Origin of the sequence: Nostoc sp. KVJ20 (assembly GCF_001712795.1) — a bacterium.
Classification (GTDB): domain Bacteria; phylum Cyanobacteriota; class Cyanobacteriia; order Cyanobacteriales; family Nostocaceae; genus Nostoc.
Map to the genome: position 1 here is coordinate 141,527 of NZ_KV757622.1, position 57,671 is coordinate 199,197.

A 57,671-nucleotide genomic window follows, 5' to 3' on the forward strand; every position below is an offset into this window, starting at 1 on the left:
TCAAAGCGGATTCCTATATGAGTCCTATATAAGGTATCTATCTATAGCGGTTCTTGATCCAGTAAAGTACAATTTTGACCTCACTTTCGTTCCTCTCTCCTTTTAGGCTATCCATTAGTCACATCTTTCTTTACAATCTTGAAACGCTTGTTTTATAGGCATCTTCAGGAGTCAGAATCAATCAGTCGGGGATTCAGACGCGACGCTCGTTCGCGTAGCGTGTCGTAGACAAGACTCGCTAACGCTAGCTACCGTGGATTCGCTAAGGCTGCGAAGCACCGCCAGTCATACAGAAAACATTGCTGTTAGCGGATAGCTAAGGTTTAGCCCATTCTGACGACTGACGCCTTTATTCTGTTCGATAAATTTTTCAGTTGATCATTTTGGCAACCAAATCTGAAATTGGTTTCCAAGTCTGTAGTTAATTTTACTTCTATAGTAAGATGCCAATGGCAAAATTATATAGCTATAATCCACTTTTAATAAAAATTTTGCCTGATTTTTAACCGTTTTGATTAATCAACATTCCGAAAAACTCCTAAACACTCAACTGGAAAATTTACCAGGTGAAGGTTATGTATTTAACTGGTTTGATTGGTTTTGTCTTTGGTATCCTCCAGGTTGGCTAATTTTATTCAACCGTCATTGGCAGCATTATCACACCGATCCAGATGGTTGGAATTGGCTAGAATATGGATTATTTTTAATTCCTGGCGGATTTTATCTGGCGCTACTGAGTCGCTGGTTGCGTCTGGGTTGTCGTTTACCCCGAAAAGAAGTTGGTGAATTTGATCCCAAATATCAACAAGCTTTTCGCGAAGAAGTTCTTGGCCCCATCGTTAAATCATATTTTCGGGGAGAATTGCAACAAGTTGAAAACTTGCCACCAACAGGGCCATTGATTGTGGCAATGAATCACGCGGGGATGTGTTTTCCTTGGGACTTTTTGACCTTGGGTTATTTATTAAGTGAAACCAGAGGATGGGTAGTACAACCCGTAGCAAGTCCAGCATTATTTGAGCATCCTTGGGTGATTTGGTGGCTACCACCTAAATGGTCACAGGTTTTAGGTGGTGTGCGAGCCGAATTAGATAATTTTGAGTCAGCGATGGCTCAAGGCAAAATACTCTTATATGCACCCGAAGGTATCCGCGGGCCTTTGAAAGGTTGGAGAAGACGCTATCAACTAGAAAAGTTTGATATGAGTTTTATTCAGTTGAGCGATCGCTATCATATTCCCATTCTTCCAGTAGTTTGCATCGGTAGTGAATCTTTACATCCTTGGGCTGTTAATTTCACCAAATTGCAACGACTAGTCAAATTACCATTCTTGCCTTTTTCACCTTTGATGCTAGTCTTACTCCTGTTTCCCTCAATGGGAATTTGGGCAACGAGAACTCGTCTGCGTTACTTTATTCAGCCTTTAGAACCAGCAGGATCGGACAACAACTCAAACAAAGTACGTGCAGTAGCCTATCAACAAGCGCAACAATTACGAGAAAAGCTGCAACTTCAAATTCATCACTTTTTGGGTAAATCTTAATACTACAAGCTGAAATTCAAGAATAATTTGAGTATTTTTGCAGCAGCTACGTTACCAATTTCGTGTAGGAAGTAACTACAGCTTATCCATTGGTTATAAAAATAGAAGCCTTAGTAACAATAGTTTGTTTATTTCCAGCAAATGATTATACTTTGTTGTAAATGCTTAAGCAAAGCTTATCAATATAGAGTTAAAAATGGGTTCACAATCTGTAAGACATTTTCGATAATTCAACCATCTTGCATATCTTCTGATACTAATTTAATAATGATTGCTCGTGGAATAAGGCTAAGTGAAACTATTATCAATTTTGCACTTCAACAAACTGGTGAAATAGATCCTTAAATTTTGTTCTGAGGCGGCGCGTGTTTTTACCATTGCTCGATTTGTGAGTTACTACCACCAAAATAGCTTCAAATAAATACCCACCGTGAACTAATTCATAACGCATCCCTCAAAAGAGAGAGATAGGAGCCTAAACCCTGTTGTAAAATAGACATATAAGGATTCGGGGGGCCATTTTACTGGTCATAAACGCCTATAGAAACTATTTTTGGAAATCTCCAAGGTCTGAAGTCCAGCCAGCTGAAGCAACTACAGCGGCTGTACCACCAGCGCATACCAGGCGATCGCATCACCACGCCTGAGTTTTCCCAACGTCTGGCAGCAATTAGCACAGAAGTCAATCAGCCTGTGTGCGCCTACATCAACCGTCGCGGACAAGTGATTCGCGTCGGGGTAGGCACACCGCGTCAAACGCAAATACCACCGATGGAATTGCCCCGTTACGGTGCAGAACGACTCAGTGGTATTCGTTGCATTGCCACACATCTCAAGCCAGAACCGCCCAATGAAGCGGCGCTCACGGCTATGGCACTACAACGCTTAGATGCCCTAGTTGTCCTAAATATTACCGGAACGGGATTTACACGGCGGGGAGGCGGTGCAACTGGGTATGTGAAAGAAGCTTATCTAGCTCATCTGACACCCCAAGACTCTCGCACCCTGATTCCTAGTCCTGCTGCTGTCAAAGTAGAGGAAAGCCAATTCGGCTTCGCCCACTCTAAACAAATCCAATCCCCAAGTTGGAATATATCGCCACCTTTGGATTTGGATGATCTGGCAGACCAGGATTTAGTAGACTTAGTAGAAAATCTGGAAGCGGAATTCCAGCGTGAATTTATCGCCCAGGAAGTAGATGCTGACCACGATCGCGTGCTGATTGTGGGGCTAATGACCAGTGAGATGACTCCCCTACAATTCCAAGACACCCTATTAGAATTGGCACGTTTAGTTGATACTGCTGGGGGAGATGTATTACAGACAATACAACAAAAGCGATCGCGTGTTCATCCCCAGACCGTAGTTGGCGAAGGTAAGGTGCAAGAAATTGCCCTAACTGCCCAAACACTAGGGGTTAATCTCGTTGTCTTTGACCGCGACCTCTCACCCTCCCAAGTCCGCAACTTAGAAATGCAAATTGGTATCCGGGTGGTTGACCGCACCGAAGTAATTTTAGATATCTTTGCCCAACGCGCTCAATCTCGTGCCGGTAAGTTGCAAGTAGAACTAGCACAGTTAGAATACATGCAACCGCGACTGGCTGGTAGAGGTCGCACCATGTCCCGATTAGGTGGTGGTATTGGGACTCGTGGCCCTGGTGAAACAAAATTAGAAACTGAACGCCGTGCGATCGGGCAACGAATTTCTCGACTACAAAAAGAAGTGAACCAGTTGCAGGCCCATCGTTCGCGGTTACGGCAGCGACGGCAGCATCGGGAAGTTCCTTCAGTGGCTTTGGTTGGATATACCAACGCGGGTAAGTCCACTTTGCTGAATGCTCTTACTAATGCAGAAGTTTATACAGCCGACCAGTTATTTGCCACTCTCGATCCTACCACCCGCCGTCTGGCGATTCCTTATGGCGAAACCAATGAACATCAGGAAATTCTGATTACAGATACAGTAGGGTTTATACACGAACTGCCTGCATCGTTAATGGATGCCTTCCGCGCCACCTTGGAGGAAGTCACAGAAGCCGATGCCTTACTACATTTGGTAGATTTGTCTCACCCAGCTTGGTTGCGTCATATTCGCTCAGTCAGAGAAATTTTGGCACAAATGCCAATAACTCCTGGCCCGGCGCTAGTGATTTTTAACAAGATCGATCAAGCCAATAGTGAGACACTAGCCCTAGCTAGAGAAGAATTTCCCCTCGCGGTATTTATTTCTGCGAGTCAGCGCTTGGGATTAGAAACCCTACGTCACCGTCTTGCCCAGCTGATTGAATATGCCGTTGACTGTGGGTAAATACTAGTAGAATTTGATCAATATTTAATGTTAATACAACCCAGTAGCAATACTGGGTTTTTTCTTATATGAAGCCAAAAATAAAGTCTTTTTGAACTAAGGCTGGTATCATAGACAACTTCTAATTGAATATCTAGAGTAGTAAAAGACTTTTCACTGGGTGCATCTGATTTTACATGGATAGAAAGCAGCAAATTCCCATCATTAGCAACTGAGTCTTACCATTTTCTTTTCCAAACATTGATTAACATGAAACATCTATTTTCCACCGCAACAATACCTGCGTTTTTGGCTGCTACTGCCGTTGTGATATCGTCTTCTGCTTTTGCCCCTGCTAATGCCGCTTCGATGAATTTCACTATCAACGACTTCACAGGTTCGGATACTCAGGTGAAGTTTACCTTAGATGACTCAATAGCGGGGTCTGGCAAAGTTCAGTTTAAAGTAGATTATTTATCCACTGGCAGCAACAAAATTGCTGATATACGCGGTATTTTCTTCAACATTTTAGATAACTCACTCCTTAAAGGTCTTCAAGTAGTAGGTACAGATGTAACAAACAAACAATTTGGCCCTGCTGGTTCAGTTACCTCTGTCGGTAGTGGTAGTAACAATCTGAATGGTGGTGGCGGCTCCTTTGATGCTGGTGTAGAAATTGGTCAAGAAGGTATAGGTCAAGGAAAAGGCGATATTCAATCTACCATCTTTACCCTATCCCATACTTCACAAGCTTTAACATTGGCTCAGTTTTCTCAGGAAAACTTTGGAGTCCGCCTAATGAGTGTCGGTTCTGGAAACAATCGTAACGGAAGCAGTAAACTCAAAGGACAAGCCCCTTACTACACACCCCCACCACCACCACCTAAAAAGGTTCCTGAGCCTACTACAGTCGTTGCCCTTGGTCTATTTGCTGTGGGTGCGCTGAGAATAGCGAAGAAAAAGCCTTTAGTATCAGCTTCAATGACAGTCGCCTAGAAGCTTTACTAGGAGACACTAAATGTATCCCTTGTCGGATTCAGGTGTGTCTCCTAAAATTATAAAATTTACTTATTAAATAGATACTAAAACATCATAATTAATAATTTTTTTAATACTCCCACAGCTATAATCGGTGGGATTTTTGAATGATAGGGGTTCTAGTGAACTCACCTTCATCAAGCATCGTAAACCCAGTTAGCAACTTTTAAAGATCAGGTCAAAACGGGATAAAGCAGCTACAGTCAGTGGCAAAGTTCTAAAATTAAGAAGCATGAAATAAATTTGAGGACTTTATGGCTGCAAAAGTAGAAATTTACACTTGGAGAACTTGCCCGTTTTGTATCCGTGCCAAAAGTTTGCTGAAAAACAAGGGTGTTGAATTTATCGAATACAGTATTGATGGAGATGAAGCAGCCAGAAGTAAAATGGCTCAAAGGGCGAATGGACGCCGCTCTTTACCGCAAATTTTCATTAATGATGAGCATGTTGGTGGTTGTGATGATATCCATGCTTTAGATAGTCAAGGCAAGCTGGATGAGCTACTAACTTCTAGCAATAGCGTTTAGATTCATAAGTGCGCTAGCGACAGGCCGCTGCAAATTACACGGCAGTCGCTACAACTTTAAAACAAACAACGCGCTATCTCTTGTCTAAGAGCTTTTCCCCACAAAAGCGAATATGTCTACAAGATTTTACTCTCCAGGTTTTACTGAACAGTACAGATATACGTCAATTGGTGAGAGCATCAAGAGATAATAGTTGAATAACCATTTAATTTCTTGGTGATTGAGGTATAAAGGGTGAAACTGGCTTTTATCATTGATCCTATCCATTTGCTTGACCCGTGTCATGATACCAGTGTTGCCTTAATTGAAGCAGCGCAAATCCTGGGACACGAAGTCTGGGTGACTCAAGCAAATTTGCTGAGTGTGGTGGAGGGCAAAGCTTGGGCTTTTCTACAGCGAGTTGAAGTTGTACCAGTGCAGTTGGTGGAGAGACGCTGGGTAGCGGTGAATCCTTGGTATGAGTTGAGCGATTCCTCATTAACTTCTTTAGAGACAATGGACGCCGTATTTATGCGGACAGATCCACCAGTCAATGATTCCTACCTGTATGCCACCTATATTCTCGATTACATTGACCAAAATAAAACCCTGTTAATTAACAGTCCGAGAGGCATCCGAGGGGCAAATGAAAAAATGTATGCCCTCCAGTTTACCAAAGCGATTCCAGAAACCATTGTCAGTGCTGATAAGGAGTTTATCCGAGAATTTGTCAAAGCAAAGGGGGCAGCAGTTCTCAAACCACTGGGAAACAAAGCTGGAGAAGGAATTTTATTTTTGCAATCAGGCGATCGCAATTTTAACTCCATTGTCGAACTCAGTACCCTCCAAGGTCGAGTGCCAGTAATGGTACAAACCTATTTACCAGAGGCAAAAGAGGGAGATAAGCGAATCATCCTGCTCAATGGCGAACCGATTGGTGCGCTCAATCGCCTCTCTAGTGGAACTGATTTTCGTAATAATATGGCAACTGGTGGTACAGTCGCTCAAACTGAAATTACCCCAAGAGAGTATGAAATCTGTACCCAATTAGCCGAACGCTTACGTCAAGACGGCTTAATCTTTGTGGGTATTGACATTATCGGTGGCTATCTGACTGAAGTTAACGTCACTAGTCCCACCGGAATTCGCGAGATTGACCGACTAGATGGCACTCTCCTTGGTCATCAGGTAATTCAATCGATTGAACAGACTTCCTTTGGACACTTGCGTGAGTGAGTTCTCTAAGCAACTTGCCTTGAGTAAGTATATTACTTATACCGAATATTAAGTTTAATGGATCGCGATGAGTAGATGTAGCAATGTCCACGACTGGCTATGCCTAGGTATTCCTATTTGGGCAGGTCTTCCTGATTTTTTGTTCCAGAAGCATAGCTGACCATGTGAGCCAGCAGACTCCTGCCCAAGTTCATTCTATAAAGTAGCGTTGACAAGTTTTTTACCAATTGGCAAAATTGGGGATGGCAAAAGATTGCTTACCCCTGCCCTTGGTAAAACCCTGGTGGAAGTAGCAGATTTTATACAGCGTTCAGCCTGACCTGAGAGTGCTCAGTTAATCTAAAATCTCAAATCCAAAATCTTTTAATTCCTTGGTGTACGTCGGTTTTTCAGGAAATCAGGTATATCCAATCCAATTTTTTCTTTTGGTTCTGGAATTGGAGTTGGAGCTGGATTTGGATTTGAATTTGGAGTTGAGGTTGGGGGATTAACTGCGGGTTGTTGTGTTGTTGGTCGCTTCGAGGCATTCGGTGCTACTCGAACGTTAGCCACGCTTTGTTGTACCGCAGCTTGCACTTCACCTGTAAACCCAGTGGCAATTACAGTAATTCTCACCTCACCTTGGAGTCTGTCATCAATTACAGCTCCAAAAATAATATTGGCGTTGGGATCAACTACTTCGTAGATTGCTTCTGCGGCAGCATTCACTTCATGCAAGGTGAGGTCAGTACCACCAGTAATATTAAATACTACCCCTCTTGCGCCTTCAATAGAACATTCTAGTAACGGTGAAGAAATAGCTGCGATCGCAGCTTCTCTAGCTCTAGATTTTCCAGAGCTAACGCCAATTCCCATCAATGCCGATCCCGCATCTGCCATCACAGCCCGAACATCAGCAAAGTCAACGTTTACTAAACCGGGGATCGTGATGATATCAGAAATACCTTGTACCCCTTGACGCAGCACATCATCTGCATAACGAAAAGCTTCTTGTACAGGTGTTTGTTCAGGGATCACTTCCAGCAGTTTGTTGTTGGGGATAATGATCAGTGTATCTACTCTACTTTTCAGTCCTTCAATACCTTGTTCTGCTTGGCTGGTGCGGCGGCGACCCTCAAAGACAAATGGACGTGTGACAACACCAACAGTTAGAGCGCCCATTTCTTTAGCTACTTCAGCCACGATTGGGGCTGCACCCGTCCCAGTACCACCACCCATACCAGCAGTAATAAATACTAAGTCTGCACCCTCCAATGCTGTAGCAATTTCGTCCCGTGATTCCTCAGCTGCCTTTTGACCGATGGCAGGATTACCACCTGCTCCTAAACCCCGCGTTAGCTTTTGTCCAATTTGCAATCGACTGGGAGCGCCTGCCAGAGTTAAAGCTTGAGCATCAGTGTTGATTGACCAAAACTCTACCCCAGAGACATCAGACTCGATCATGCGGTTAACAGCATTGCCACCACCACCACCGACACCAATCACTTTGATGTTGGCCACTCGACCAGGGACAATCTCACCTATTCGGCTATTTTCCGCAGAAATCTTCTTATTATCGTGATTTTGTCCGAAGTTCAGCCCAGAGTTATTAAAGGGATTGGTCGAGTTAACTGCCAGAGAGAACCCCGGCTGTCCCGTAGATTGGGAATTTTTATAGTTAAGTCCTTGGTTATTATCAAGTGTCATTGGATTTGTGAAAGGGTAGATAAACGACTTTTTCAGGTGTTATTCACCTAAGAGTCAACTTTAGTTTGACAGTGCCACAATACTATGGCACTGTTCTTTATTATTTTCACTACTGCCAAGCCTAACAGAATTGGCGGTGCGAAAATTTGCTATGGGATAAGCTTTTAGGGCAGCCGATCGCACAGCCAATTCTAGAGAAGTATACCTATATTTATCAAAAAGTGACCTGTATAACTTCAACCAGACATTAATCTCTTCACTATTCTCAGGGGAGGGCATAACTTGTAAAGACACACTACAGCGTATCTTCTCTGCCTCAATAATAATATTGTTAATAGGTTTCACCATTGGGGATAATTGCAACTTTAGACACAAAATTTACCTTCTACTTACTTATCCTTAAGTTAAACTAAGCAAGAATTTACTTGTCAGACTATACCTGATTAATTTGTTGCTTGGGGGGTCTTAATGGACACTTTGTTGGAGCAATAGTCTATCCTACGAGAACCCTCACTAGTACAGTCAATAAATCAAGATTTCCTAAGAGGTTTCGTCACCTAATAAAAATTACGGTACAGAATAGTCCAAATTTATTGCCCAGCAGCAATGCTTACGCAATTTTGGGTGGCATTTTCTGTTACAGTTCGCAACCTCAGTAAACTGTCTTTGGAATTGTCCTCAATAGACTCAAGCTAGAACACTTTTGGCTCTGCACTTAGATAGCGGTGTAAACCGTTTTCATCTGTGCACTCTGAAAAGCGAGTCTGATCTTAATGAAAAACTCAAGCATTTTTCTCTTTTCCGCACTGGGTTTAGTTGAGGAACGTATGGGCAGAAGGTGTTTTGTATGCTCTAGATCATCATTAGATTGTCCCGCATCTTGCACCCTACTATATAGATGTTAGGGTAATAATTGAGGGTCTTTTACTCGCAATGGAGATTATATGATTGATCTTCTCATGTTAATTAGAAGTTAATGCCAATTTTCGTTAGGGTTGCGGGAAAACTGAAAATAATAAATATATTTATCAGCATAAAGCTTCTTAATTTACTAGGAGCTATCAATACATTAAACACCCTAGATATTTTTAGGGATCTTGGGAGTTAATTTTTGATCTTTTTGGTTCATTTGTACTAAGGGAAATTCGGGATTTTTCAGATCAATATACTCTATTTGACCAGAATTGAATTTTGCTGTTAAATGCCGCATTTGGGCGAGTAGCTTGATTTGTTCAGACAACTGGGGGCCTGGAACGCCGAGATGCACATTTCCTAATTCTGTTTTCAAAATTAAATTCGTTGGATTTTGACAATCAACTTCCATTACTTTTACGGGACTTTGACTGACAGCTTGATGAATTTGAGTCCAATAGAGGCAGTATTGTTTTGGCGAACCAATTACTCTGAGATTTGGTAATTTCCTAGTGGGATTAAGTGATGTGTATTTTTCTAAGGGTATCCAGGCTCCACTGGCATCTAGTAAGCCAATAGTTACTTTTTTGTTGTCACGTGTTTGAGTCACTGCTACTGGTACTCGTTCTTGAATTTCGATGAACAATCCAGGAGGAAAGAGGCGGCGTCTCACGATCGCTTGGGCAATAGTTGGTTGTTTCTTCAGAGAGTTAGCGATCGCTGATGGTTCAATCCGCCACAAAGACTGGGGGTAAGATAACACCAACAGTGATTGAGTTGTTTCATCCGACAGTAATTTATTGCCTGATTTCATCACTATTTGCTTGGGAGCTTTTAGCATCCACACTGGTTGGACTGCCATCCACAGTAATCCACCCGCCAAACCAGTAATAGCAAAGGTTCGCCAAATAGCCTGAATAATTTTCATCTGCCGCTGCCGACGTAATTTTTTACGACGCTGGGCTAGATCCGTGCGGGAAACTGATATTATGCCAGCCATTCAAACCCCTTTTTGATTGCAATCTAAATTCCTTGACGCATTTGTATCATTATTAATTTCAGTAAACACTGTTGGCATCTGTTAGCCGCTCTCCTCAAGACTTTTTTTATTTTTAGTAACACTTTACAGTAACTACACAAAGATTATGGCGCTAGTTACTATTCCCATTAAAGTTTCCGGTGTCCATTTTTAACTGACTGTAGTCTTTTTGACAAGTTATTGTTGAAGATTTTTTTCCTAAAGATTACAAAATATTAATTTAGATGTTTAGGATTTTGTTTTCTTGACAAATAGAATGTGAAATGATAAACAAGTATTCCTGAATCTCTGTATAGCTTGCTATAATTCATACCAGTCCTTCTCGTCAGCTATACAAATTGAGAACCATGCAATATAGTAACTTTTTTTACTGATTCACCCGGCCCTAAAAGTTTGTGGCAGTTCAAACAAAAGCTAGAGATTGTCAAAATCTCAATATCAGGTGTAAAAAGGACAGATATGCTTAAGATTATTAGGGTCAATTAAATCTCTACCATACTACTGACAGTAGTTCTGTACCAAGTGCTGTCTCTTGCAAGACACTACCAACTTGCAAGTTAATCGTATGTCTACATTCTGGATAGAGATTACTTGTATAAAAAATACGAATTAAACTGCATCTACAAACACGTCTACATACACCTCTACATACATGAAAACGACATTAAATTTGTCACGTTTTTATAAAGCATGTAACCCAAGCTACACGCTAAATACAAGTAACGTGCTAGATCGTCAGTATTACATAGATTTTGCTGATGTCCGTGGTTGCAAGATCGTCGAAGAATTGCAACGGACTATCATTCGGATTTCTCCTGATGAGCCAACCTGTCAGTTATTTACAGGTCACATTGGCTGCGGTAAGTCAACGGAATTGCAGCGCCTCAAGACAGAACTAGAAGTGGCGGGATTTCATGTAGTTTATTTTGAGTCCAGTCAAGACTTAGACATGGCGGATATTGATGTCAGCGATATTCTGCTGAGTGTAGCCCGTCAAGTCAGTGCCAGTTTAGAAGCGATTAACATCAAACTCAAACCCGGTTACTTTACCAATTTGTTTAAAGAAGTAGGCGATTTTTTGCAAAGCCCCATAGAGCTTTCTGGGCAAGCAGAATTGTCTTTGGGTATTGCCAAAATTACTGCCAAAACCAAAGATAGCACCCAGATGCGGAATCAACTGAGGCAATATCTGGAACCACGTACCAATAGTATTTTGCAGGCGATTAACGAAGAAATTTTAGAAAAAGCTGTTGAACAGCTAAAGCTCCGGGGTCAAAAAGGACTGGTAGTGATTGTAGATAATTTGGATCGAGTAGATATGCGTCCCTTAGCATCGGGGCGATCGCAACCAGAATATCTCTTCATCGACCGAGGCGAACAGTTACGCCGACTCAAATGCCACCTAGTTTACACCATTCCTCTAACATTAATTTTCTCCAATGAGTACGAGACACTAAAAAATCGCCTGGGGGGAGGGATTGCACCAAAAGTACTGCCAATGGTATTGGTGCGGCAAAGAGATGGCAGTGACTACGAACCAGGGATGTCACTAGTGCGCCAGTTAGTTCTCGCAAGAGCTTTTCCAGAAGTTCCTTTGAATAGCAGGCTTTTATTAATTACAGAATTATTCGATCATTCCCAAACCTTGGATCGTCTATGTCGCGTCAGTGGTGGTCACATTCGTAACTTATTGGGTTTACTTTATAGCTGCCTGCAACGACAAGATCCACCTTTTTCTAGGGACTGCTTAGAAGCCTTAATTAAGGACTACCGCGACGATCTGCTATTAGCTATTGATGAATCCCAGTGGGAATTATTGTTTGAAGTAGTGCAGCAGCAGAGAGTTAAAGGGGAGTCGGACTATCAGAGCTTACTAAGAAGCATGTATCTGTTTGAATATCGCGATCCTCTAGGACGCTGGTTTGGTATCAGTCCAGCCTTGGCAGAAACAGAAAAAGTTTTGGCTTGGCAACAAAATAAGTAAGAAGTCAATTAGTCATTTGTCATTTGTCATTTGTCATTTGTCCAATGACTAATGCTCAATTCCCAATGCCCAATTCCCAATGCCCAATGCCCAATGCCTAATGATAAGCAGCTACGCGTCTACACCAAAGAAAATCAGCATACTTTGCAAAGACTGATTAGAGCGATCGCGCTTTCCGAAGGTCAATTTGCCCTGATTTTAGTTCGATGTAACTATGGGCGATTACGTGAGCAAATGTTAGAGAATATTCGCTCCATCACCAAAGATATCAACATCAGAGAAATTGTTCTTAATCCATCAACTACTTCTTTACACACCACAATAGTCTCAGAACTATCTTTAGATAATCCTGCCGTCCTGACAGACTCTTTACCATCTGCTGTGATGGTTTTTGGGATTGAGTCAATTATCGACCTGGAAAACTTACTTACAGGCATCAACCAAGCACGAGATATCTATGCTTCAACTTTTCCATTTCCAGTGGTGTTGTGGCTCCAAGATGAAGTCGCATCATTGCTTTCAAGATTAGCGCCTGATTTCAAAAGCTGGGCTGCAACCACGATTAAATTTGAAATGACCAAAGCAGATTTAATTGCTTTGATTCACCAAGAAGCAGAATCTTTATTTGCCAAAGTTTTAGAAGCTGGTGCGGAAACCTTTTTATCTAATGCTTTCCTCGATTTAGATCCTAAGTCTCAACACCGCCACGAAATAGAATCAGCCCGTAATGATTTGTTGCGTCTGTATGGTGTTCAATTAACACCAGGATTAGAAGCAAGTTTAGAGTTTGTCTTGGGGCGAGATAAATATGCCAACGATCAAATTAATGGTGCTTTAGCCAATTATCAAAGAAGTTTAGCATTATGGCAGCAGGAAACAAAGAGAGTTGCAGAGTGGGAGAGTAATTCTTCTTTCCCCCTTTCATGTCCTCACCCTACTCCTACCTCGTCTTTACTCAAGCAAGCAATAGTACTATTTCATCTGGGGCTTTGCTATCACCGAATGGCAGACTTATACCAAAATACTAGCAGCTATTGCGAACATGCTCTCTTGTGGTTTAAACAATGCTTGGAGCTATTGGAGGAGGTACAAAGAGAAGACTTAGTTGCTAAATTCATTTTGCCTGCTTGTGAAATGCTACAACGTTTACAAGCCTGGGATGACTTAAAAGAATTAGCTCAAAAGTCATTACATCTACATAAAACTTATGGAACTCCGGCACAAATTGCTCAAAATTATGGGTTTTTGGCAAATGTAGCGGCTTCTGAGTCAAATTGGGTACTAGCTCATGAATTAGCTAATACAGCACTTTCTATCGCCGAAGAAGCAACAGAAGTTTATCTGCGAGACGCTTTGCGAACACGCCGACAAGAAAGTTGGTATCTTCTCTTGCTAGCACGTACACAGCGGCATCTGGGTGAGTGGGAAGAGGCTATCAATAACCTGGAATGGGCGAGGGTAGTTTGTGAGCTACAACATCAGCCATCACTTTACTTAGAGATTTTAGAGGAACTGCGATCGCTTTACTTTTTTGAGCGTCATGACTATACAGAAGCCTTTAAGCTGAAGCAAGAAAAAATTCAAATAGAACATCAGTATGGCTTTCGTGCCTTCATTGGCGCAAGTCAATTGCAGCCGCAACGCCCCAGAATTAACCCAGTATTGGAACCTCATAAAATACCGTTTATTCCTGAAGAAATTGCTCAAGAAATATCTGCTTCTGGACGCCAACAAGATGTCAATCGTTTAATTGAAAGAATTAGCCGCGCTGACTATAAACTCACAGTAGTTTATGGGCCATCAGGTGTAGGTAAAAGTTCAATTCTCAAAGCTGGTTTAGTCCCAGCACTGAAGGGAAAAGTGATCGGGGAACGAATTCCTATACCGATTGTTTTGTCTGTTTATACTGATTGGATGACAATTTTGATCAGCAGCATTAATCAAGCACTGGCATATACAGGAATATCGCTTAGTCTTGAGTCTACACCAACTATACTGCTAGAAAAAATCCGGTTAGCATCTGAACGAAATTATACAATAATACTCATACTAGACCAATTTGAAGAATTTTTCTTTGTGAGTAATCCTCCCACACAAAGAATAGAATTTTATAAATTTTTTAGTGAATGTTTAAATATTTCTTATGTAAAAATTATTCTTTCCTTACGAGAAGATTATTTACATCATCTGTTAGAATTTGAACGCTTGAGTCAAAACAATATTACTGGATTATATGATTTAGGCGTAATTAATAAAAATATTCTCGATAAGGACATTCGCTACTATTTAGGAAAATTCTCTAGCCAGGATGCCAAAGCTATAATTCACAGTCTTACCCAACGTTCACATTATGAACTAAGTAATGAATTAATTAACCGATTAGTGCAGGATTTAACAGGAGAACTAGACGAAGTACATCCAATTGAATTACAAATAGTCGGTGCTCAACTACAAATAGAAAACATTACCACACTTCCAGAATATAAACTTTGCGGTGGCTCGGCAAAATTGGTTGAACGCTGGCTTGGGGAAGTTATCAAAGACTGTGGTCAAGAGAATGAAGAGTTAAGTTGGAAATTATTATTTGAGTTAACTGATGAAAAGGGGACACGACCGTTAAAAAGTAAAACTGATTTAGCGGCAGCATTAGTTAATAATCATGATATCGATACAATATTAAATTTTGACAAAGTTGGGGAATTGATTTTAGAAATCTTGGTAGGTTCAGGGTTGGTGTTGCTAATCAGAGAAGAGTTAGGCGATCGCTACCAGTTGGTTCATGATTATTTAGTTGAACCAATTCGCCAAAAGAACAACTATGGCATGGTTGCCGAATTAGAAAAAATCAAACTTGAAAAAACTAGAGCTGAAGTAGCCCAAAAACTTAGTCAAAAGCAACTCAACTTGGTGTTGCAACGGCGACTGCGAGAAGCACGCATAGCAGGTGCAATCCTGGCAATCATGGGGGGAACAATAGCAGGATTATGGTGGCAAGCCGACTTACAGAAAAGAGCAGCAGTCCGCCAAACTCTACGAGCTGAACGCAGTGAAACCAACTTGCAAATTAGTGCGATCACTGCTGCTAGTGAAGCTCTGTTTGCTTCTAATAAAGAATTTGATGCCCTATTAGAAAGTTTGCGGGCTTGGAGAGCGCTGAAACAGGCTGATGGAGTGCAACCAGATACCCGAATGCGGGTGGTGACAGCCCTGCAACAGGCAGTTTATGGGGTAACGGAAGTTAACCGCCTAGAAGGACACACTGATATTGTCTGGGGAGTAACTTTTAGTCCGAATGGTCAGTTGCTAGCATCAGGTAGCCGAGATCAGATGGTGAAACTTTGGCGTCCTGACGGTACTTTACTCCAAACCCTCAATGGTCATACTGATGCTGTCACCTCTGTAAGTTTTAGCCCTGATGGTCAAACCCTAGCCTCCGCCAGCCTCGACAAAACAGTGCAAATCTGGCACAAAAACCCGGTTACAGGTGAATTTGACCCCAAACCATATAAAACTCTCAAAGGAAATGGAGATTGGGTTTATAGTGTTAATTTCAGTCCTGATGGCGAATTGTTAGCTACTGGTAGTAAGGATAAAACTGTAAAACTCTGGCGTAAAGACGGTAACTTAGTAAAAATACTGAGGGGACATCGAGGGTGGGTTAACTGGGTAAACTTCAGTCCCGATGGTCAATTCATCGCCTCGTCCAGCGACGACAAAACAGTGAAAATCTGGCGACGGAACGGTAGCCTTGTTAAAACTTTGCAGGGACATCAACAGGGTGTGGTTGTAGCTGTTTTCAGCCCGGACGGTAAATTTTTGGCGTCAGCAGGTCGAGACAAGACAGTGAAACTTTGGCAACGGGAAAGTAACAGCACTAAAGACGGTTTTGAATATCGTCCTTACAAAACTTTACGGCAGCATAGTAGTATAGTGTGGAGTTTGAGCTTTAGTTCTGATAGTAAAAAGTTAGCTTCCGCAGGTGAAGATAATACTATAAACCTCTGGAGTACCACTGGTATCTTACTCAAAACCTTCAAAGGACACAGTGATGCCGTTGTCAGCATCGCCTTCAGTCCAAATAAAAAATTGCTAGCTTCAGGAAGTTTTGATAAAAGCGTGAAACTATGGAGTTTAGATGCTCCAACACCGTCTATCCTTCAAGGGCATCAAAAGCGAGTTTTGAGCGTTGCTTGGAGTCCCAACGGTCAGATGCTAGCTTCTGGTAGTAGCGATCGCACTGTCAAACTTTGGCAACGATACACCAGTCATGGCGAAATCAAAACCCGACTTTACAAAACTTTGGTGGGGCATACAAATAAAGTTCCTAGTGTCAGCTTTGATCCCAAAGGTGAAATGCTGGCTTCAGGAAGTTTTGACAAAAGCGTTAAACTTTGGCGGCTTGACGGTACTTTAATCATGACTCTCCACGGACATACTGATAGTGTGATGAGCGTAAATTTCAGCCCTGATGGTCAGTTTTTAGCATCAGCTAGCAAAGATAAAACTGTGAAACTTTGGAACCGTGAGGGGAAGTTGCTCAAAACCTTAGTAGGGCATCAGGGTTGGGTAAATAGCGTGAATTTCAGCCCTGATAGTCAGATTTTAGCTTCTGCCAGTGATGACCAAACTGTGAAACTTTGGCAGCGGGATGGTACTTTGTTCAAAACTTTCTCGCCCCATGACAGTTGGGTATTGGGTGTCAGCTTTAGTCCTACTGATGAGTTACTGGCTTCTGCTAGCTGGGATAACACCGTGAAACTGTGGCGACGGGATGGGACGTTGTTAAAAACCTTATTAAAAGGGTACAGCGATAGCGTTAATGCCGTGACTTTCAGTCCTAATGGTGAATTGCTTGCCGCTGCCAGTTGGGATAGTACAGTGAAACTTTGGAGCCGTGATGGCAAATTAATTAAAAGTCTCAATGGGCATCGCGCTCCGGTGCTAAGTGTTAGTTTTAGTCCAGATGGTCAAACACTAGCATCAGCTAGTGGTGACAACACGATAATTCTATGGAATTTAAACCTTGATGATTTGCTTGTTCATGGTTGTAACTGGGTGGGTGATTACCTCAAGCACAACCGCAATCTTGAGAAGCGCGATCGCCTTCTTTGTGATGGCATAACCCGTACAAACCCTTTTTAATTACGAATTACGTTGAAGCCTCAATGGGCAACCGCTCTTGGTTTAGCGGTTGATGAGGCGCTCAGAGTTGTTAATTCAGAGTTAGAAATTTATTTCGAGATCATCAGCCAAAGGAGCGATCGCTCTCCAGAACTTCATGGTTATTTTCTTCGGGAACCTCTTGTGGCAAATTCGCTAAAAAAGCTTGTAGTCTCATGCGCTCAATGTAAGGCCAGCCTCCCTCAGACTCAATATCTTTTAGTAGCGAGTAGAGTTGGCGACGATTAACAGGCAAACTCTCTTGAAAAACCCCATCCCGAATCTCTCGGTGTAACTGTTCTAATTGCCGCAGTAAAGCTAAAAGAGCTACAGTATCGCCTTGACAACCCTGGACTGCATCATGCACCACAGTTGCGATCGCTTGTACTTTACAGGAAAACTCCTCTGATGCAATATTTTTGTTATCGTTCATGCCACCCTTTCCGTATAAATGAGGTCAACTCAAATTTACCGGAGATTTTTAATTTTCCCTAGTTTGTTCCCTGTCCCCTGTCGCCTCACTTGCCCTATTCAGGGGTGAATATAACTAGATTTGTATCTTTATCAAAAGTAATTGCGATCGCTCCTAAAAGAGCGTAGTAACCTTTACCATAGCCTCCACAGCAGCTAGATGTGATCAGGACGAGACTTTCTTGGATTTTGAGTACTTTGATTTTGAGTTAAAAAAAATCGTATGATCTGGCTGATTTACCCATAAAACAATGGGCTGTATGTAGTGGCGTCACATACATGATACAAAAAGACTTGGGCGACGCCGCTTTTGCTATCAGCAAGAGCAAAGTGCGAAGCAGACACCCCTCTTCGCGCTCTTTGAGGCAAACATTTATGCTCCTCTGTGTGGAGATTACTCATCCACCCGCCCAACTCTAACAAATGCCACCAACAGTAAAACTGCTGGTTTTTTGCTCCCCTAGTAACACACATCCAAATATGGATTCAGTGTGCTACTTATTATGGGTTTTACACCCCAAGCTCAAGAGAGCGACACGTTTAGCTACGTTTAGCAGAGAAAAGTTTGAGCAGCTGACAACCTAAACTCCCGGACACTTGCTTCAACTTTCTTAATCAAAGCAAAGTCGTTTCTGAACAAAGGTAGCTTTTCGCAGAGTAGCGGCTTCTCATCAGAGATCAAAGCTTCGATGCAGTTTTACAACTTAGATATTAATTTTTGAGATTGAGGTTGACCATGAGGTATCGCGCTTTAATTGTTGCATTCTTGGCTTTGTGCCTAGGTCTAATAACTGCTTGTAGTGATGCACCTACTAGTAGTAGTGGTAGAGATGTACTTACTTACGATCAAATTCGTGGCACTGGCTTGGCTAACAAATGCCCCCAACTAGCAGAAACAAGCCGTGGTTCCATTCCCATTGATTCTAGCCAGTCTTATGCCATCAAAGAACTTTGCTTGGAGCCAACTAGCTTCTTCATCAAAGAAGAACCTGCTAATAAACGGCAAGAAGCAGAATTTGTTGCTGGCAAATTGTTGACCAGATACACTTCCACCATTGACCAGGTGCAAGGTGATCTAAAAATCAACTCAGATAATAGCTTGACCTTTACGGAAACTGATGGTCTTGATTTCCAAGCCATCACTGTGCAGCTTCCTGGTGGTGAGAGAGTACCTTTCCTCTTCACCATCAAAAACTTGGTTGCTCAAAGCCAACCCAGTTTGACCAGTATTAACACCTCTACGGACTTTGAAGGCACCTTCAAAGTTCCTTCCTATCGTGGTGCTGCCTTCCTAGATCCTAAAGGTCGTGGTGTTGTCAGTGGCTACGATAATGCCGTAGCGCTCCCCGCCCAAGCAGATGATGAAGAACTTACCCGTACTAACGTCAAGCGTGCTGAAAATCTTAATGGCAAGATTTCTCTGCAAATCGCTAAAATAGACAGTTCTAGCGGTGAAATTGCTGGTACTTTCGAGAGTGAACAGCCATCTGATACAGATTTAGGTGCTGGCGAACCTAAAGAAGTTAAGATTCGCGGTCTATTTTATGGACGGGTTGAACCTACTCGTGGCTAAATCTTTGGAACTAAGGCAAATAACTGGCACTCAGAATGACAATTCTGTAAGTATCAGATTTGATCACAAAAGTTAACCTATCTACCCTCTTTTTTCAAGAGGGTAGATAGGTTTTTTACAAAGATGGGGAAAAGTTAAAACCGAGCAAAATAGCTTTGGCAATTGGGAAAATTTTGATCCCTAAATTTTGTGGATCACTTGATTCATCCCTTTAACCTTTTCCCTTTCATTAAAAGACTATAGACTTAAGTACAAAAAAGGGCGAGATGCCCTTTTTTTATTGGCTTGCGTAAATATACATAGTATTCTTTTAAATTATTTAGTAATTTTTAATTATTGGATAAATCTCTGTTGAATAGACACGTAATTTTACTGTAAATATAACTTTTACTATTCCAACAAAAAACCGACTACTGTTGTTTTGTTTCTATAAATTAACTTCATCATTAATTAATTCAAGTTAAGTACAATCTCGGTTTGATATTTAGTGATTAATTTTATATTTTATTCCTATGTAGTTCTCAAAAAACCTACAGATCATACCAAAGATAAATAACCAACTAAATACCGATTTCGCCCATTTAAATTTTGCTCTATTGTCAAGCAATCTATGGAATTTTGATAGAAAAGCTTTGTTATCTACCATAGTATTTGCTCGGAAATATAGCGCGATATTGTCTTTGATGTCGTGCGATCGCAGCTTAATTTAAAAGCGAATAATTGATTCTTTATTTGCTCAATAAACCCGGTGCTATGCCTACCACAGTCACCACTGAACTAAAACACGAAATTTGGCAGTTGTTGCGAGAATATCAGCAATCTCCGTCAGAAAATATCCGTAATCAACTGGTAAAACTCAATTTTGGACTTGTGAGAAAAGAAGCTCACTACTGGACAAATCAATGTCATGAAACCTACGATGATTTGCTCCAGGTTGGATGCTTGGGTTTAATCAGAGCTATTGAAAGATTTGAACTTTCCAAGGGACATGCCTTCAGTTCCTACGCTCTTCCTTATATTCGGGGTGAAATTCAACACTATCTCCGAGATAAAGGCGTCACCGTGCGAATTCCTAGGAGATGGCTAGCACTTCAACAGCAAGCAATAGGAGTATCACGTTCTTGGCGTGAAAAACATAATCGTCAACCAACCGACTCAGAATTAGCAGCAGCACTAGAAATTTCTCCAAACGAATGGCAAGAAATTAAATTAGCATGGGTCAATCGCGCTCCCTTAAGTCTTGATGTGCCAATCCAAGATGGAGAAGAAGGCTCTACCTGCTTAGGAGAATTGGTTCCAGATCCTAACTATCGCAGCTTTCAACTGGCACAAGAAGACCAACTTCGCTTACAACAAGCATTGGTTCAGCTAGAAAAACGCACCCGCGATGTGTTGGAATGTGTGTTTTTGCAAGATTTGACCCAAAAACAAGTTGCAGAACATCTGGGCATAAGTGTAGTTACGGTTTCTCGTAGAGTCAAGAAAGGCCTGGATTTGATGAAAGAGCTTATGGGTGTGGCTGAGGACTAACTGCAAACACCAACCCGCATTTATGCTGGGTAGGCAGTGCTAAAAATAACCCTTGAAATGTAAAAAATTAGGTTATAAAGGGAACATACTTTGCCTTTAATACACATTTCAGGCATGTTAATTTCCATTTTTCAATTTTCCAATGGCTTTTGAGAACAGCTCATGGGCAGAACTTCAAAAATTACAATTGCAGCTATTTTAACTTTGGCGATCGCTGGATGTGCTTCTGAAGATACACAACAAGCAGTCAATCCTGTACCAATTCCCAAAATAGCCACAAAGTCGCCACCAGCGGCTCAATCCTTTAAGAATCCAGTGATACCTGCCAAACAGGTTTCACAAGTTAGTCTTACATCTGCTAACTTGATTCAATCCACTAATGCTACACAACGGGCACGAGAACTTGTGGTATCAAAAGATCGAAGTGACCCCTTTACACAACTTTTCGGGCAGATGGTTCCCGGAATGCCTCAAATATCTGGAAGGCCTGTCCCTGTGGTGCCTAAGCTACCTACTGCATCACTAGCAGTACGAAAACTTCCAACACGAAAACTTCCAACAGGCAGCATAGCTTTAAATCCAAAGAAAAATAACGTTTCTTCTGTAGCAAAAAAAGTCAATCCTACCTTGACTTCAGTCTTACCCAAGGTTTTACCTCAAGTTGTCCCCAACCCAACTTTAGCCTCTGTATTGCCACCACCAGCACAACCTGAATTAGCAAGGGCAGTGGTTGTGAGTGGTGTAGTTCTAATTAGTAAGGAACCACAGGCAATTATCAAAGTACCCGATGAGCCGACAAGTCGCTATGTACAAGCGGGACAGCGATTGGCAAATGGCGTACTGATTAAACGTATTGAAATGAATCAGGGCTACAACCCCATCGTGATTTTGGAACAATTTGGTATTGAAGTTGCCAAAATGGTAGGGGAAGGGGCTGTCACCTCAACGCCGTCAGCTGCATCTGCTACCGGCAATCCTATTTCAGTGACAACGCCTCCCCAAAATTCTTTTAATGTGGGAGCTTCATAAAGATGGAGAGTAAGGAAAAAATTGAATTCGCTGATTTGCCTTTAGCTGTTTATAGAGAAATAGCAGCGCATTTACATCAAGTCGAAGGGGTGGAAGTGGATTTAATTCCCCAGTCATCCGAGCAGTTTGATTACAATCAAAGTCAAATTGCTGGTTTGAGCCTCTCGTGGACAGCAAACTCTGGTTCAGAAAGTCGGCAACGAGTTAACCAGATTTTGGCTTACTATCAAAATCGCTATATGAATCCTATTTGATTTTTTGATTTGTGAGAATTGCAACCCACAGAACCCCGACTTCTTTAAGAAGTCGGGGTTCTTGTTGTTTACGAATGATTAAGTAAGGCAATATTGTCTGAAGTTCGTTTTCATCCCCGAAAGGGAACTAAACGCCTTTCTCTCTTTTTCGATAAAGAATACTGTCTAACGACCTCACAACACACAGCAAGGTGAGGATTTCAAAAACCAAGGTTATGATTATTAATGCATTAATCGAGCTTGGGTCTAATAATAAATAAGTTGGCACAAATAAACCTCAGAGTACGGAGACGATTAATCGCCTCTGTACAGCAGTCAAAAACTATTGCTCTTGACTGTTATTTAGGTGCTGTATCCAACCCAAATCAGCCGTTGTACAAATTTCCATAAGGATAATTGAAGTGACTAGGACTAATTCAGACTTTCTTTCCTCCAGTGATCCAGCGATCGCGGGGTTAATCAACGACGAACTACAGCGTCAGCGAGATCACTTGGAGTTGATTGCTAGTGAAAACTTTACCTCCGCCGCTGTACTGGCGGCTCAAGGTTCGGTACTGACAAATAAATATGCCGAGGGTTTACCTGGTAAACGCTACTATGGCGGTTGTGAGTTTATCGACAAAATCGAGCAAGTAGCGATCGACCGTGCTAAACAGATATTTGGTGCTGCTCATGCGAATGTGCAACCCCATTCTGGCGCACAAGCCAATTTTGCAGTGTTTCTGTCGCTGCTGCAACCAGGAGACAAAATTATGGGAATGGATTTGTCTCATGGGGGACATCTTACTCACGGTTCCCCTGTAAATTTCTCAGGTAAGTGGTTCCAAGTTAGCCACTATGGTGTCAGTCAACAAACAGAACAACTTGACTATGACCAAATTCGAGAGCTGGCGCTAAGGGAGCGTCCTAAGCTGCTGATTTGTGGTTATTCGGCTTATCCTCGTGTAATTGATTTTGAAAAGTTCCGTAGTATTGCTGATGAAATCGGCGCTTACTTACTCGCCGATATTGCTCACATTGCTGGCTTAGTTGCTAGTGGTCTTCATCCCGATCCCATTCCTCATTGTCATGTAGTAACAACAACTACACATAAGACTCTACGCGGCCCTAGAGGTGGTTTAATTTTGACTGGTGACGCAGAACTAGGTAAAAAGCTAGATAAATCTGTTTTTCCTGGTAGCCAAGGCGGGCCATTGGAACACGTCATTGCTGGTAAGGCTGTAGCTTTTGGAGAAGCCCTCAAGCCTGAGTTTAAAACCTATTCTGCCCAAGTGATTGAAAATGCTCGTGCTTTGGCCGAACAACTACAAAATCGGGGCTTAAAGTTGGTATCTAATGGCACTGATAACCATTTGATATTAGTAGATTTACGCTCTGTAAATCTAACTGGTAAGCAGGCGGATCAGCTAGTTAGTAGCGTGAATATTACTGCTAACAAAAATACTATTCCCTTTGATCCACAATCGCCATTTGTTACCAGTGGTCTGAGGTTAGGTTCTCCAGCCATGACCACGCGGGGCTTAGGAGTAGGAGAATTTACCGAGATTGCAAATATTATTAGCGATCGCCTACTTTCTCCAGATTCCGACGTAGTAACCCAAGATTGTCGGCAAAGGGTAGCAGCATTGTGCGATCGCTTCCCCTTATATCCTCACCTGGAAATTCCTGTACCAGCACTAGCATAATTGGGCATGGGGCAATTCAATTTTAGATTTTGGATTGACGATTTTAGATTGAAATTTAATCCAAAATCCAAAATCCAAAATCTAAAATCTAAAATCTAAAATTCTTAATCCCTGCCCCCACTCCCTATTCCCTATTCCCCATTCCCTATTCCCAATCCAATGAGCGCAGAAATTATTTGTGTTGGTACTGAACTGCTGCTAGGAGATATCCTCAACGGCAATGCTCAATTTTTAGCGCAACAATTAGCGCAGCTAGGTATTCCCCATTACTATCAAACAGTGGTTGGGGATAACCCAGAACGGTTGAAAGAAGTTATAGAAATTGCTATTTCCAGAGCGCAAATTCTCATTTTTACTGGTGGACTTGGCCCAACACCAGATGATCTTACCTGCGAAACCATCGCCGATTTTTTTAAAGTCCCGTTGCTAGAACGCTCTGACATCATCGAAGACATAACCCAAAAATTCGCCCAACGTGGTCGGGTTATGTCACCAAGTAACCGCAAACAAGCTTTGATTCCCCAAGGTGCAGAAATTCTCCCCAACCCCACTGGAACAGCACCCGGCATCATTTGGCAACCTCGTCCTGAAATCACAATTTTTACCTTTCCCGGTGTTCCCAGTGAAATGCATCCGATGTGGGAAGAAACAGCCGTACCATTTCTCAAAAGTCAAGGTTGGGGTAAAGAAATTATTTACAGCCGGAGTTTAAAGTTTTGGGGTATTGGTGAATCTGCTTTGGCGGAAAAGGTTGCTTCCTATTTGAAGTTGCCAAATCCCACAGTAGCCCCTTATGCAGGTAAGGGGGAAGTAAGATTGCGAGTCTCTGCTAAAGCAACTTCAGAAGCAGCAGCAGAAGAACTAATTGCGCCCATTGAGAAACAACTTAAAGAAATCGCCGGACTGGATTTTTACGGCGTTAATAACGATACTCTTGCTTCCGTGGTCGGTCAGTTGTTGCGGGTATCAAAAGAAACGCTTTCAGTCGCAGAATCTTGCACTGGTGGCGGTTTAGGACAAATGTTAACTGAGATTTCTGGGAGTTCTGATTACTTTTGGGGTGGAGTAATTTCTTATGACAATTCGGTAAAAGTTAGGCTACTGGGGGTTAACCAGGAAGATTTAGATAAATTTGGGGCGGTAAGTGCGATCGTTGCAGAGCAAATGGCAATTGGGGTAAAAACCAGACTTTCAACCACTTGGGGACTAAGTATTACTGGTATTGCTGGCCCAACTGGAGGGACGGATACTAAGCCAGTGGGTTTAGTTTACGTTGGTTTAGCTGGGCCAGAGGATGAAGTGGCAAGTTTTGAGTATCAGTTTGGCACAGTGCGAGGACGCCCTCTAATTCGTCATGTCAGTGCTAATGCAGCGTTGGATAATTTACGGCGAAAGTTGTTGACGAGGTAGGAGGCCTATTATGTTTGTCATACAAGTTGTATGACAATCGAACCTATTGAAAATCTGATGTTATTTTAAAAAGCTCAATTACGAATTACGAATTATCAAGTATGAGCAAAACTCCCATCCTTCAACCAAATCACTCATACACTTTCAGAAACTATTTTGAGATGTCATTCGAGCCAGAAGACATCCTGGCTGAATTTGGCTATTCTTTAAAACGTTCCTCTCTCAATCACCAAAAGTCCACCATTGAATTAGATAGACTCGCAAATCTCAAATCTAGGATTGAGGAGAGCTTGCCATATATTAGTTTGACTAGTGAGGCAGCCCGCAGAGAGTTACTAATTGCCCCAATTTTATTGGATATTGTTCATTACACCCGTGCCCAACTTAGAATTGAATATCCTCTTATAGTTACAGAACAATTAAAAGGTTCCCTTGACTATTATCTTCATACAGACCATAAGCTCTTGGTTGTGGAAGCTAAAAATGCTGATTTGGCAAGGGGCTTTACCCAGCTTGCTGTAGAACTGATTGCTATTGATGCGTGGACTGATTCTCAAGAGGCAAATTTACAAGGGGCTGTTTCTACAGGGGATATTTGGCAATTTGGTCTACTGAATCGAGAAAGTAAACAAATAATTCAAGACCTGAATTTATATCGTGTTCCTGCTGACATAGACGACTTGCTTCGGATTTTGGTGGCGATACTGAGCTAATACTGGCATATTTGATGGGCACTAGCCACAGAAGACTAATTGAGGTTATTCTTTCTTAATTTATTATTTTAATACATAGTAATATTTAATACACTGCATCATCAACCATCAGCCATCCAACTCCTACCCATCAGCACAATTAATCACGGGATCGCTTGCTGTATTCTTCACAGTTTGTTACAAAAGTACAAAGAACTTCTAGAGACTAAGAACCAAATGTTCGGCGGACTTACTGGTTTACAAGATCCTAAAGGCACTGATTGGGGAGAGCGGATGCTCAATACGGTCGCCAGCCAAACGATTCGCCACCTGTTTACCCAAAGCGAGTCAGTAGAAGTCTTTGTGCGCTGCTACCCCTCCAGCAAACTGTTGCAAGGCAGCATTGATAGCTTCAAAATGAGCGGTCGTGGCTTGGTGATTCGGAAAGATTTCGCGGTAGAGGAGATGTCTTTTGAAACCGATGCGGTGGCTATTGACTTCGGCTCGGTTTTAAGTGGCAAACTTAGTCTTAAGCAACCCACTCAAGCGATCGCTCAAGTCATATTATCAGAAGCAGGCATCAACCAAGCCTTTAATGCGGAACTAGTGAAAAAGCGCCTGCTTAACCTCTCCGTACCATCCCTAACGGCATTATCTGGCGGTGAACCAGTCTCTTTTACGGATGTCCAGGTACAGCTATTGCCAGAGAATCGCTTACAGCTTGTAGCAAAAGCAGATTTAAATAATGGCCAACTCGTACCCCTGAGCATGATTTTAACTGTAGGCATTGAAAGGCGGCGGCGAGTTTCTTTCAAAGATCCAAAAATCCAACTTGACCAAGTGCCAGAAGCACAACGAGAAATCTCGCAAACCTTGAGCGTAGCGCTGGTAGAAATTTTAGATAATATGGTTGATCTTGATCGTTTTGACCTCGATGGAGTGAAAATGCGGCTCAACCGATTAGAAACTGAAGGTCAAAAACTTATTTTCAGTGGGTATGCTGAAATTGAACGTATTCCAAGTAGCTCTTGATACAAGATTAAACGCAAAAAGCCAAATTAAAGTGAAGCTTTAAACAAATTAAATACCGCCTAGATGATTCTAAGCGGTAGTTTAAATATTTAGGTTTTGAAAGGAGTTAGAAGTTAGTAATTAATTTTTTTTATTTATCACTCCTAACTCCTAACTCCTAGCTCTCTATCTTCCCACGCCTACATATTGGAATCCAGCCCGGATCATTGCTTCGGGGTCGAGGAAGTTACGACCATCGATGATAACTGGGTGAGCCATCAATTTTGCCATCTTCACATAATCGAGAGTGCTGAACTGCTGCCATTCGGTGACAAGTACCAAAGCATCGCAGCCGTCAGCAAGTCTTTCGGCATCGGTTTCTACTAACACCCCAGAAAGCCCATGACGCATACCTGTTTGGGAAATAATCGGGTCGTAGGCTTTGACCTTGGCTCCCAGTCGGTTTAGCTGCTCAATTAGGATGAGTGCTGGGGCGTCGCGCAAGTCGTCGGTATCTGGCTTAAAGGTCAGTCCGAGTAGTCCGACTGTTTTGCCTTTGAGAATTTTCAGAACTTGTTGGAGTTTTTCCAAAGCAATCAACCGTTGGCGCTCGTTGACACTGACAGCAGCTTTCATTAGCTGGGCTTCATAGCCATAATCATCAGCAGTGTGAATTAGAGCGGAGACATCTTTGGGGAAACAAGAACCACCCCAACCAATACCAGCTTGTAAAAACTTGTTACCAATGCGGGAGTCTAGACCGATACCCTTGGCTACTTGGGTGACATCAGCACCGACGCGATCGCAAATATTAGCAACTTCGTTAATAAAACTAATCTTAGTGGCTAAGAAGGCATTAGCGGCGTATTTGATCATCTCCGCCGAACTCAGGTCTGTTGCCAGAATTGGTACTGGGGGTAAAGATTGATCGTCAGCGTACTTCCGTTCCACAATTGGGGCATACAGTTGTTGCATTAAAGCTACTGCTCTTTGGCTATTGCCTCCTAGTACAATGCGATCGGGGTTGAAGGTATCGTGAACTGCCGAACCTTCGCGCAAAAACTCTGGATTGCTCACCACATCAAACTCGGCTACAAACTCAGGTAATTTATCATCACTCGACACCCCACCTGCGGGTACCAATGTTTTCTGCCGTTCAGCAACACCATCTAGAACAAGCATCCGCACCCAGTCGCCTGAGCCAATGGGTACGGTAGATTTATTAACTATGACCTTATAACCACCGTTGAGATTTTCGCCAATCCCACGAGCTACAGCTTCAACATAACGAGTATCACTTTCACCAGTGGGTAAAGGTGGTGTTCCCACAGCAATAAACAGAATTTCTCCGTGGGAAACTCCAGCAGCAAGATCACTAGTAAAATGAATTTTCTCTGCTTGAATGGCAGACTGCATAATTTCTGAGAGTCCCGGCTCAAAAATTGGGGACTGCCCAGACTTCATTAACTTAACTTTTTCTTCGTTGTTGTCTACGCAAATTACATCATGCCCAATATGGGCCAAGCAAGCACCTGTAACTAAACCAACGTAACCAGTACCAATCACGCAAACACGCATTTTTTAACTCCTCACTTTTCTTAGGGTTAGTCTTCAAAAAGAATTCTGAATATGACACTTAGCTACTAATGAAACTCAGCCATCAAGCATACTAGCTACCGATGGGTGAGCCTGCATGAAAATTTTAGAGCGACGCTAGATGCCACTCAGGTGGTTGAATTATTGATATCGCTTTGAATGCGATCGCGAAAATCTTCTATTGTCAGTTTTAACCCCTCTTGCAGAGGAATGGTAGGTTCCCAATTTAACCAAGTTTTTGCCTTTGTGATATCAGGTTGGCGACGTCGGGGATCATCCGAAGGTAGTGCCTCGAATTTAATCTGGGCCTCCGGGTTGATCATATTTTGCACCGTTTGTGCCAATTGTAAAATCGTGTATTCACCAGGATTACCCAGGTTGACCGGGCCAATGTAGTCGCTATTCATTAGGCGGATGAATCCTTCTACTAAATCCGAAACATAGCAGAAACTACGAGTTTGCGAACCATCACCATAGACGGTTAAAGGATTACCCCGCAAGGCTTGAACTATAAAGTTGCTCACCACTCGACCATCGTTTTCTAACATTCTCGGCCCGTAAGTGTTGAATATCCGAACAACTCGAATATCAACTTTATTTTGCCTGTAGTAATCAAATGCTAGAGTTTCAGCAATTCTTTTACCTTCGTCGTAGCATGAACGTATCCCAATGGGATTGACGCTACCTCGATACTCTTCAGTTTGGGGATGAACTTCTGGATCACCATATACTTCACTAGTTGAAGCTAAGAAAAACCTAGCTTTTACACGTTTAGCCAGCCCCAACATATTCAGTGTTCCCATCACGTTAGTTTTGACGGTTTTAACTGGGTTGTACTGGTAATGTACTGGTGAAGCTGGACAAGCTAAATGATAAATTTGATCTACTTCTAACCGAATTGGTTCGGTAATATCGTGGCGAATGAGTTCAAAGTACGGATGACCTAACCATTTCAGAATGTTGCGTTTGTGGCCAGTGTAAAAATTATCCAAGCATATTAATTCATGCCCAGCAGTCATTAGTCGGTCGATGAGATGGGAACCAATAAACCCAGCACCGCCCGTCACCAAAATTCTCATAGTTTCCCAGTTACTTACAAATATTTTCAGTAGCTATTGCACTTACTTTTAGATTACCCAGCTTGGGTACAAAAATACAGAACAAAAAAAAGAACAAGGCTTCATCAAAAAGTGTTGTTGAACTTACCTATTTTTTTACGGTTGCAGTTTTGTTATATTTTTACCTTTTTGCTTCAGAATTTAATTAGCAAAATAACAAACTTAGTCTAAAGATTATCAATCTTCCACCTAAAGTTCATCAAATCTTCAACAAAATAAAGTGTTTTTACCATGATCAGTGCTGAATGCTGAGTAACAAATGAACCAATAAATACTCAGGAATTATGTACGTGGGTATTAGCCCCGCTCTTTGTGGGTGGAATCTTTATTATCTCTAAGCCGAGCCACTAAGAACTCAGTATTTTTCACGGTTACAACTATTGTGAGTGGGATGCAAAGTACCAGGAAGTAATTTGAAACTCGTTTAATTTCAAGGTCTTACCATTACTATAGTTAACCTGTATCGTGTTTGCTAATATTCCGCCCTACACTTGATTGCAAAGACTGACACCATTCCACAAAACTTCTGCTACAAATGTACGCGTTTGTAGGGACGTACATTTGTACATTCCTACAGCCAATCCATTTGTTGCAAAGATTTTCGTCAATGGTATCACAGCTCAAGTCTAGTTAGATGGACTTAGCTATGGCTGATATTATACAGCAGATGTAATGTTAGTAACCGCATTAGAGGTAATTACATTAGTTTGAGTGCGTTGCGGTTCTCCAAGCATGACAATAGAGCAAGTGAGTTGGCTGGCTAACTGGGTAGTGACATCGCTAATGGTTAACCCTCCAGGACTGGTACGATTACGTATAAAAGGTAAAACGACTAAATCATATAGTCGTGCTGCCTGCAAAATTGCTTGGGCAACATTTTCATGAGCGATGATTTGAATTTCTGGGGCATTGGTCAAAGCCAATTTAGATACTAGCAGTGAGAGATGCGATCGCCTCCAAGCAATTTTACTAGAACTAGTACGGCGATCGCACACATTCAGCACAGTAATGTGGCTCTGATTTGCTTCTGCCAGCATTTGGGCAAATTGTACAGGCTGTAATGTGGGTGCTGTTAAGTTCTCTATTGGTACTAAGATGCGCTGAATTTTTTTCGGTGATTCTACTAGACGTGTCACCGCTACTGGACAATGGGAAGCCCAAAGCACACCATCAATTACATTCCCAAATAAACGCGCTCGTAACCCAGTGCGTTTACCCCAACCCATAACAATTAAATTAGCTTTTTGTTCACGAGCGGCTCTGCTAATGCCCTGAGCAAAGGCATCATCAATCCGCAGCACTGGTTCCGTCGGTACGCCCAATACTCGACTTTGTGCAGTGGCTTTGGTTAATAACCGCTCACTCCGTTGTAGAGAGGCTTCTAACTGCGGTGCATCCATGTGAGCAGCAGCATTAGCGATCGCCAATGGTATAATTTTGCCCTGAGACTGACGTGCTAATAATGCCGCCATTTCAATCAAATACTGCTGTGTATGAGGATTATATACAGGCACAACTATAGTAAAAGCACTATCTATCTCTGGTGCTTTCTGGTCAGGTAGAGGTGGTGGTGGATCTTCCGCTGCTGAGGAATTCAAGCCAACAGCTATTCGACTGGTAATCAAAGGGCCCAAGGTTGATGTGACAACCATTAAGACAATAATGCTGTGTAATACTTCTAGTGGCAGCAACCCAGCCCGATATCCCACTAACGTTGCTGCTAATGTTGTAGCAACCTGGGGAAGTGATAGCGACCACATCGTTAGCATTTCTTGCCAGTTATAACGGTAAACCAGTTTCGTTAATAAAGCTGCAATCAATTTACTGACAATCAAACCAACGATCATCAAAAGTGTTAACTTCAGCGTGTCTAAGTTATTTACAAAAACGGGTAGATTAATCAGTAAACCAAGGTCAACAAAGAAAATGGGAATGAACAGCACACTGCCAATGAATACCACCTTTTCTTTGACTGGCCCTTCACCCACAGCTTCATTCACCGCCAAACCAGCTAAAAAAGCACCAACAATTTTTTCTACCCCAATCACTTGGGCACCTACAGCCGCTAGAAACACAGAAAGCAACACAAACAAAAATTTGTTTCCTTCGTCGTCTCCAGACCGCTTGAAAAATTCTTTACCTGCCCAATCAAAGCCTGTAACAACGGCAACAGAGTAAATAGTTAACCGACCAGACAAAGTAAGTAGTTCTGCAAAGCTGAATGCTTCATCATCAGCCATAGCTACACAAACGGCTAATATTAGCACTGCACCAATATCTGTAAAAATCTTAGCTCCAGTGGTGACAGTAACAGCTTCGTTGTTTACCACTCCCAAACGACTGATTATGGGATATGCCAAAAGGGTATAGGAAGCAAATAAAGAGCCAATTAAGATTGAAGTATTCCAGCCATAGCCTAAAATTAGACCTACTAGGGTTCCCATTACCAGGGGTACACTGAAAGTCAAGCTAGCAAATCCAAAAGCGCGACTTTTCTGGCGGCGAAACTGTTCTAGATCAACTTCTAGCCCTGCGACAAACAGTAAATAAATTAACCCAATATCTGATAGTAGGTTAATCATCGGTGAGTCAGACTGGAATAAATTCCAACCTGAAGGCCCAAGTACTAGCCCTGAGAAAACCAAACCCACTAATCCTGGTAATCTTAGTCGCTCAAACATTATGGGTATAACTAAGATGACCACCAGCAAAATAGCAAAGGGAACAATTGGTTCCTTGCCAAGAACTTGGGAAGTTGGTTCCAGAACAAGAACTTGTGATATGGGTTCCATCATGTAGGAATTGAAGGGGCTATGGTAAAACTGCGATTACCTTGGGGGCGATCGCCTGATTGATATAAACAAAGAAGCCACCTGACGAAAAATCAAAAACCTTAACTTACACTAACCAGGCAATTGTCTCAGAACTAACTACCTACGGGTGGATTTGACTCAAAATGAACCGCAAGCGATCGTAGTCGTCTTTAAGTAGCACACTCAAGTTGCGTCCAGCTTTAATTAGCCATTCTCGGTCAGCTTTGCGTAACTGGTATACATCTCGAATGGCAGCTGCGGTCAAAGACTCTATTGGCGCACCATTGATACAAAGGAGTGTCCGTAAAAAATCTAGTTCTTCAGTAAATTTAATGATAGCTTCTGGTTCACACCGATAAACAGCCTGATGGATTTGTGGGGGACGGGGTGGTAGATACTGATATACTCTTTGGTTATAACTTTGATTTTGCGAAGATAGTTCAAAGCCCACGATCGCAGCCCGAAATTCCGTTCTCAGCATGGCAAATATTTGGGGTTGTTCCTCCCGTAAGTCTTGCAAGGACAGCCCCAATGCTCTCGCCCGATGTACGGAATCTATGGGCATAGTTGTGGCATAATACACTACAGCATAAATTTGATTACCAGATTCTTCATCTACAGAGCAGACCCAACTACCAAAGGGTGGCATGGAGGGAAAGCTCAAGTCTTCTGGTTCCAAACACTGAGCTAAGAATTCAGTACTAGTAGTTTCAATCACCTCCGCAATGTGGTTGGGATGGCGATCGCCAGTGGCAAACTGTGGTAGGGGGAGGCGCATAGTAATTTAGTCATTAGTCATTGGTCATTAGTCATTAGTTTTTGTCAAATGACAAATGACAACGGACAAATGACTAATGACTAATTTTATTTGGCTTTTTTACGTCCGGCTGTGGTCTCTACGAGTTCCAATTCGCTCAGGCGGAAGGTAACTAATTTATCCCAGTTACCACCTTCAAATAATACGGCTACTTTGCCATCAGTTAGTCGTTGTACGAGTCCTTCGTAGCGATAATAGGTATCTGCGGGATTGTTGACGCGAACAGTTGCTCCAGGCAGAATCATGTTTTTAGCCTCGTTTGTTTCCTTTTAATAGCTTAATACTTGTTAATAGTCATTTGTCATTGGTCATTGGTCATTTGTCATTTGTCATTTGTCATTGGTCATTAGCGAATAGCACTAAGTTAAGATACAGCCCTTGCCCTGACTTACAGGGAAAGCATTATGGGAGGGCTGCCGCCTTTAGTGGCTTGAACCGGAATACATTCCCAGTATTGAGGCTGGGAACAAGATTACACAAGGCTTTAGGCTTTTTTTAGTGCCATTCGGCCATTAGCAAAAGACATAGACGCGCCAGCGGCTTCCCGCAGGGTAGGACAAATGACTAATGACGAATCAATAATACTTCTGCCTCTGTCGAAAATTTGCTACCGATTCTACTATTCCCAAGGATATAAAGTTGGTCAGCATCGCAGAACGCCCATAACTCATCCAAGGTAGGGGAATTCCTGCCACAGGTGCTAAACCAACAGTCATGCCAATATTCACAATCAGCTGAAACACAATCATGGACAAAACGCCAATAGCCAACAAGGAACCAAAGTTATCTTTGGCCGTTTGGGCAACGTGCAGTAGACGGAAACAAATTAAGCAGAAGACAAACAGCACTACCAAACAACCAACAAAACCGAATTCTTCCCCCACTGCGGAGAAAATAAAGTCTGTATGCTGTTCCGGTACGAAATTCAGTTGCGTCATTGGCCCTTTGAACAGACCCCATCCCCAAATTTCACCGGCACCAATAGCAATGCGAGATTGGATTAAATGATATCCAGCACCGAGTGGATCGTGATCGGGATTCATGAATACAGTTAGCCGATCTTTTTGATACTCTTTCAAAATATGCTTCCAGGCAAAGACTCCTAATTCGCCACCCAGTATATTTAGAGTCCATGCACCGATAGCACCGGCAGCAAATCGACGCCAGGGAAGAGTTTGCCAGCCGACAATAGCCATTGCAATTGACCAAACTATCCCTAATGGGCCAAAAGATAGTTCTTTAAATAAAACTATCGGTTCTGCTAATGGCCAAGACGTACTAAATAAAATAGCGGCAACCACAGGAGAAATCATCAGAATTAACCAGCCTGGATTAGCATTTGCCCAGTAAAGCATTCCTAAGACGATCGCACAAAAAACCATTGATGTTGCTAAATCTGGCTGTAAGAATATCAATCCCCAAGGTACAGCGGTGATTGCCAGAACGCGGAAAACACCTTCAAGGGTAGAAGCAGTGCGCCTGTGTAGCAAAGCCGCTAAGGTGATGATCATGCCGACTTTGGCAAATTCTGAGGGTTGGACATTGAAACCAGCAATAGGAATCCACCGCTGTGCCCCTTTGGCGCTACTACCAGCAATCATCACGATGATTAAGCTGAAGTTAGTTATTGCATAAGTTACCCAGTGCCACTGCATCAAGAGTTCGTAACGGATACGAGATAAAAACAGGGCTATAAGCACGCCGATACCCGCTACCATCCAATGCCACCACCAGTCAGTTACTGGCTGCTTAAGTTCCGTACTGAGGATCATCAGGCCGCCAAAGATACTGACAGCAACTGGCAAACAAAAAAGTAGCCAATCTAGATGCTGCCAGGGCTTAACCCAAGACTTCCAGCGAATTTTGGGGAGCGATCGTTTTAACAACATTGTGCCAGTTTAGACTTTAGCTTTAATTGTTGGGGATTGGACATTGGGAATTGGGAATTGGGCAATAATTAATAGTTATTCCCCCCTACTTCCCTATTCCCTAATACCCAATCCCTAGTATTCCCAAGCAATAGCCCAGGAAGTAGATAGAAATTAAAATTTATAATTATGTCAGGGCAGCAACTGATACTTTACCAGCAATGGTAAGAGCGATCGCTGTTAATGCTTTTGCTGAAGCTGAATCTGGATCACCAACGACTATTGGCACGCCGCTGTCACCACCTACTCGTGTAGATATCTCTAGCGGTACGCAACCCAACAGTGGCACTCCCAATTCCGCAGCTGTTTTGGAGCCACCACCGGAACCAAAGATGTCATATTGCTTATCTGGTTGATCGGGGGGGATAAAATAGCTCATATTTTCCACGATCCCCAATACCGGAACATTCATTTGCTGGAACATCCGCAATCCCTTGCGAGAATCTAACAGAGCTACGTTTTGCGGTGTGGTGACAATTACTGCCCCTGCCATCGGTACTGCTTGGGTTAAAGTTAACTGAGCATCTCCGGTTCCTGGTGGCATATCTACAATCAAATAATCCAGTTCTCCCCATTGCACTTGATAGAGAAACTGGCGAATTACACCATTGAGCATAGGCCCCCGCCAAATTACTGGTTGATCTCGGTCAATCAAAAAGCCCATCGAAACTAATTTGACGCCGTGATTAAAAGCAGGTTCCAGGATCTCACCGGTTTCAGTGGAACGCACAACAATTTGGGCATCAGCCAGACCCAGCATGGTGGGGTCATTGGGGCCGTAAATATCAGCATCTAGCAAACCGACTTTCGCCCCAGTTTGAGCTAGAGCCACTGCGACATTCACCGCCACAGTACTTTTACCAACGCCACCTTTGCCGCTGGAAACAGCAATGATATTTTTCACCCCGGAAATGCCAGTGCGGTCGGGCAAACTTTTTTGCTGCGGTGTTTCTGCCGTAACTTCTATACTGACATCTGTAACGCCTGGGAGTTTTTTGACAGCTTTCTGACAGTCTTCAACAATAAATTCACGTAAAGGACAGGCAGGAGTGGTTAATACTAAAGTGAAACTAACCTTACCACCGTCAATTTTTACGTTGCGAATCATATTCAGTTCTACCAGACTTTTGCGGAGTTCTGGGTCTTCCACTGGTCGCAAAATTTCTAATACAGAGCGGGAATCGAGAACATCGTACATAAAAATTCAAAATTCAAAATGAATAAACACTCTTGTGGAGAACATCTTAGTTATTAACTGGATGCTTTCTTAAGTAAGGTCAGCTAAGTTTTATCACTGTTGCTGCCGTAATAAAACTTAGCAATGGCATTATTACCTAATAGAATCTTAACTTTCTTTGGGCATTGGGATTAGGGGAGAGGTGACAGGTGAGAGGGAATAATCTGTAACCTGTAACCTATTCCCTGCTTATCCACTCCCCAATCCCCAGTCCCTAAAAATCAAAACAACTGTCATTAAGAGATTTTTTCTGACCAGATACCGCCGGCAATGCCGTCTTTTCTACTGCCTCGACTAAAGACCGTGCAACGCGGTCTGCATAAGGACGGGATAAAGACCAAATCAGGGGCGATAACCATCCCCGTAGTGTTACAGAATAAGACAAACAAGTACCACAAACCGTTGACTCTACTTGATAAGTCACCCTTTCCTCAATTCCAGGAATTGCCATTACTCGGATACTCAGCATCTCTCTAGGATTGACGCGTTCCACAAAAATTCTGATGGGAATCGGCGAAAAGCGTGTGACAGCTTGAAAAATTAATCCTGGTTTGGGTACTAATCCGTGGGGAACATTAGTACTCTTAAGTTGTGGATGCCAGGAAACATCTGTTAAGTCAACCACTTTTTGCCACAGTTCATCTACAGAAGCAGAACTAATCTCTCGATACGTCCACACCAGAGAGGCGCAAAACCGACGACGTTTGCGGTGGATGAATTTGGATAACCAACCTTGCATTTTCCTAATCCTCCTCCTCTCTAGAGACTTTCTGGTAACTCTGGTATGGTGTGCAACTACGCTCAAACCCTAAATTAAAACTTTCTCAAAAATTCACTAAACATAGTAAGCCTCGATTCGGTACAGACCCTAACAGCCAATATCAGCAATATGGCAAAAAATTTCTGAGTAGCACGGTTAAAGCCTTAATACCTCAAGGTTGGAACTAAAATCTAGTCTCTATACCAGAATATTCCAATTAAGAATTTCAAAAAAAACTAATTCAATATACAAGCCTATACGCATTTGAGGGAAAATAACTCTAGTGATGCCCATCAATCGTATAAATGCTTAACCAGTAAGAAAAAGCGGGTTGGGCAAATAGAGCTAGATTGTTGGCGCGTGTTTCCCCCAAATTTTAAAATGAAAAATTTGTGGCTTTCTGGAAATTGTAATTTAGGTTCGGGAATCTATGTTGACCAACTCGCAAACACCAACTGTAGAAGCAGTATCATCCAAATCTTTGCCAGCACCTGACGCTCAGACTAGAGTCAGTCAGTTTATGAAACAGCTGCAAGACGAAATTACTGAATCATTAGGAAAACTAGATGGTGTGGCTAAGTTTCATGAAGATAGTTGGGAACGCCCAGAAGGAGGTGGAGGGCGATCGCGCGTGCTGCGAGATGGTGCAATATTTGAACAAGCAGGTGTAAATTTTTCTGAAGTTTGGGGTTCCCATTTGCCAGCTTCAATTTTAGCCCAACGCCCGGAAGCAGCAGGGCATGGCTTTTATGCCACTGGCACTTCAATGGTGCTACATCCTCATAATCCTTACGTACCCACAGTTCATCTAAATTATCGCTACTTTGAAGCGGGGCCAGTTTGGTGGTTTGGTGGTGGTCTTGACTTGACACCTTATTACCCATTTGCTGAAGATGCGGCACATTTACACAAAACGTTAAAACAGGCTTGTGACCAACATCACCCAGAATATTACCCAGTATTTAAACGGTGGTGTGATGAATATTTCTACCTCAAGCATCGTGACGAGACACGGGGAGTAGGTGGTCTGTTTTTTGATTACCAAGATGGTCAAGGTGCTTTATATCGCGGCCCAAATCCCGACGGAGAAGCGGCTAATTATAGCAACCAGGTGGGAACACCAGCAACCCGCAATTGGGAAGATTTGTTTGGTTTTGTGCAAGACTGCGGCAGAGCATTTTTACCAGCCTACGTACCAATTGTAGAACGGCGGCATGGGATGGAATATGGCGATCGCCAACGGAATTTTCAACTCTACCGTCGGGGAAGATATGTAGAATTTAACTTGGTTTATGACCGAGGCACCATTTTTGGTCTGCAAACCAACGGACGCACCGAATCAATTCTCATGTCCCTACCACCTTTAGTGCGCTGGGAATACGGCTATCAACCGGAACCCAATTCCCCTGAAGCCGAGTTGTATGAAACCTTCCTTAAGCCTCAAGATTGGATCAACTGGACAGCTAAATAGTGCTGAGTGCTGAGTGCTGAGTTAGGAGTCAGGAGTTAGGAGTCAGGAGTTATGATCCTGATCTTCTCTTTCTCATCTCCCTCACTCCCCACTCTCCACTATTTTGATGAGTTAAACTACTAAAGTTAAGCACTTAGCAGAAAAAGGTGACAATTTTAGCTATACCTTGTTAATCTCAAGTGACAGCATTAGAAAATTCTGCAACTAGTTAATCTTACATAGGAATGGCACGGGGAGGGCTTTAGTGATTCATATAGACCAAAAAACTTATACAACCCAAGACGGAAACACCGTTATTGTCCTGACACCAGCAGGTCGCCTAGATATCACCACTGCTTGGCAATTTCGCCTGAAGTTACAGGAGTGTATTTCCAAACTCAGTCGCCATGTAGTTGTAAATTTGGCTCAGGTAAATTTTATTGATAGTTCTGGTCTTACTTCTTTAGTCGCAGGAATGCGCGATGCTGATAAAGTCAAGGGTAGTTTCCGCATTTGCAATGTACATCCAGAAGCCAAACTCGTGTTTGAAGTGACGATGATGGATACTGTTTTTGAAATCTTTGAAACAGAAGAGGAAGCTTTAGAAGGTGTACCTCGTAGCATTGCCAGTTAGAAAAGAGTTAGGAGTTAGGAGTTAGGAGTTAATTGAAAATTCATGACTCATAACTTTATCTTATTCAATACTGATTTCGCTTGGTGTAGCGATAAGGCCCCATAATCGCTCCCCAGGTTGCTTTTCCAGTAGTTGGATCAATTCCCTTGTCATAGCTATAAAATTCTGCCCCTGTAGCTGCAAAACCCAAGGAAACATACACAGTATTGCCAAGATAAGTAAAGCTACAACGAGTGTCTGGTAGTGGGGTAGCAGTGAACTTATAGCGATCGCAAGCTAGTTCTTCCTGACTAACTGTTAGGATACAACCTGGCAGTAAATCCAATTGTTCGGGTGTCAGTGTGTTGAGTAGAGCAGGGTTATGACCTGCGCCTCTTAATGCACCTGGATCTTGAGGCATATAATATTGTACTTCCACGGTTGCGTCAGAGTCGCTCCCCTGACGCAAGCGGATAATTCGCTGGCGATAAGGTTGATCTAGGGTAATAACGTTAGCCTGTTCGGCAAACAAGGTAATACTATCTTCTGTGAAGAGATTAACTGGTCTTTGCCACAAGCGCAGGTGGACATACCAAACTGGTTCTGCTATGGCTTGTTCCCGATTATCAAATTCACCAGCTAGGTACTCACCTAAAGCAATTAACTGTGGCGAGAAGTTCATAAATGCGATAAAAGAATCATTAAGGATGATAATTTTTTTTGGCTAGTTTTTTAGGAGAAAAGGTCTTAATCCCCTGTGGCTACTAGCTTATAAAATACTTCTGATTTGTCTACATTGTAAATGAAACTGTCACCAGCTAAAAGCTCAACTTGGCAAAGTAGCCTTTAAGCGAGAAAATAAAGATACGTCGCCCTTAACATTTCCTTTTTCTTTGTGAATAACGTCCGTACAGTCTCTGATACAAAACGAACTTTCTACAATCTTCACACCCGTCCGATCAACACTATTTATCGTCGGGTAGTAGAAGAATTGATGGTGGAAATGCATCTGCTGTCAGTAAATATCGATTTTAGCTACAATCCAATTTATGCCTTGGGTGTCGTCACTACTTTTGACCGCTTCATGGAAGGCTATCAACCCGAACGGGATCAAGAATCAATTTTTAACGCCCTATGTCGGGCTATAGAACAAGATCCGCAACAATTTCGACAGGATGCTGAAAGATTGCAAGCTGTAGCTAAAGGTTTGCCAGTTAAAGATTTAATTGGTTGGCTAGGCCAAACTACTTATTTAGATAGAGATGGTGACTTACAAGCACAACTGCAAGCGATCGCCAATAATCCTAACTTTAAATACAACCGTTTGTTCGCAATTGGTGTATTTTCGTTATTAGAGCAGTCAGATCCCGGATTAGTCAAAGACGAAAAACAACTCACTGAGGCATTGAAAGCGATCGCTGCCGGTCTGCACCTCTCCGATGACAAACTCAACAAAGATTTGGAATTATACCGTTCTAACCTAGACAAAATGGCGCAAGCATTGATAGTGATGGCAGATATGCTCTCAGCCGATCGCAAAAAACGCGAGCAACGTAAACAACAATCAACTACACCAGTTGCTCCACCAAGTTCCAACGAATAGTTAAGAGTAATTCAATTTTAGATTTTAGATTTTAGATTTTTACTTCAATCCAAAATCTAAAATTGAAAATCTAAAATTGCCAGAGTTAAGATTTATGAATAACTCCTAACTCCTAACTTTAGACGCCCAATAGTTTGTAGATTAAGCTGTTAATTATAGTCAGTGCAAATGCCCCAATCACAGCACTCCAAATACCGTAACGTAAGCGAAAGCCCTCTACTAGCCAAGCCGCAATACTAAAACAAACTACGGCAATCATAAATGTGAAAATGCCGGATAGTAAATCCAAGGTAAGTAAATTTGGTACTGCAAAAACGAGGCTTAAAATCGGTCTAACTATTGCTGTCACGATCCCAAGCACTGCGGCAGAAAGAAAGGCTTTACCTGGAGTTTCAATTTCAACTCCCAAAGGCAACTTGCTAATTATCAATAAGCTGATAGCTGTTACTACCCAAACAATTAAAAGCGTCACGATATTCATGCCACAACCCCTGAAACGTGAATGGCAATTGGTGATAAATTACTTTAGTTTATCGGTGGAAAAATCTTTAAAGCTCAACCAATTATTTATAAATTAGCAGAGAATTTTCTCTGACCGAATTTTATTTTAGATATCTTTAGGTTTGCCACAAAGCTTGAAGGGGGAGTGGGGAATGAGGGAGTAAGGGAGCAGGGGGAGCAGGGGAAGAAAATTAATAACCAATGCCCCATACCCCATGCCCCATGCCCTACATTATCTTTTAAGAGTAGGTTGGGCTTGTTTGGTTTGGGTGCTGGCGCTTAAGGCGCTGGTGAGCTAGGAACCGCCGTAGGTAAGGGTACGGAATTAGGTGCTAAGGGAAATTTAGGGGCAAGATTCCCTTCGGGATTGATACCTGGAACTGGTGTATCACCAGGATTTATGGGGAAAGAGGGGATAGCAGGCTGGTTTGGTAAGCTTGTGGGTGGTTGAGATGGGCCAGGAATAATTCCCAAAGAAACGCGATCGCCTCCTACTTGCCGTAGTAAATCTAATGTCTCAATCACATCATTATAAGTTGCTGTGCGCGAAGCATTCAGCACCACAACAGCACTGGGATTTTGTTGGAGATACTGTTTTAACGTTTGTCCCAAATCCTCCCGTTTTATAGGCTGTTTTTCTATGTAAGTATTGCCAACGGCATCGATAGTCACAATCAGACTTCCACTCTGTGACGTTATCCCAGATACTAAACTGGGACTGGCTTTGGGCAAATCAACATTTATCGCCTGTTGCCGTGTAAATTGTAATGCCGCTAACAAAAAAAACGTCAGGATACAAAAAACAACATCAATTAAAGGGATGATTTGAATTTGGACTTCTTCAATTGGAGTATGTAGATTAACTTTCATGTCTCACTATAAAGCCTGGTTTCGGAGTTGAATTTTTGACTATTAATTAGGTGCATTCGGGGGTTCAGGTGGTTCAGGCAACCGAGTCTTTCCTGGCTTGCGAGGTGGAGTGAAACTCTCCCGCACAATTGCTGATGTAATATTACTAAAGTCAGGCGGGGACTGGTGATAGAGCAATTCCATCTCATTCCCTGCTTTACGAAAAACTTTAACTTGGTTGACGACAAAACTTTGAAATAGGCGGTAAAATACCAAACTAATGATGGCAACTATTAGCCCTGCTGCCGTACTAATTAAGGATTCACCAATACCAGTAGTCACTCCAGCAGTAGATTCAGTTCCTAAATCGCCAATCCGAATTGAGCGCAGAGACTGGATTAAACCTAAAACTGTACCTAATAATCCTAGCAGGGGTGCGAGGGCAATCACGGCTTCTAAAAGCTTTTCACCTCGCCGCATTCCAGCCAATTCATCTTCTGCTGTAGCCTCAAGTGCTAATCGAAAGGTTTCTGCATTACTTTTTGTTAAGCGTAGAGGGGCGTAAAGAAAACGCCCAACTGGCTGATGGCTTGCTTGTCTTGCAATGTCCGCAGCTACTTGCCAATTATCCTGGGCAGCATCTAGGATGCGATCGACTATTTGCTTTTCCTGAGTCAAAATTCTTAACCAGAACCACAAACGCTCGAAAATCACACTCAAAGCCAGAATCGACAAAATGAGCAAAGGCCACATCGCTGGCCCGCCCTTATAAAACAAATCTAAAATATCCACTGTTTAAGTTTCCTCCCTCCATGACTAGAGCAAATGTGCTTAAGCATTTTAATTCTAGAGATTAATGCAAAATGAGGGACTTCAAAAATATAAATTTCTCGAAAACCTCAAAATACAGTGTAAAGATGGCATATTTGACTCAGACTGCTTTACAAGTATTGGAGCAAAAAGCCCACCGCTTATAGTCGTGGGAGTGTCAAAAACTTTCTGCTGGATAGGCGATTGAATGATAGACCGATAATTTTTGGCATACTTTTGCTAGACTTCCTTGTAACCTGGAGTTGCACTACAGGATATTTTCACGTGAAGGAGAGCAAATTTTGGCAGCAGTCCGAGTCCGCCAGCATGTTAATCCACTTGGTAAAAAGTATCAAACACCAGCAAATCCCCTTGACTGGGAAAAAGTTTATGCAAAGCCAAATCAACCACTACATCTAGATATTGGCTGCGCTAAGGGACAGTTTTTGCTGAATATGGCCAAGATAGAACCCAACTGGAATTTTCTCGGCTTAGAAATTCGGGAACCGCTGGTGGTGGAGGCGAATAAGTTACGTTCTGAGTTGGCTTTAACAAACCTGCACTACTTGTTTTGCAATGTGAATAACTCATTGCACTCACTTTTATCTTCTCTGCCTCCAGGAAGTTTACAACACGTTACAATTCAATTCCCCGATCCTTGGTTTAAAACCCGCCATGCGAAACGTCGTGTAGTCCAACCAGAATTAGTGGCAGATTTAGCGAAATATCTTGCGGTTGGGGGATTTGTATTTCTGCAATCAGATATGGAATTTGTCGCTGTGGAAATGCGCGATCGCTTTGCGGAAAATCCAGATTTTGAGAAAATTGGTACAGGAGAATGGTTAACTGAAAACCCCTTACCAGTTCCAACAGAAAGGGAAATAGGTACGCAAAAAAAGGGTGAACCTGTTTATCGGGCTTTGTTTGTTAGGCGAGAAGTTGTAAATGAAGAGTAGTGATGGTGTGCGATCGCATAGTACTATAAATGCCAAATCTAGCTTTTTATCTGGATATTTTAGAGATTATATGTTTTCCCAAGTTGATCTAAAGTAACTAGAAATTAGACATTCTCTATCAATTTCCAACATTTTCGGGACATAAATATTTTAGTTAATGATCGCAATTGCCTGAGATATCAAATTTGAATTGGTATCCGATAGTTTATAGCTTGAGTAAATGATATATGCCCCTACAGAAAAATAGGGGCGAATTAAAATTTATCGTTTTTTAGTGACATAAAAGTTTTATTTCTGTCTACTTTAGGGTTCTTAAGATATAGAGTGAGTAGCTTCTTTTTTCCTAAGATAAGGACATATTAGGCAATTACACTGATTAGTAATAGTCAATAGTCAATAAATCAGAGGTAAATCAACATGGAAGCGAAAGAAAAAAAGTATAACAGTCAAATTGAAATTAGCGATTTGATTGATGATGCTGTGAAAAATGCTGTGGCACGTCGGAATGAAGTTTTGGATTCAGAAGAAACTTTATTATCTATGTCTGACGAAGAAGCAAGAAGTGTTGCAGGTGGAGTATCAAAATTAGTTCCCGTAATTCTTGGTAAGTTTCCTATTCCTACAACGATAGGACTGATAGCAACTGAACCCTTATATTCATAAAGATTCTCTCCACTGGAGGCTCAATTGATGAAAGATATTACCGTTGATAAAACTACACTTTGCCCCAGTGCTAGACCAGAATCTGAGGATAGTGTTGTTTTCGGAATCATCAGTGGAACAGTTGCAGAACCCCGTGTAACTTATCTTAAACAGCCCTTGCCTATCACTAATGAACTGATAGCAAAAGCTAGTCCAATTACACCTGCTGAAATTTTTCGGACGGCGGCAGCTTGTGCCACTAAAGGTTGCCAGCATTTTGATGGACAAGATTGCCGTCTAGCAATGCGAATTGTAGAAAAGTTACCGCCAGTGGCAGAAGAACTACCCCCCTGTTCCATACGCCGAGATTGTCGGTGGTGGCAACAAGAAGGGAAAGCAGCTTGTATGCGTTGTCCACAACTGATTACAGATAACTACAATCCGTCTGAAGTTGCAATTCAAGTGTCAAAACTAGCTGCCAGTTAAAAGGCTTCCAAATAAAAAATACTCAACTACTGCTTGTGGGGTGGGTGTCTTACCCGCCCGTAGCCAAAAGCAGGCAGGATGCCCATCCTAGAAGATTAGATATATCTAATGAATTGGTTCAATATTCCAACAGAGTTACCAACTCTTAAGTAATTTCAGGAGTAGAAGATTATGTCTCTAGAACATGTGAAAGCTTTTTACGAAAAGCTAGCAAATGATGAAGCCTTTCGTAATCAAATTCAAGGCGTTAATAGCAAGGAAGAATGTAGTCAGATAGTTAAAGCTGCTGGCTACGATTTCACTCTAGAAGAGTATGAAGAATATACTGCTCAATTGCTGGAGTCTGCAAATGGTGAAGCTGAACTCAAGGATTTAAGTGAAAAAGAATTGGCAGCAGTTTTTGGTGGATTAACTGGTAAGCCCAAAATCCAACCATTATATGGAGCTGTATGGCCACCCTACCAATTGTTGTATGGAGTTATTCGGGTAGATGACATAGTTTAAGGAACCTCTATTGCAACTAGGAAAGATTAAATTTCTAGGGACGGATGGGGATTTGTTCGTCCCTTTCTAGAAAAATGAATTGAGGCTATTTTTATGGCTTATCGGCGAATTAGTTATGCAGTTTGGGAAATTACACTTAAGTGTAATCTAGCCTGTCAACACTGCGGCTCTCGTGCTGGGCATACAAGGACACAAGAACTTTCCACAGCAGAAGCCCTTGATTTAGTCAAACAAATGGCGGAAGTGGGAATTACAGAAGTAACCATAATTGGTGGTGAAGCTTTTCTACGTCCTGACTGGCTGGAGATTGCCCAAGCAATTACCAAAGCTGGGATGTTATGTGGTATGACCACAGGGGGTTATGGTATCACCTTAGACACAGCCCACCGGATGAAGGAAGCAGGAATTAGTGTGGTATCTGTCTCAGTTGATGGTTTAGAAGCAACTCACGACCGTTTACGTGGTAGACAAGGCTCTTGGCAATGGGCGTTTAAGACCATGAGCAATCTCAAGGAAGCAGATATACGCTTTGGCTGCAATACTCAAATTAATCGTCTCTCTGCACCAGAATTTCCTTGTATTTACGAGCATCTCCGCGATGCTGGAGTATTCGCTTGGCAAATTCAGTTGACTGTACCGATGGGAAATGCAGCAGATAATAGTGAAATTCTGCTACAACCTTATGAATTACTCGATGTATATCCGATGATTGCTCGTGTTGCTCAACAGGCAAAGCGGGAAGGAGTGCAAGTTCAACCGGGAAATAATATCGGTTATTACGGTCCCTATGAACGACTGTTGCGGGGAGGAGATGCTTGGTCGTTCTGGCAAGGATGTAGTGCTGGATTGTCTGCTTTAGGCATTGAAGCCGATGGTGCGATAAAAGGTTGTCCCTCACTACCTACAACAGCCTATACTGGCGGCAACATCCGTGATTATTCACTGCGAACAATTATTGAAGAAACGGAAGAACTACGCTTTAATTTGGGGGCTGATACTCCCAAAGGAACAGAACATTTGTGGGGTTTCTGTAAGTCTTGCGAATTTGCTGAACTTTGTCGTGGTGGTTGCAGTTGGACTGCTCATGTTTTCTTTGATAAGAGAGGTAACAATCCTTACTGTCATCATCGCGCCCTGACTCAGGAAAAAGGTGGTATTCGGGAGCGAGTGTTTCTCCAGCGTCAGGCGGAAGGAAGCCCTTTTGACAATGGGGAGTTTGGGCTAGTTGAAGAACCAATAAATGCCCCTTGGCCAGAAAACGATCCACTTCATTTTACTAGCGATCGCATTCAATGGCCACAATCGTGGGAAGCAGAATCAGAGTTAGTCCATCTTTTGGTTAGTCCCAGCAATTAAACATTTTTATGAATAATATTTCCACTGATTCTCTTTCTGAAGAAAATACAACTTTTACAGACTCTCAAGAATCATTGTTACCTCGTTCTGCTTGGAATAGTCAGTTAGCCTATTTGCGACTTATTTTTAGAGCAAAGAAGGCGCTAGACTGCATTGAACAGGAAGCTGGTGTTGTGAGAAGTGAAAGTTGATTAATTGCTAAGAACAAATTGTCTGATGCTGGAAATTGAGTATTTATTATCTATCAACTCAAGCTTTATTTCGGGTTGATTTTTTATGTTTTTTCTCTACTCTATTTTAAAAATAAAAAATTAACCTAAAGACAACCTCAGCTTAATTTTTTGTTATTTAGCAGAGGTTTTAATTAATCTAACAAACAGAAAGCTTGCATAAGCTGCTACTTGTCATATTTTGGGATATAAAAGTTTCAGTTTTGTCCCATAAGATAAATTATTAAAATTTTATTTATTTTATATTTTTGGGTAAATACACACAAAAGATAATGGTAAAAACAAACATAGAGCTAGATTACCAAAACTTATGAAAGCTAAAAACATCGGATTATTGATTTCAGGTGCGGTAGGAGGATGTCTGATGTCATTAGCTCCAGCAAATGCTGCTATCTTAGTCGAACCAATCATTACAAAGCTGAATCCAGACTTCCAGGATGGGGTGGGAATTCCATTCAATCTTCAACCAGGAGAATTAACTTTCTGGAATGTTCCTGATACTACTGGAGAGCAAAATTTTCTAAATGATACAGGACTGGCTATAGATTCAATTTCTTTTATATTATTGCCTGGGTTTGATACTCTTGATGATGATTTAGCATGGGGCGATGTAAATGGGGATAGTAAAATTGGTATTTCTAACATTTTTACCAATATTAATGTTGATCCTGATTTTACCTTCCAACCTCTATCCACTCCCCAAAGTTTTAGTGCTCCACGAATTGATTTTGCAGCAGGAATAATTCCACTTAACGAGCGTTTTGTAGTTCAATTTCTTACCACACCAGATATAAGACCTGTTGTGCCTGGAGATAATGGGCCTCTGGTAGTAGGTGGTGTTTATTTTGCATCTGAACCTGTTCCTGAGCCTTCAACCATTCTTGGTTCTGTCTTTGCTATCGGATTAGGTGGTTATTTAAAAAAGTGTAAGTCATCTAGAAAAAAATAGGACTTACGCAAAATACCTCTTTAAGTCTCATTCCTTCGTGTCCACCGAAGTTCATATCGGCGCAAGCCAGCGCTCCGACTTCTCTGTGTGCCTCTGCGGTTTGATTCTCCTGTAACTTATGCGTAAGTCCTAAGACAGCATAATTTAGCTCAAAAACAACTGAGTAGAAATTAACTAAGAGAAATAGAGTGCATCAATAATGCACTCTATTTTGCTCTCTAGAAATATTATGCAAAAAATAGGTTGTTTGTTAAAAAAGCTCAGATGCCTTTACTCTAACAATAAATATTGTATGTAACTGTAGCATTTTTGTCCCTGATTTGGTAACAATACTTTAAATTTTTAGAAAAATATCAGTTGATTCATTTGATAATTCTCATCAAATTTACCTCAATCTAAAATCAGAAAGCTATATGTAAAAAGAGTTTCAAAATGGATAATTATTTCTCTTCATAATAAAAAAACTAATTGCTTACCATTCTCTACTTAGAATTGGCACAAAACTAGTAAATATAAAATTAATAATGTGACACAATTGTACTATTTTGCAACTGGATTTACCTAAGTAGTTGTTGACTTTGTATAAATAAATGTCAGATGATATATATTGTTGAAAAACACTGTTCTGCGAATTAATTATTCATTCACAAGGGGAGGAATTGTAACATGACTACTATCAAAATTGAAGACTTAAATACTCAATCCTCGGCTATTAATTTGAATGCTAATGAAATCACCGAAGTTAAAGGTGGTTGTCCAGTTTGTATAGTGCTACTTGGAGTAGCAGCAGGCTATGCGTTTGATCGTTGGGTTAACTCATAGTTAATAATTAATGACTTTTTGAATTAAGAGGTGTAACTAATGACAGTCATTTCTATCAGAGATATCAATGAAGTAGATTACATTAGTGATCTAAGCGAAAATGAAATTGAAGCTACTCGTGGGGGTTTTGTTATGCTTTTTCTTGCTGCTTTTGCAGTTGGTCAAGTCATTTCCCAAGCCCAACGTAAGCTTCAAAGCTAGTAAACCTCTTTTTTTAAAAAATATGCCTTATTGGGCTAACTATTTCTGGCTCTTTATGTGTGGATTTTTGATTGGACGAGTTATCTCTCAAATTCAAGAGAAGCTCTGGAGATAAGTTCGTACAACTTTAGGCATAAAAAATCCTCCTTACTCAAATGTAGGGAGGATTTTTTATTAACGTCAGTTTAACTAAGTGTCTGGCGAAAGAGTGTGGTTTGTGAATAACCTTACTTTTCAAACATCCTCTAAGCTACATGGTTTACGAATTCAACTTGTTCACGTTGGTGCTTCATCCATTCAGAAAAAAGTTCAAAAATAATTTTCATGTGTAATTTATTATCTAATTGCGGTTGAATAATCTCCTCAACAAAAATCAGGTAAAATCCTTGAGAATTGACAATTGGTTTGAGAACTTGTGGTGGTTTAGCAGCAAAGACAGCAGCAGAAATTTCTGCCTTCAAGTCCTTACGACTGAGTATTCCTCGGTATCCCCCAGAGCGTCGTAACTCCTGATCTTGAATATATTTGTGAGCAACATCATGGAAACTCATTTCTCCTTCCTGAATAGCATAGAAAAGTTCCAGCGCTAAGTCCTCATCATCCAAGACAACTTCATACAAGACTACAGCTGCATAATCTAATTGGTGTTCAAAAAAGTGCTGTTCAACTTTATCTGCAAACAGATGAACAGCTAACTTTCCAGCAACCACACTATTGTAAAGAATTTTTTCAAACTCTTCTAAAGACAGACCATGTTTTTCCAGCCAAGCCCAAGTATCATCAGCACTATCTAATTGGTTAGCTAAACGCATTTGATCAGCTGCTTTTTGAAGTTCGGCAACCTCTACTTTAATACCCAAATCTTCTGAGGTATTTTCCAGAATATGGCGATTTACAATCTCTTCAATTATGGATGGAATTTTACAAGATAGCTTAATTTGCTCAAGAATATTTTCGTTTGTAATTTTAACAACTTGTGGCATTTTACCTCTCCTTTTATAGCTCTCCCATCTGCAAAAGGGATGAGATATTTATTTATAAGTCCTTTACAATTTCACCCCACCTTGTTGCAACTGCTTAAACGGGTCAAGCAGAAAATCAATGATCCGACGCTGACGCACAATTACCTCAGCTGTCGCCGTATCCCCAGGACGCAAAACAATACACTTATTAGCCGAGCGAATACAATTTTGTTTTAGGGCAATTTCCAAGTCATAAGCTGCTACCTTGCCATTAGGTGTTTCCACCTCTATGGTAGTAGGAGAAATTTCTAACAATTCTCCTTCCATAACGCCGTAATCCTGAAAGGGATAAGCATCAAACTTCAACTTTACTGGCAATCCTCTTCGCAAGAAACCACTCTCATTTGTTGCCATTTGTGCCCGAATTATTAAAGGCGAACCTTGTGGGGCAATCTCCGCAATCATTGCACCAGGTTGCACCATAGAGCCAGCCCGTTGTATCGGTAAATGAAAGACTCTGCCATTCACGGTGGCTCTTAACTCTCGTTGTCCTAACTGAAACTTTAACGAGACAATCTGACTCTTAGTTTGAGCAATTTCTGCTTGAAGCGTAGTAATTTCTGTTTCCAAATTCTTCTGTTGTTCGTCGATTTTTAGCAGAGCTAGTTTGTTGGAGCGAGTTAAAGTCTGATAACTCCTTTCCTGTTCTTTGAGTCGCAACTGTGCCTGTTCAATATCTGCATTTGCTTGCCGAATAGTCCGCTCATAACTACTCTGTTGTTCTAATAAACGTAGTTTAGCTTGCTGAATATCTGACTGATTTTGTTCATACAGCTGTTGCTTATCTTTAGCTATATCTTGCTTATCTACAACATTAATTTCTGGAACAACCCCTGACTGCCAAAGACTGCGATAGCGTTCAACTTCCCGCTGGGTACTCGCCAAACTACTGTCTACTAATTTATTAGCTGTTTGACTATGCTCAAGAGTTTGCCGTGCCTGGTTGACTTGAGCTAACTTTTCGTCTTTTTGTAAATCATAGGAATTTCTAAGAGCATTCATATTCTGTCGCGCTTGGTCAATTTGAGACTGCTTTTCCAACTGTTGAGATTGATTTTGTTGCTGTTGCGTTGTCAAAGATACAACTAATTGACTTTTAGATGAATTTAGCTGAGAAAAGCGATTTAATTGTCCCTCTAACTTATCCTGTACCTGCCGCAATTCCGCCTTAACTAATTCCGATTCCAATACTAATAAAGTCTGCCCAACTTTAACCGAATCACCCTCTTTTACCCGAATTTCAGCAACAGTACCTGCCACAGCAGCATCCAGCCTAACCGTCTTTCCCTTTGGCTCAAGTCGCCCTCTTGCTGAACCCGTTTCATCCACCTTAGATAGCATTGCCCAAGGTAAAACTATCGACACAAATACCACTAAAAAATATAGCAATCCCCTAGTCCAAACCTGGGGCAAGCTATCAAGTAAATCCTTCGTCGCGTCAGCCCAATCATCAGTTGATCTCGCTGGTGTTTGCTTACTTAAAATTTCCTCGTGCTGTTCTACCTCATGGATTTGGCTTTGAACCTTTCCATTCAATGTGTTTGGCATGATTTTTCCTGATATCAATTTTGGATTTGGGATTTTATTTTAGAAGTGGTGAAACAAGAAAAGCTTTCTCCCGATCCTCTTGTTTTACCCTGCAACATCCAACTGCTGATGATTGAGATAAAAATAATGTCCCCGTTTCGCCATCAACTCTTGGTGAGTCCCCCTCTCAATCAACACGCCTCTATCCAGCACTAAAATCAAATCTGCATTCCGCACAGTTGATAGGCGATGGGCGATTAGTAAGGTAGTTCTGCCTTTAAGAATTGTGTTTAAATTCGTCTGAATAATCCTTTCTGATTCTGCATCCAGATGGGAAGTAGCCTCATCTAAAATTAACAGCTTGGGATTGCCTAGCAACGCCTTAGCGATCGCAATTCTTTGTCGCTGTCCTCCAGACAACATCCCCCCTCCTTCACCAATCTGGGTTTCATAACCCATAGGTAACTTTTTAATAAACTCATCAGCACCCGCCAATCGCGCCGCCTCAATAATCTCTGCCAAAGTTGCCCCAGGATGTGCCAAGCTAATATTTTCCCGAATCGTTCCGCCAAATAAAAAGGTATCTTGGTCAACTACCCCAACCTGCTCGCGTAGAGAACGCAACGAAAGACTGTTAATATCTTGCCCATCAATCAACACTTTGCCATTTGTGGGAGGATATAACCCCAAAACCAGTTTAGAAATCGTGGTTTTTCCAGAACCACTCCGTCCCACTAGAGCAACCATTTGCCCGCTGTGTACTTCAAAACTGAGATTTTCCAAAACATTGATATCGCTTTCAGGGTGATAGCGAAACGTCACATTTTCAAAGCGAATATTACCTTGAATAGGTGGTAAGGATTGCCGCGCCTGATGCTGTAAATCCTCTTCTGGTTCGGCATCCAACACATCATTAATGCGTTCCACTGCAATCACAACTTCTTGCAATTGATTCCACAAAACTGTTAATCGTTGGAAAGGTCTAATAATATTTCCCAGCAACATATTAAATGCTACCAATTGCCCAATAGTTAACTGATTGTGAATCACTTGGTACGCCCCAAACCACAGCAAGGCGGTAGTTACCACTGCTTCAATTGTGTTGCTGAATACTTGCAGGCGATTGCCGATAACTTGCCCGGAAAAGTTAGTTTTTATTTCCTTACTTAATAACTCTTCCCAATGCCAACGCACCGTCTGTTCCACTGCTGTGGATTTAACTGTTCGCACACCAGAAAGGGCTTCAATCAGATAGCTACTTTCATTAGCAACAGCATTAAAGATTTCCCTAGAAATCTTTTGTAAAAAAGGTGTGGCAATCACTGCTAGTAGGAAAAAAGGCGGCACAATCACTAACACCAGCAACGCCATTTTCCAACTGTACCAAAACATCAATGCTAAATAGACAAAGACAGTGACTAAATCCAGGAGGATGGACAACGCCTCGCCGGAAAGGAAACGTTGAATTTTGCGGTTTTCCTGTACGCGAGAGATAATATCCCCCACATAACGCGACTCAAAGTAACTCAAGGGTAGCCGCAGGGTATGGCGAATAAATCCCACAATCAATGCCAAATCTACCTTATTCGCCGTGTGGTCTAACAGATATTGCCGCAACCCCGTCATCGCTACACGGAATAAACTAAAAATTAGCAATCCTAACCCTACCGCCGTTAAGGTCAGTTCAGAACGCTGTACCACCACCCGGTCTAAAATTAACTGAGTAAATAGGGGAGTAACGAGTCCAAAAATCTGGATAAATAAGGAAGCGACAAACACTTCCAGCATTACTAAAGAGTGAGGCTTCATTAACTCAAAGAATTGCCAAAAGGGAGTTGTAGTCTCTTTGGCATCCTTCAACCAGGCTGTGGGTTGTAGCAGCAGTGTATAGCCAGTCCAGTTGGCTTGAAATTCTTGGTGGCTGAGGGTGCGTTGACCAATACCAGGATCTGCCACAATCACCTGTTTATCAGCGATTTCATAGACAACGATGTAGTGCTTCCCCTCCCAGTGGGCGATCGCAGGCAATTTTTGCTTCGCCAATTGGTCAAGACTCGCTTTTACAGGTCGCGTAGCAAACCCAACACTTTCCGCCGCAGCCGATAACCCCCGAAGCGACGAGCCATTGCGGTCAACATTGGCGATATCCCGTAGGCGATTTACACTAAAGTTTTTCCCCCAATAGCGAGACACCATCACTAAACAAGCTGCACCGCAATCTGATCCACTCTGTTGGGCAAAAAAGGGATAGCGCCGAATCACACGCTGTAATAAATGCCCGACTCGCTGCTTGGAGTTGGGAAAATAGGCTTTGCTAATCTTTTTCTGGTGTGGCTCGACTGCTGGCGTTGACAAAATTTTCCTTTCATGAGGCAGTTTTGAGTCAGATGGGGGGTTCTCTGAATCTACCTGTTGGGGATTACGGGATAGCGCCCTAGCCCACAAATGCTCCCGAATTTGTGGATATTTAGCCATTAGTGGCCACAATACCTCTCCAGAAATGAAGCATAATTGCAAGTTTACTGAAGCCCTTGCTGCATAAGGTCTGAAGTCACCCTCATTAAATAAGGTAAATTCCCCAAAGGACTCTCCCACCTCCAAAGTGGCGATTAACTCATCGCCGCCATCTAGCAGCCTGACTTTGCCAGCGATCGCAATATATATACCAGCTTTAGCATCAGTTCCTTGCCAGAATTTGCCGACTTTTGGGTTGATAAATTTAACTTTTTCAAGACAGTGTTGAAATTCCTCTGTCGAAAGAGAATAACCCAGAATATTGTTGAACTGTTGCAGAGAAACTAACTGAGCAGATATATCTTGCGCCATAAATGTCTAAATCTTTTCCTAATTTTGTAAAGTGAATAGGTAAAAATTCGGAATTATCAGGAATAGCTGCCGATTTGAGGTCACTAATCAAGATTTTGGAACTCGTAGCCTTTTCGTTACTGCTTTGTTCTGCATTACTGGGTTTTGGTAGTGTGGATAATCCCATCTGTTTGAGCAGTCGCTTGATATGGCGATCGCTTACCTCAATCCCAAATTCCTTTGCTAGATGTTTCGCAAGCCAATTTGCTGTCCAGCGGCGAAAAGCATAGCCATGATCGCGAGGACTGTTGTTAACTAGTTGCTTCAAACGCTCTAAATACTGATCATTCACAGCCTTCGGGCGACCAATGGGGCAATCTTGCCATTGGTGCGCCATCCCAGTCCGAGCTATGTGTGTCCAATGTCGTGCTGTTGCTGCACAACATCCCAAGGTTTGACAGATGTCTGTTTGAGTTTTCCCTTCATCTGCCAACAACATGATTTCAATTCGTTGACGGTAGGATTCAGGTAAACTATCGTCCAAACTTTGTAGTAGTAGTTTCCGCTGAAATGGTGTTAAACACTTACCACCACCCGCACTTAAGTATTTAGTCTCAAAACTGACCTGACATTCGGACATATACGCAGAATTTGCTAGTTTTATAAATCTAGATCCACAAATGCCCCATGCTTGACAAATTATGCATCAAGCATTTCCAAATGAGTGTTTACACGTGCAAATTATTACACTAATAGCGCATGTTATTTTATGTATTTTTTATTATTTATACATCAAGCTACAAATCTCCTTTTTAAATTCCGAAGATTAAGCACTGTATAAGTTTTGATGAAATATTGACTAAATACAGTAATTGCGTATAATTACTAAATACTCTTATTTTTTTGTATAAATAAATTAAAAACAGCAAGTAAAATTTATCAAGCTAGTATAATTAAAAACTTCCCTAAAAGCTTTTACAGGTAGCCAAAAAATCGTCTATACAGTGATCTGAGCGCTCAAAAGCAATTCCATAAATCACACTTGCTCGTATAGAATTAGACGTATTAAATCTTACTTTAATTGCTATTTAGCTAACTGTTTAAATGTTAACCTTGTACTTACTTCAACTTGGCTATTGACTACAATTGCGTCTGCGTGTGTTCGACACATTTTTTAGCGATCGCTAGCCTCATAATCCATGCCCAATATCCAATGTCTCTTTAATCAAATCCAAGAGTTGAACCACATTCGCAGCTTATAATCGTGAGGTGAGAGAGGTAAACCCAAATAAATTGGCATCCAGAAAATAAAAGCAGCCAGAATAATAAAAGTAATGGTGACACCTAGCGCCCGCAGTTGTTGATAATAACTGCGAAGGCATTGATCAACAAACCAAGCGATCGCTAAAAAGACGAATACCACTGCACACATATAGTGGTAAATAAAAACGCACCTCGTCACCTTCACCCAAGGTAATAAGTTAGCTGCATAATTGATAACTAAATACAATGCAATCCAAGTATCAACACTCAGAGTTGCAGGCACAGAAAAACGCTTTTCCTTTACCAAAAAAATAACGGCTTGCGACACCAGTAACCCAATTAGAAACAACATGGCAGCAACACCAAACCACCACAGAAATGGATTACCCATTGCATGGACATCATAAATAACTTTTCCAGCACCAGAAGGCAAAGGAGGCCCCATTACAGGTAAAGGTTCGGTGATACTTTTGGCTGTTTGATAATAATATGCCATTGGTCGAGTCATCAACGGCCATTTGTACCAGGCAGCACAGTAAGGATGCACGTTGGGACTATTGCCACCTAGCTGTAAGTGAAACTTTAAAATTTGCTGATGTACTGCAATAAATCCATAAGTTTTATCTAGTTGAAGGTGGAGAATCCAGATGATACTGTAGATAAAAGCTGGGATAATCCCTAGATAAAACAGCATTTGAAAAATATTTAGCTGAGTCAAGTTTTGTAGTGGTGTTTGAGATGAGGAAGATAAGGAAGATAAGGGGGCTAAGGGAGAATAAGTACTAACTCCTGACTCCTGACTTACGCCTTCTACCTCATGAATTCTACCTTCTGCCTCCTGCCTCCTGCCTTCTGCCTCCTGCCTCCTGCCTCCTTCCTCCTGCCTCCTGCCTCCGAGTTTGGAGTTAGGAAAAGAATGTATCAAACTAATTACCCATGCTGTTACCCAAATGAGATAAGCACCCAAAAGAAACCATAAACCGTTCCATTTAGTACCAACTGACGCACCAAAACTAATACCAGCAAGAACTAACCAAAATGAACGTCGCCGATTTTGGTTATCTAATGCCAATAATAAAAACCACTGCCCTAACAAACCAAAAATGACAATATAAATATTGTTCAGGGCATAGCGAGACTCAACTAGAAAAAGCCCATCACAGGCTGTGAACAAACCTGCAAGTATTGCAAAGGTACGGCGGTAACTCAACTGATAAGCGATCGCAGCCACAACTACAGGAATAAATGAGCCTGTGAGAGCATTCATCCAACGATAAGTCCAAGGCGATCGCAATGAACCTGTCAGCCCATTTACAGTATCGTGCCAAAAAGGAATGTGACTACCAATCCAAATGCCAATACCAATAATATATTGACTCAGCGGCGGATGAGCATTAAAAAATGGTGTATGTGTGAGGTAATTATTACCGAATTTAGCAAAGTAAACTTCATCAAATACCAGAGTGTTAAATCGCTCCAGTCCCCAAAACCGTAAAGCAAGTGAGAGAATAAATACACTCGCCATCCCAATTCGGAACCACTTTTTAGTCATTTGTCATTTGTCATTGGTCATTTGTCATTGGGCATTGGTCATTGGTCATTGGTTAATAATTAATACCCCCTATTCCCTATTCCCTATTCCCTATTCCCTATTCCCTATTCCCTATTCCCTATTCTTACAGACGCATCTAGTTGGAACAGGAGTAGTTCAATACCGTAATACTTGTTTGTTCGTCCTATTGGTTTCATACCGAGTCTTTGAGTT

51 protein-coding genes (1 of these 51 cut by a window edge) are annotated in these 57,671 nt (G+C 41.8%); 27 read left to right on the forward strand and 24 right to left on the reverse strand.

Annotated elements, in window-relative coordinates; all coding sequences use genetic code 11:
• Positions 1 to 511: 511 nt before the first annotated feature.
• Positions 512 to 1,543 (forward strand): 1-acyl-sn-glycerol-3-phosphate acyltransferase, encoded by a 1,032-nt coding sequence (locus A4S05_RS16775; protein ID WP_069070935.1) that lies wholly within the window; start codon positions 512 to 514, stop codon positions 1,541 to 1,543.
• 521 nt (positions 1,544 to 2,064) lie between these two features.
• On the opposite strand, the gene A4S05_RS43355 is transcribed toward A4S05_RS16775, so the two are convergent.
• Positions 2,065 to 2,229 (reverse strand): hypothetical protein, encoded by a 165-nt coding sequence (locus tag A4S05_RS43355; RefSeq protein ID WP_238846311.1) that lies wholly within the window; start codon positions 2,227 to 2,229, stop codon positions 2,065 to 2,067.
• Between the two features lie 7 nt (positions 2,230 to 2,236).
• On the opposite strand from A4S05_RS43355, the gene hflX reads away from it, so the two are divergent.
• Positions 2,237 to 3,853, forward strand: coding sequence for a GTPase HflX (hflX, locus tag A4S05_RS16780; protein ID WP_256091005.1), 1,617 nt, complete (start codon positions 2,237 to 2,239; stop codon positions 3,851 to 3,853).
• Between the two features lie 218 nt (positions 3,854 to 4,071).
• On the opposite strand, the gene A4S05_RS44230 is transcribed toward hflX, so the two are convergent.
• Positions 4,072 to 4,227, reverse strand: coding sequence for a VENN motif pre-toxin domain-containing protein (locus A4S05_RS44230; protein ID WP_370684455.1), 156 nt, complete (start codon positions 4,225 to 4,227; stop codon positions 4,072 to 4,074).
• On the opposite strand from A4S05_RS44230, the gene A4S05_RS16785 reads away from it, so the two are divergent.
• The 3 genes from A4S05_RS16785 (at position 4,202) to gshB (ending at position 6,612) form a co-directional block, all read left to right on the forward strand.
• Complete coding sequence (locus A4S05_RS16785) at positions 4,202 to 4,828, forward strand: PEP-CTERM sorting domain-containing protein (RefSeq protein WP_370684456.1); 627 nt, start codon at positions 4,202 to 4,204, stop codon at positions 4,826 to 4,828. The two genes, A4S05_RS44230 and A4S05_RS16785, sit on opposite strands and share 26 nt — an antisense overlap.
• Before the next feature lie 296 nt (positions 4,829 to 5,124).
• Positions 5,125 to 5,397 (forward strand): glutaredoxin 3, encoded by a 273-nt coding sequence (gene grxC / locus A4S05_RS16790; protein ID WP_069070938.1) that lies wholly within the window; start codon positions 5,125 to 5,127, stop codon positions 5,395 to 5,397.
• A 234-nt stretch (positions 5,398 to 5,631) separates the two neighbouring features.
• Positions 5,632 to 6,612: a glutathione synthase gene (gene gshB / locus A4S05_RS16795; protein ID WP_069070939.1), complete on the forward strand. Its 981-nt coding sequence runs from the start codon at positions 5,632 to 5,634 to the stop codon at positions 6,610 to 6,612.
• 363 nt (positions 6,613 to 6,975) lie between these two features.
• Here the strand turns inward: gshB and ftsZ are convergent, their stop codons facing one another.
• The 3 genes from ftsZ to A4S05_RS16810 form a co-directional block, all read right to left on the reverse strand.
• Positions 6,976 to 8,298, reverse strand: a complete 1,323-nt coding sequence (gene ftsZ, locus A4S05_RS16800) for a cell division protein FtsZ (protein ID WP_069070940.1) — start codon at positions 8,296 to 8,298, stop codon at positions 6,976 to 6,978.
• Positions 8,299 to 8,358: 60 nt separating this feature from the next.
• Positions 8,359 to 8,646, reverse strand: coding sequence for a hypothetical protein (locus A4S05_RS16805; RefSeq protein WP_256091007.1), 288 nt, complete (start codon positions 8,644 to 8,646; stop codon positions 8,359 to 8,361).
• A gap of 730 nt (positions 8,647 to 9,376) precedes the next feature.
• Positions 9,377 to 10,210, reverse strand: coding sequence for a cell division protein FtsQ/DivIB (locus A4S05_RS16810; protein WP_069070941.1), 834 nt, complete (start codon positions 10,208 to 10,210; stop codon positions 9,377 to 9,379).
• A gap of 691 nt (positions 10,211 to 10,901) precedes the next feature.
• Between A4S05_RS16810 and A4S05_RS16815 the strand changes: the two genes are divergently transcribed.
• Together A4S05_RS16815 and A4S05_RS16820 are read left to right on the forward strand one after the other, a co-directional pair.
• Positions 10,902 to 12,233, forward strand: a complete 1,332-nt coding sequence (locus A4S05_RS16815; protein WP_069070942.1) for a P-loop NTPase fold protein — start codon at positions 10,902 to 10,904, stop codon at positions 12,231 to 12,233.
• A 93-nt stretch (positions 12,234 to 12,326) separates the two neighbouring features.
• Positions 12,327 to 17,375: a WD40 domain-containing protein gene (locus tag A4S05_RS16820; RefSeq protein WP_069070943.1), complete on the forward strand. Its 5,049-nt coding sequence runs from the start codon at positions 12,327 to 12,329 to the stop codon at positions 17,373 to 17,375.
• 103 nt (positions 17,376 to 17,478) lie between these two features.
• Here A4S05_RS16820 and A4S05_RS16825 read toward each other — a convergent pair whose 3' ends face one another.
• Positions 17,479 to 17,826, reverse strand: a complete 348-nt coding sequence (locus A4S05_RS16825) for a hypothetical protein (protein ID WP_069070944.1) — start codon at positions 17,824 to 17,826, stop codon at positions 17,479 to 17,481.
• A 774-nt stretch (positions 17,827 to 18,600) separates the two neighbouring features.
• On the opposite strand from A4S05_RS16825, the gene A4S05_RS16830 reads away from it, so the two are divergent.
• From A4S05_RS16830 to A4S05_RS16865, 8 genes are all read left to right on the forward strand, one after another.
• A complete protein-coding gene (locus A4S05_RS16830) occupies positions 18,601 to 19,437 on the forward strand; it encodes a photosystem II manganese-stabilizing polypeptide (RefSeq protein WP_069070945.1) in 837 nt (278 codons plus the stop codon).
• Positions 19,438 to 20,190: 753 nt separating this feature from the next.
• Positions 20,191 to 20,967 (forward strand): RNA polymerase sigma factor SigF, encoded by a 777-nt coding sequence (locus A4S05_RS16835; protein WP_069070946.1) that lies wholly within the window; start codon positions 20,191 to 20,193, stop codon positions 20,965 to 20,967.
• A 162-nt stretch (positions 20,968 to 21,129) separates the two neighbouring features.
• A complete protein-coding gene (locus A4S05_RS16840; RefSeq protein ID WP_069070947.1) occupies positions 21,130 to 21,996 on the forward strand; it encodes a hypothetical protein in 867 nt (288 codons plus the stop codon).
• A 2-nt stretch (positions 21,997 to 21,998) separates the two neighbouring features.
• Positions 21,999 to 22,250: a hypothetical protein gene (locus tag A4S05_RS16845; protein WP_069070948.1), complete on the forward strand. Its 252-nt coding sequence runs from the start codon at positions 21,999 to 22,001 to the stop codon at positions 22,248 to 22,250.
• Positions 22,251 to 22,651: 401 nt separating this feature from the next.
• On the forward strand, positions 22,652 to 23,935 hold the full coding sequence (gene glyA / locus A4S05_RS16850; protein WP_069070949.1) for a serine hydroxymethyltransferase: 1,284 nt from the start codon (positions 22,652 to 22,654) through the stop codon (positions 23,933 to 23,935).
• Positions 23,936 to 24,094: 159 nt separating this feature from the next.
• Entirely contained in the window at positions 24,095 to 25,345 is a 1,251-nt protein-coding gene (locus A4S05_RS16855; RefSeq protein ID WP_069070950.1) for a competence/damage-inducible protein A, read from the forward strand.
• Between the two features lie 101 nt (positions 25,346 to 25,446).
• Positions 25,447 to 26,058, forward strand: a complete 612-nt coding sequence (locus A4S05_RS16860) for a hypothetical protein (protein ID WP_069070951.1) — start codon at positions 25,447 to 25,449, stop codon at positions 26,056 to 26,058.
• Between the two features lie 216 nt (positions 26,059 to 26,274).
• A complete protein-coding gene (locus tag A4S05_RS16865) occupies positions 26,275 to 27,069 on the forward strand; it encodes an LmeA family phospholipid-binding protein (RefSeq protein ID WP_069070952.1) in 795 nt (264 codons plus the stop codon).
• A 165-nt stretch (positions 27,070 to 27,234) separates the two neighbouring features.
• Here A4S05_RS16865 and A4S05_RS16870 read toward each other — a convergent pair whose 3' ends face one another.
• The 8 genes from A4S05_RS16870 to A4S05_RS16905 form a co-directional block, all read right to left on the reverse strand.
• Entirely contained in the window at positions 27,235 to 28,626 is a 1,392-nt protein-coding gene (locus A4S05_RS16870; protein WP_069070953.1) for a UDP-glucose dehydrogenase family protein, read from the reverse strand.
• 146 nt (positions 28,627 to 28,772) lie between these two features.
• Complete coding sequence (locus tag A4S05_RS16875; RefSeq protein ID WP_069070954.1) at positions 28,773 to 29,723, reverse strand: UDP-glucuronic acid decarboxylase family protein; 951 nt, start codon at positions 29,721 to 29,723, stop codon at positions 28,773 to 28,775.
• 695 nt (positions 29,724 to 30,418) lie between these two features.
• Positions 30,419 to 32,554: a cation:proton antiporter domain-containing protein gene (locus A4S05_RS16880; protein WP_069070955.1), complete on the reverse strand. Its 2,136-nt coding sequence runs from the start codon at positions 32,552 to 32,554 to the stop codon at positions 30,419 to 30,421.
• 142 nt (positions 32,555 to 32,696) lie between these two features.
• The gene (locus tag A4S05_RS16885) at positions 32,697 to 33,353 is read right to left on the reverse strand and encodes an HAS-barrel domain-containing protein (protein ID WP_069070956.1); all 657 of its coding nucleotides are present in this window, start codon (positions 33,351 to 33,353) and stop codon (positions 32,697 to 32,699) included.
• Between the two features lie 86 nt (positions 33,354 to 33,439).
• Positions 33,440 to 33,637 (reverse strand): NAD(P)H dehydrogenase subunit NdhS, encoded by a 198-nt coding sequence (locus A4S05_RS16890; protein WP_069070957.1) that lies wholly within the window; start codon positions 33,635 to 33,637, stop codon positions 33,440 to 33,442.
• A gap of 330 nt (positions 33,638 to 33,967) precedes the next feature.
• Complete coding sequence (gene rodA / locus A4S05_RS16895) at positions 33,968 to 35,281, reverse strand: rod shape-determining protein RodA (RefSeq protein ID WP_069070958.1); 1,314 nt, start codon at positions 35,279 to 35,281, stop codon at positions 33,968 to 33,970.
• Between the two features lie 166 nt (positions 35,282 to 35,447).
• Positions 35,448 to 36,518: an Mrp/NBP35 family ATP-binding protein gene (locus A4S05_RS16900; protein WP_069070959.1), complete on the reverse strand. Its 1,071-nt coding sequence runs from the start codon at positions 36,516 to 36,518 to the stop codon at positions 35,448 to 35,450.
• 253 nt (positions 36,519 to 36,771) lie between these two features.
• Entirely contained in the window at positions 36,772 to 37,296 is a 525-nt protein-coding gene (locus A4S05_RS16905) for a polyketide cyclase / dehydrase and lipid transport (RefSeq protein WP_069070960.1), read from the reverse strand.
• A 451-nt stretch (positions 37,297 to 37,747) separates the two neighbouring features.
• Between A4S05_RS16905 and hemF the strand changes: the two genes are divergently transcribed.
• A complete protein-coding gene (hemF, locus tag A4S05_RS16910) occupies positions 37,748 to 38,788 on the forward strand; it encodes an oxygen-dependent coproporphyrinogen oxidase (protein WP_069070961.1) in 1,041 nt (346 codons plus the stop codon).
• A gap of 244 nt (positions 38,789 to 39,032) precedes the next feature.
• Positions 39,033 to 39,401 carry an STAS domain-containing protein gene (locus tag A4S05_RS16915; protein WP_012411454.1) on the forward strand — a complete coding sequence of 123 codons (369 nt, stop codon included), beginning with the start codon at positions 39,033 to 39,035 and terminating at the stop codon, positions 39,399 to 39,401.
• Between the two features lie 64 nt (positions 39,402 to 39,465).
• Here A4S05_RS16915 and A4S05_RS16920 read toward each other — a convergent pair whose 3' ends face one another.
• Positions 39,466 to 40,062 carry a chromophore lyase CpcT/CpeT gene (locus A4S05_RS16920; protein WP_069070962.1) on the reverse strand — a complete coding sequence of 199 codons (597 nt, stop codon included), beginning with the start codon at positions 40,060 to 40,062 and terminating at the stop codon, positions 39,466 to 39,468.
• A 213-nt stretch (positions 40,063 to 40,275) separates the two neighbouring features.
• Here A4S05_RS16920 and psb29 point away from each other — a divergent pair, with 213 nt between their 5' ends.
• A complete protein-coding gene (gene psb29 / locus A4S05_RS16925) occupies positions 40,276 to 40,983 on the forward strand; it encodes a photosystem II biogenesis protein Psp29 (protein ID WP_069070963.1) in 708 nt (235 codons plus the stop codon).
• A gap of 118 nt (positions 40,984 to 41,101) precedes the next feature.
• On the opposite strand, the gene A4S05_RS16930 is transcribed toward psb29, so the two are convergent.
• The 3 genes from A4S05_RS16930 to A4S05_RS16940 all read right to left on the reverse strand — a co-directional run bounded on the left by A4S05_RS16930 (position 41,102) and on the right by A4S05_RS16940 (position 43,125).
• Positions 41,102 to 41,464: a phage holin family protein gene (locus A4S05_RS16930; protein ID WP_069070964.1), complete on the reverse strand. Its 363-nt coding sequence runs from the start codon at positions 41,462 to 41,464 to the stop codon at positions 41,102 to 41,104.
• Between the two features lie 299 nt (positions 41,465 to 41,763).
• Positions 41,764 to 42,354, reverse strand: a complete 591-nt coding sequence (locus A4S05_RS16935) for an ExbD/TolR family protein (RefSeq protein ID WP_069070965.1) — start codon at positions 42,352 to 42,354, stop codon at positions 41,764 to 41,766.
• 42 nt (positions 42,355 to 42,396) lie between these two features.
• Positions 42,397 to 43,125 carry a MotA/TolQ/ExbB proton channel family protein gene (locus A4S05_RS16940; protein ID WP_069070966.1) on the reverse strand — a complete coding sequence of 243 codons (729 nt, stop codon included), beginning with the start codon at positions 43,123 to 43,125 and terminating at the stop codon, positions 42,397 to 42,399.
• Positions 43,126 to 43,445: 320 nt separating this feature from the next.
• On the opposite strand from A4S05_RS16940, the gene trmB reads away from it, so the two are divergent.
• From trmB to A4S05_RS41685, 9 genes are all read left to right on the forward strand, one after another.
• Entirely contained in the window at positions 43,446 to 44,099 is a 654-nt protein-coding gene (trmB, locus tag A4S05_RS16945; protein WP_069070967.1) for a tRNA (guanosine(46)-N7)-methyltransferase TrmB, read from the forward strand.
• A gap of 417 nt (positions 44,100 to 44,516) precedes the next feature.
• On the forward strand, positions 44,517 to 44,762 hold the full coding sequence (locus A4S05_RS16950; protein WP_069070968.1) for a hypothetical protein: 246 nt from the start codon (positions 44,517 to 44,519) through the stop codon (positions 44,760 to 44,762).
• 27 nt (positions 44,763 to 44,789) lie between these two features.
• The gene (locus tag A4S05_RS16955; RefSeq protein ID WP_069070969.1) at positions 44,790 to 45,227 is read left to right on the forward strand and encodes a nitrogen fixation protein; all 438 of its coding nucleotides are present in this window, start codon (positions 44,790 to 44,792) and stop codon (positions 45,225 to 45,227) included.
• 171 nt (positions 45,228 to 45,398) lie between these two features.
• Complete coding sequence (locus tag A4S05_RS16960) at positions 45,399 to 45,731, forward strand: Nif11-like leader peptide family natural product precursor (protein WP_069070970.1); 333 nt, start codon at positions 45,399 to 45,401, stop codon at positions 45,729 to 45,731.
• A 93-nt stretch (positions 45,732 to 45,824) separates the two neighbouring features.
• Complete coding sequence (locus A4S05_RS16965; protein ID WP_069070971.1) at positions 45,825 to 47,087, forward strand: nif11-class peptide radical SAM maturase 3; 1,263 nt, start codon at positions 45,825 to 45,827, stop codon at positions 47,085 to 47,087.
• Between the two features lie 8 nt (positions 47,088 to 47,095).
• Positions 47,096 to 47,278, forward strand: a complete 183-nt coding sequence (locus A4S05_RS16970; RefSeq protein WP_069070972.1) for a hypothetical protein — start codon at positions 47,096 to 47,098, stop codon at positions 47,276 to 47,278.
• A 349-nt stretch (positions 47,279 to 47,627) separates the two neighbouring features.
• Positions 47,628 to 48,266 carry a PEP-CTERM sorting domain-containing protein gene (locus A4S05_RS16975; protein ID WP_069070973.1) on the forward strand — a complete coding sequence of 213 codons (639 nt, stop codon included), beginning with the start codon at positions 47,628 to 47,630 and terminating at the stop codon, positions 48,264 to 48,266.
• 666 nt (positions 48,267 to 48,932) lie between these two features.
• Positions 48,933 to 49,088, forward strand: coding sequence for a hypothetical protein (locus tag A4S05_RS41680; RefSeq protein WP_176727024.1), 156 nt, complete (start codon positions 48,933 to 48,935; stop codon positions 49,086 to 49,088).
• A 39-nt stretch (positions 49,089 to 49,127) separates the two neighbouring features.
• Positions 49,128 to 49,289, forward strand: a complete 162-nt coding sequence (locus A4S05_RS41685; RefSeq protein ID WP_176727025.1) for a hypothetical protein — start codon at positions 49,128 to 49,130, stop codon at positions 49,287 to 49,289.
• 245 nt (positions 49,290 to 49,534) lie between these two features.
• Here the strand turns inward: A4S05_RS41685 and A4S05_RS16980 are convergent, their stop codons facing one another.
• The 6 genes from A4S05_RS16980 to A4S05_RS17005 all read right to left on the reverse strand — a co-directional run.
• Positions 49,535 to 50,272, reverse strand: coding sequence for a peptidylprolyl isomerase (locus A4S05_RS16980; RefSeq protein WP_069070974.1), 738 nt, complete (start codon positions 50,270 to 50,272; stop codon positions 49,535 to 49,537).
• A 63-nt stretch (positions 50,273 to 50,335) separates the two neighbouring features.
• Positions 50,336 to 51,859, reverse strand: coding sequence for a beta-barrel domain-containing protein (locus A4S05_RS16985; RefSeq protein ID WP_069070975.1), 1,524 nt, complete (start codon positions 51,857 to 51,859; stop codon positions 50,336 to 50,338).
• 84 nt (positions 51,860 to 51,943) lie between these two features.
• A complete protein-coding gene (locus tag A4S05_RS16990) occupies positions 51,944 to 54,664 on the reverse strand; it encodes a peptidase domain-containing ABC transporter (RefSeq protein ID WP_069070976.1) in 2,721 nt (906 codons plus the stop codon).
• Positions 54,567 to 55,283: a helix-turn-helix domain-containing protein gene (locus A4S05_RS16995; protein WP_069070977.1), complete on the reverse strand. Its 717-nt coding sequence runs from the start codon at positions 55,281 to 55,283 to the stop codon at positions 54,567 to 54,569. The genes A4S05_RS16990 and A4S05_RS16995 overlap by 98 nt, the downstream gene beginning before the upstream one ends.
• Positions 55,284 to 55,868: 585 nt before the next feature.
• Positions 55,869 to 57,458 carry a dolichyl-phosphate-mannose--protein mannosyltransferase gene (locus A4S05_RS17000; protein WP_069070978.1) on the reverse strand — a complete coding sequence of 530 codons (1,590 nt, stop codon included), beginning with the start codon at positions 57,456 to 57,458 and terminating at the stop codon, positions 55,869 to 55,871.
• 104 nt (positions 57,459 to 57,562) lie between these two features.
• On the reverse strand, positions 57,563 to 57,671 hold the 3' portion of the coding sequence (locus A4S05_RS17005) for a GNAT family N-acetyltransferase (RefSeq protein WP_069070979.1). 449 nt of this gene lie beyond the right edge of the window; 109 of the gene's 558 nt are visible here — the last part of the coding sequence; the start codon falls outside the window, past its right edge; the stop codon is at positions 57,563 to 57,565.

Coding starts and splice junctions, on each gene's coding strand:
- A4S05_RS16830 (WP_069070945.1), top strand. CDS start 18,601: ATGAGGTATCGCGCTTTAATTGTTGCATTCTTGGCTTTGTGCCTAGGT.
- A4S05_RS16920 (WP_069070962.1), bottom strand. CDS start 40,062: ATGAACTTCTCGCCACAGTTAATTGCTTTAGGTGAGTACCTAGCTGGT.
- A4S05_RS16955 (WP_069070969.1), top strand. CDS start 44,790: ATGAAAGATATTACCGTTGATAAAACTACACTTTGCCCCAGTGCTAGA.
- A4S05_RS16980 (WP_069070974.1), bottom strand. CDS start 50,272: ATGCCACAAGTTGTTAAAATTACAAACGAAAATATTCTTGAGCAAATT.
- A4S05_RS16835 (WP_069070946.1), top strand. CDS start 20,191: ATGCCTACCACAGTCACCACTGAACTAAAACACGAAATTTGGCAGTTG.
- A4S05_RS16870 (WP_069070953.1), bottom strand. CDS start 28,626: ATGCGTGTTTGCGTGATTGGTACTGGTTACGTTGGTTTAGTTACAGGT.
- A4S05_RS16970 (WP_069070972.1), top strand. CDS start 47,096: ATGAATAATATTTCCACTGATTCTCTTTCTGAAGAAAATACAACTTTT.
- A4S05_RS17000 (WP_069070978.1), bottom strand. CDS start 57,458: ATGACTAAAAAGTGGTTCCGAATTGGGATGGCGAGTGTATTTATTCTC.
- A4S05_RS16950 (WP_069070968.1), top strand. CDS start 44,517: ATGGAAGCGAAAGAAAAAAAGTATAACAGTCAAATTGAAATTAGCGAT.
- A4S05_RS16975 (WP_069070973.1), top strand. CDS start 47,628: ATGAAAGCTAAAAACATCGGATTATTGATTTCAGGTGCGGTAGGAGGA.
- A4S05_RS41680 (WP_176727024.1), top strand. CDS start 48,933: ATGACTACTATCAAAATTGAAGACTTAAATACTCAATCCTCGGCTATT.
- A4S05_RS16995 (WP_069070977.1), bottom strand. CDS start 55,283: ATGTCCGAATGTCAGGTCAGTTTTGAGACTAAATACTTAAGTGCGGGT.
- grxC (WP_069070938.1), top strand. CDS start 5,125: ATGGCTGCAAAAGTAGAAATTTACACTTGGAGAACTTGCCCGTTTTGT.
- A4S05_RS16845 (WP_069070948.1), top strand. CDS start 21,999: ATGGAGAGTAAGGAAAAAATTGAATTCGCTGATTTGCCTTTAGCTGTT.
- A4S05_RS16820 (WP_069070943.1), top strand. CDS start 12,327: ATGCCTAATGATAAGCAGCTACGCGTCTACACCAAAGAAAATCAGCAT.
- A4S05_RS16965 (WP_069070971.1), top strand. CDS start 45,825: ATGGCTTATCGGCGAATTAGTTATGCAGTTTGGGAAATTACACTTAAG.
- A4S05_RS16930 (WP_069070964.1), bottom strand. CDS start 41,464: ATGAATATCGTGACGCTTTTAATTGTTTGGGTAGTAACAGCTATCAGC.
- A4S05_RS16855 (WP_069070950.1), top strand. CDS start 24,095: ATGAGCGCAGAAATTATTTGTGTTGGTACTGAACTGCTGCTAGGAGAT.
- hemF (WP_069070961.1), top strand. CDS start 37,748: ATGTTGACCAACTCGCAAACACCAACTGTAGAAGCAGTATCATCCAAA.
- A4S05_RS16985 (WP_069070975.1), bottom strand. CDS start 51,859: ATGCCAAACACATTGAATGGAAAGGTTCAAAGCCAAATCCATGAGGTA.
- A4S05_RS16875 (WP_069070954.1), bottom strand. CDS start 29,723: ATGAGAATTTTGGTGACGGGCGGTGCTGGGTTTATTGGTTCCCATCTC.
- A4S05_RS16825 (WP_069070944.1), bottom strand. CDS start 17,826: ATGAACGATAACAAAAATATTGCATCAGAGGAGTTTTCCTGTAAAGTA.
- A4S05_RS16990 (WP_069070976.1), bottom strand. CDS start 54,664: ATGGCGCAAGATATATCTGCTCAGTTAGTTTCTCTGCAACAGTTCAAC.
- rodA (WP_069070958.1), bottom strand. CDS start 35,281: ATGTTGTTAAAACGATCGCTCCCCAAAATTCGCTGGAAGTCTTGGGTT.
- A4S05_RS16810 (WP_069070941.1), bottom strand. CDS start 10,210: ATGGCTGGCATAATATCAGTTTCCCGCACGGATCTAGCCCAGCGTCGT.
- A4S05_RS16805 (WP_256091007.1), bottom strand. CDS start 8,646: ATGGTGAAACCTATTAACAATATTATTATTGAGGCAGAGAAGATACGC.
- A4S05_RS16785 (WP_370684456.1), top strand. CDS start 4,202: ATGAATTTCACTATCAACGACTTCACAGGTTCGGATACTCAGGTGAAG.
- A4S05_RS16900 (WP_069070959.1), bottom strand. CDS start 36,518: ATGTACGATGTTCTCGATTCCCGCTCTGTATTAGAAATTTTGCGACCA.
- A4S05_RS16960 (WP_069070970.1), top strand. CDS start 45,399: ATGTCTCTAGAACATGTGAAAGCTTTTTACGAAAAGCTAGCAAATGAT.
- A4S05_RS16815 (WP_069070942.1), top strand. CDS start 10,902: ATGAAAACGACATTAAATTTGTCACGTTTTTATAAAGCATGTAACCCA.
- A4S05_RS16880 (WP_069070955.1), bottom strand. CDS start 32,554: ATGGAACCCATATCACAAGTTCTTGTTCTGGAACCAACTTCCCAAGTT.
- A4S05_RS16865 (WP_069070952.1), top strand. CDS start 26,275: ATGTTCGGCGGACTTACTGGTTTACAAGATCCTAAAGGCACTGATTGG.
- A4S05_RS16935 (WP_069070965.1), bottom strand. CDS start 42,354: ATGAAAGTTAATCTACATACTCCAATTGAAGAAGTCCAAATTCAAATC.
- A4S05_RS41685 (WP_176727025.1), top strand. CDS start 49,128: ATGACAGTCATTTCTATCAGAGATATCAATGAAGTAGATTACATTAGT.
- A4S05_RS16885 (WP_069070956.1), bottom strand. CDS start 33,353: ATGCGCCTCCCCCTACCACAGTTTGCCACTGGCGATCGCCATCCCAAC.
- A4S05_RS16840 (WP_069070947.1), top strand. CDS start 21,130: ATGGGCAGAACTTCAAAAATTACAATTGCAGCTATTTTAACTTTGGCG.
- A4S05_RS16905 (WP_069070960.1), bottom strand. CDS start 37,296: ATGCAAGGTTGGTTATCCAAATTCATCCACCGCAAACGTCGTCGGTTT.
- A4S05_RS16890 (WP_069070957.1), bottom strand. CDS start 33,637: ATGATTCTGCCTGGAGCAACTGTTCGCGTCAACAATCCCGCAGATACC.
- ftsZ (WP_069070940.1), bottom strand. CDS start 8,298: ATGACACTTGATAATAACCAAGGACTTAACTATAAAAATTCCCAATCT.
- A4S05_RS16860 (WP_069070951.1), top strand. CDS start 25,447: ATGAGCAAAACTCCCATCCTTCAACCAAATCACTCATACACTTTCAGA.